Source organism: Ferruginibacter paludis (assembly GCF_030409685.1).
GTDB classification, from domain to species: domain Bacteria; phylum Bacteroidota; class Bacteroidia; order Chitinophagales; family Chitinophagaceae; genus Ferruginibacter; species Ferruginibacter paludis.
The window spans coordinates 230,687-288,357 of the sequence record NZ_JAUFQJ010000003.1 but is presented as its reverse complement, the minus strand read 5'-3'; the positions used below and the strand labels follow the sequence as shown (position 1 = coordinate 288,357).

The 57,671-nt window shown below is 41.0% G+C and carries 50 protein-coding genes (2 of these 50 running past the window's edge); 30 read left to right on the top strand and 20 right to left on the bottom strand.

The features are described from left to right. A protein-coding gene (locus tag QWZ08_RS05610) for an alpha-L-rhamnosidase (RefSeq protein ID WP_290336263.1) crosses the window boundary here: on the top strand, positions 1-2,233 show its 3' portion. The gene continues 440 nt to the left of window position 1, outside the view; only the last 2,233 of its 2,673 coding nucleotides appear in the window; its start codon lies beyond the left edge, outside the window; the stop codon is at positions 2,231-2,233. Between the two features lie 345 nt (positions 2,234-2,578). Beyond that, positions 2,579-3,022 carry a DUF4328 domain-containing protein gene (locus QWZ08_RS28180; protein ID WP_353960474.1) on the top strand — a complete coding sequence of 148 codons (444 nt, stop codon included), beginning with the start codon at positions 2,579-2,581 and terminating at the stop codon, positions 3,020-3,022. A gap of 70 nt (positions 3,023-3,092) precedes the next feature. On the opposite strand, the gene QWZ08_RS05605 is transcribed toward QWZ08_RS28180, so the two are convergent. Further along, entirely contained in the window at positions 3,093-3,809 is a 717-nt protein-coding gene (locus QWZ08_RS05605; RefSeq protein WP_290336262.1) for an EcsC family protein, read from the bottom strand. A gap of 99 nt (positions 3,810-3,908) precedes the next feature. Between QWZ08_RS05605 and QWZ08_RS05600 the strand changes: the two genes are divergently transcribed. From QWZ08_RS05600 to QWZ08_RS05590, 3 genes are all read left to right on the top strand, one after another. Continuing rightward, entirely contained in the window at positions 3,909-4,376 is a 468-nt protein-coding gene (locus QWZ08_RS05600; protein WP_290336261.1) for a CYTH domain-containing protein, read from the top strand. Positions 4,377-4,465: 89 nt separating this feature from the next. Beyond that, positions 4,466-5,068, top strand: coding sequence for a hypothetical protein (locus QWZ08_RS05595; protein ID WP_290336260.1), 603 nt, complete (start codon positions 4,466-4,468; stop codon positions 5,066-5,068). Between the two features lie 116 nt (positions 5,069-5,184). Continuing rightward, positions 5,185-6,033, top strand: coding sequence for an N-acyl homoserine lactonase family protein (locus QWZ08_RS05590; RefSeq protein WP_290336259.1), 849 nt, complete (start codon positions 5,185-5,187; stop codon positions 6,031-6,033). Positions 6,034-6,233: 200 nt separating this feature from the next. Here QWZ08_RS05590 and QWZ08_RS05585 read toward each other — a convergent pair whose 3' ends face one another. Further along, positions 6,234-7,505, bottom strand: a complete 1,272-nt coding sequence (locus QWZ08_RS05585) for an LVIVD repeat-containing protein (protein WP_290336258.1) — start codon at positions 7,503-7,505, stop codon at positions 6,234-6,236. 157 nt (positions 7,506-7,662) lie between these two features. Here QWZ08_RS05585 and QWZ08_RS05580 point away from each other — a divergent pair, with 157 nt between their 5' ends. Continuing rightward, complete coding sequence (locus tag QWZ08_RS05580; RefSeq protein ID WP_290336257.1) at positions 7,663-8,262, top strand: GNAT family N-acetyltransferase; 600 nt, start codon at positions 7,663-7,665, stop codon at positions 8,260-8,262. 162 nt (positions 8,263-8,424) lie between these two features. Here the strand turns inward: QWZ08_RS05580 and QWZ08_RS05575 are convergent, their stop codons facing one another. Further along, on the bottom strand, positions 8,425-9,606 hold the full coding sequence (locus QWZ08_RS05575; RefSeq protein WP_290336256.1) for a glycoside hydrolase family 172 protein: 1,182 nt from the start codon (positions 9,604-9,606) through the stop codon (positions 8,425-8,427). 279 nt (positions 9,607-9,885) lie between these two features. On the opposite strand from QWZ08_RS05575, the gene QWZ08_RS05570 reads away from it, so the two are divergent. From QWZ08_RS05570 to QWZ08_RS05535, 8 genes are all read left to right on the top strand, one after another. Then, complete coding sequence (locus QWZ08_RS05570; protein WP_290336255.1) at positions 9,886-10,509, top strand: bifunctional 4-hydroxy-2-oxoglutarate aldolase/2-dehydro-3-deoxy-phosphogluconate aldolase; 624 nt, start codon at positions 9,886-9,888, stop codon at positions 10,507-10,509. Positions 10,510-10,518: 9 nt separating this feature from the next. Beyond that, complete coding sequence (dgoD, locus tag QWZ08_RS05565; RefSeq protein WP_290336254.1) at positions 10,519-11,667, top strand: galactonate dehydratase; 1,149 nt, start codon at positions 10,519-10,521, stop codon at positions 11,665-11,667. A 285-nt stretch (positions 11,668-11,952) separates the two neighbouring features. Next, positions 11,953-12,897 carry a 2-dehydro-3-deoxygalactonokinase gene (locus QWZ08_RS05560; protein ID WP_290336253.1) on the top strand — a complete coding sequence of 315 codons (945 nt, stop codon included), beginning with the start codon at positions 11,953-11,955 and terminating at the stop codon, positions 12,895-12,897. 26 nt (positions 12,898-12,923) lie between these two features. Then, positions 12,924-13,964: an SMP-30/gluconolactonase/LRE family protein gene (locus QWZ08_RS05555; protein WP_290336252.1), complete on the top strand. Its 1,041-nt coding sequence runs from the start codon at positions 12,924-12,926 to the stop codon at positions 13,962-13,964. 182 nt (positions 13,965-14,146) lie between these two features. After that, positions 14,147-15,508 carry a glycoside hydrolase family 140 protein gene (locus QWZ08_RS05550; RefSeq protein ID WP_290336251.1) on the top strand — a complete coding sequence of 454 codons (1,362 nt, stop codon included), beginning with the start codon at positions 14,147-14,149 and terminating at the stop codon, positions 15,506-15,508. Positions 15,509-15,562: 54 nt separating this feature from the next. Continuing rightward, the gene (locus tag QWZ08_RS05545; RefSeq protein ID WP_290336250.1) at positions 15,563-17,038 is read left to right on the top strand and encodes a D-apionate lactonase family protein; all 1,476 of its coding nucleotides are present in this window, start codon (positions 15,563-15,565) and stop codon (positions 17,036-17,038) included. Between the two features lie 196 nt (positions 17,039-17,234). Beyond that, the gene (locus QWZ08_RS05540; RefSeq protein WP_290336249.1) at positions 17,235-17,867 is read left to right on the top strand and encodes a DJ-1/PfpI family protein; all 633 of its coding nucleotides are present in this window, start codon (positions 17,235-17,237) and stop codon (positions 17,865-17,867) included. 46 nt (positions 17,868-17,913) lie between these two features. Further along, the gene (locus QWZ08_RS05535; protein WP_290336248.1) at positions 17,914-18,321 is read left to right on the top strand and encodes an ACT domain-containing protein; all 408 of its coding nucleotides are present in this window, start codon (positions 17,914-17,916) and stop codon (positions 18,319-18,321) included. 26 nt (positions 18,322-18,347) lie between these two features. Here the strand turns inward: QWZ08_RS05535 and QWZ08_RS05530 are convergent, their stop codons facing one another. From QWZ08_RS05530 to QWZ08_RS05515, 4 genes are all read right to left on the bottom strand, one after another. Next, complete coding sequence (locus QWZ08_RS05530) at positions 18,348-19,295, bottom strand: DUF8428 domain-containing protein (RefSeq protein WP_290336247.1); 948 nt, start codon at positions 19,293-19,295, stop codon at positions 18,348-18,350. Positions 19,296-19,341: 46 nt separating this feature from the next. Beyond that, positions 19,342-20,490, bottom strand: coding sequence for a hypothetical protein (locus tag QWZ08_RS05525; protein ID WP_290336246.1), 1,149 nt, complete (start codon positions 20,488-20,490; stop codon positions 19,342-19,344). 130 nt (positions 20,491-20,620) lie between these two features. Continuing rightward, entirely contained in the window at positions 20,621-21,166 is a 546-nt protein-coding gene (locus QWZ08_RS05520; RefSeq protein ID WP_290336245.1) for an NADPH-dependent FMN reductase, read from the bottom strand. 168 nt (positions 21,167-21,334) lie between these two features. Then, positions 21,335-23,935 carry a TonB-dependent receptor gene (locus QWZ08_RS05515; protein WP_290336244.1) on the bottom strand — a complete coding sequence of 867 codons (2,601 nt, stop codon included), beginning with the start codon at positions 23,933-23,935 and terminating at the stop codon, positions 21,335-21,337. 206 nt (positions 23,936-24,141) lie between these two features. Here QWZ08_RS05515 and QWZ08_RS05510 point away from each other — a divergent pair, with 206 nt between their 5' ends. The 5 genes from QWZ08_RS05510 (at position 24,142) to QWZ08_RS05490 (ending at position 28,814) form a co-directional block, all read left to right on the top strand. Beyond that, positions 24,142-25,458: a gluconate:H+ symporter gene (locus QWZ08_RS05510; RefSeq protein WP_290336243.1), complete on the top strand. Its 1,317-nt coding sequence runs from the start codon at positions 24,142-24,144 to the stop codon at positions 25,456-25,458. A gap of 44 nt (positions 25,459-25,502) precedes the next feature. After that, positions 25,503-25,964, top strand: a complete 462-nt coding sequence (locus tag QWZ08_RS05505) for a RidA family protein (protein ID WP_290336242.1) — start codon at positions 25,503-25,505, stop codon at positions 25,962-25,964. 39 nt (positions 25,965-26,003) lie between these two features. Beyond that, entirely contained in the window at positions 26,004-27,107 is a 1,104-nt protein-coding gene (locus QWZ08_RS05500; RefSeq protein WP_290336241.1) for a D-TA family PLP-dependent enzyme, read from the top strand. Between the two features lie 93 nt (positions 27,108-27,200). Then, the gene (locus QWZ08_RS05495) at positions 27,201-27,707 is read left to right on the top strand and encodes a GNAT family N-acetyltransferase (RefSeq protein WP_290336239.1); all 507 of its coding nucleotides are present in this window, start codon (positions 27,201-27,203) and stop codon (positions 27,705-27,707) included. A gap of 36 nt (positions 27,708-27,743) precedes the next feature. Continuing rightward, complete coding sequence (locus QWZ08_RS05490) at positions 27,744-28,814, top strand: dipeptidase (RefSeq protein ID WP_290336238.1); 1,071 nt, start codon at positions 27,744-27,746, stop codon at positions 28,812-28,814. A gap of 18 nt (positions 28,815-28,832) precedes the next feature. Here QWZ08_RS05490 and QWZ08_RS05485 read toward each other — a convergent pair whose 3' ends face one another. The 6 genes from QWZ08_RS05485 to QWZ08_RS05460 all read right to left on the bottom strand — a co-directional run bounded on the left by QWZ08_RS05485 (position 28,833) and on the right by QWZ08_RS05460 (position 40,373). Next, positions 28,833-30,137 carry an alpha/beta hydrolase family protein gene (locus QWZ08_RS05485; protein WP_290336237.1) on the bottom strand — a complete coding sequence of 435 codons (1,305 nt, stop codon included), beginning with the start codon at positions 30,135-30,137 and terminating at the stop codon, positions 28,833-28,835. A 233-nt stretch (positions 30,138-30,370) separates the two neighbouring features. Beyond that, entirely contained in the window at positions 30,371-31,978 is a 1,608-nt protein-coding gene (locus tag QWZ08_RS05480; RefSeq protein ID WP_290336236.1) for an amidase, read from the bottom strand. 248 nt (positions 31,979-32,226) lie between these two features. Continuing rightward, positions 32,227-33,261 (bottom strand): PorP/SprF family type IX secretion system membrane protein, encoded by a 1,035-nt coding sequence (locus tag QWZ08_RS05475; RefSeq protein ID WP_290336235.1) that lies wholly within the window; start codon positions 33,259-33,261, stop codon positions 32,227-32,229. A gap of 130 nt (positions 33,262-33,391) precedes the next feature. Continuing rightward, positions 33,392-38,191: a PKD domain-containing protein gene (locus QWZ08_RS05470; protein WP_290336234.1), complete on the bottom strand. Its 4,800-nt coding sequence runs from the start codon at positions 38,189-38,191 to the stop codon at positions 33,392-33,394. A gap of 207 nt (positions 38,192-38,398) precedes the next feature. Further along, on the bottom strand, positions 38,399-38,884 hold the full coding sequence (locus QWZ08_RS05465; protein ID WP_290336233.1) for a hypothetical protein: 486 nt from the start codon (positions 38,882-38,884) through the stop codon (positions 38,399-38,401). After that, positions 38,874-40,373 (bottom strand): carboxypeptidase M32, encoded by a 1,500-nt coding sequence (locus QWZ08_RS05460; RefSeq protein WP_290336232.1) that lies wholly within the window; start codon positions 40,371-40,373, stop codon positions 38,874-38,876. Before QWZ08_RS05460 ends, QWZ08_RS05465 begins: the two co-directional genes overlap by 11 nt. A 17-nt stretch (positions 40,374-40,390) precedes the next feature. Here QWZ08_RS05460 and QWZ08_RS05455 point away from each other — a divergent pair, with 17 nt between their 5' ends. The 4 genes from QWZ08_RS05455 (at position 40,391) to QWZ08_RS05440 (ending at position 45,218) form a co-directional block, all read left to right on the top strand. Beyond that, complete coding sequence (locus QWZ08_RS05455; RefSeq protein WP_290336231.1) at positions 40,391-41,488, top strand: Nif3-like dinuclear metal center hexameric protein; 1,098 nt, start codon at positions 40,391-40,393, stop codon at positions 41,486-41,488. Positions 41,489-41,645: 157 nt separating this feature from the next. Next, positions 41,646-42,401, top strand: coding sequence for a zinc ribbon domain-containing protein (locus QWZ08_RS05450; RefSeq protein ID WP_290336230.1), 756 nt, complete (start codon positions 41,646-41,648; stop codon positions 42,399-42,401). Between the two features lie 125 nt (positions 42,402-42,526). Next, positions 42,527-44,185, top strand: coding sequence for a DNA repair protein RecN (recN, locus tag QWZ08_RS05445; protein WP_290336229.1), 1,659 nt, complete (start codon positions 42,527-42,529; stop codon positions 44,183-44,185). A gap of 220 nt (positions 44,186-44,405) precedes the next feature. Next, a complete protein-coding gene (locus tag QWZ08_RS05440; RefSeq protein WP_290336228.1) occupies positions 44,406-45,218 on the top strand; it encodes an enoyl-ACP reductase FabI in 813 nt (270 codons plus the stop codon). A 219-nt stretch (positions 45,219-45,437) separates the two neighbouring features. Here the strand turns inward: QWZ08_RS05440 and QWZ08_RS05435 are convergent, their stop codons facing one another. Continuing rightward, positions 45,438-45,659, bottom strand: a complete 222-nt coding sequence (locus QWZ08_RS05435; protein ID WP_229759905.1) for a DUF2795 domain-containing protein — start codon at positions 45,657-45,659, stop codon at positions 45,438-45,440. Positions 45,660-45,808: 149 nt separating this feature from the next. On the opposite strand from QWZ08_RS05435, the gene QWZ08_RS05430 reads away from it, so the two are divergent. After that, entirely contained in the window at positions 45,809-46,468 is a 660-nt protein-coding gene (locus QWZ08_RS05430; RefSeq protein ID WP_290336227.1) for an ABC transporter ATP-binding protein, read from the top strand. Between the two features lie 141 nt (positions 46,469-46,609). Here the strand turns inward: QWZ08_RS05430 and QWZ08_RS05425 are convergent, their stop codons facing one another. The 3 genes from QWZ08_RS05425 to gatC all read right to left on the bottom strand — a co-directional run bounded on the left by QWZ08_RS05425 (position 46,610) and on the right by gatC (position 48,348). Continuing rightward, a complete protein-coding gene (locus QWZ08_RS05425) occupies positions 46,610-47,173 on the bottom strand; it encodes a cob(I)yrinic acid a,c-diamide adenosyltransferase (RefSeq protein WP_290336225.1) in 564 nt (187 codons plus the stop codon). A gap of 68 nt (positions 47,174-47,241) precedes the next feature. After that, positions 47,242-47,955, bottom strand: coding sequence for an ABC transporter ATP-binding protein (locus QWZ08_RS05420; protein ID WP_290336224.1), 714 nt, complete (start codon positions 47,953-47,955; stop codon positions 47,242-47,244). Positions 47,956-48,057: 102 nt separating this feature from the next. Then, positions 48,058-48,348, bottom strand: a complete 291-nt coding sequence (gatC, locus tag QWZ08_RS05415; protein WP_290336223.1) for an Asp-tRNA(Asn)/Glu-tRNA(Gln) amidotransferase subunit GatC — start codon at positions 48,346-48,348, stop codon at positions 48,058-48,060. A 118-nt stretch (positions 48,349-48,466) separates the two neighbouring features. Between gatC and trpS the strand changes: the two genes are divergently transcribed. Next, positions 48,467-49,468 (top strand): tryptophan--tRNA ligase, encoded by a 1,002-nt coding sequence (trpS, locus tag QWZ08_RS05410; protein ID WP_290336222.1) that lies wholly within the window; start codon positions 48,467-48,469, stop codon positions 49,466-49,468. Between the two features lie 124 nt (positions 49,469-49,592). After that, positions 49,593-50,228: a deoxynucleoside kinase gene (locus tag QWZ08_RS05405; protein WP_290336221.1), complete on the top strand. Its 636-nt coding sequence runs from the start codon at positions 49,593-49,595 to the stop codon at positions 50,226-50,228. A 202-nt stretch (positions 50,229-50,430) separates the two neighbouring features. Here QWZ08_RS05405 and QWZ08_RS05400 read toward each other — a convergent pair whose 3' ends face one another. Beyond that, on the bottom strand, positions 50,431-51,081 hold the full coding sequence (locus QWZ08_RS05400) for a response regulator transcription factor (protein WP_290336220.1): 651 nt from the start codon (positions 51,079-51,081) through the stop codon (positions 50,431-50,433). Between the two features lie 95 nt (positions 51,082-51,176). Beyond that, complete coding sequence (locus QWZ08_RS05395; RefSeq protein ID WP_290336219.1) at positions 51,177-52,007, bottom strand: sensor histidine kinase; 831 nt, start codon at positions 52,005-52,007, stop codon at positions 51,177-51,179. A gap of 1,521 nt (positions 52,008-53,528) precedes the next feature. Between QWZ08_RS05395 and QWZ08_RS05390 the strand changes: the two genes are divergently transcribed. The 4 genes from QWZ08_RS05390 (at position 53,529) to QWZ08_RS05375 (ending at position 57,515) form a co-directional block, all read left to right on the top strand. Next, positions 53,529-54,200 (top strand): response regulator transcription factor, encoded by a 672-nt coding sequence (locus tag QWZ08_RS05390; protein ID WP_290336218.1) that lies wholly within the window; start codon positions 53,529-53,531, stop codon positions 54,198-54,200. 255 nt (positions 54,201-54,455) lie between these two features. Continuing rightward, positions 54,456-55,121: a response regulator transcription factor gene (locus QWZ08_RS05385; protein WP_290336217.1), complete on the top strand. Its 666-nt coding sequence runs from the start codon at positions 54,456-54,458 to the stop codon at positions 55,119-55,121. Positions 55,122-55,309: 188 nt separating this feature from the next. After that, positions 55,310-56,146 carry an aminotransferase class IV gene (locus QWZ08_RS05380; RefSeq protein WP_290336216.1) on the top strand — a complete coding sequence of 279 codons (837 nt, stop codon included), beginning with the start codon at positions 55,310-55,312 and terminating at the stop codon, positions 56,144-56,146. A gap of 61 nt (positions 56,147-56,207) precedes the next feature. Then, on the top strand, positions 56,208-57,515 hold the full coding sequence (locus QWZ08_RS05375) for a cryptochrome/photolyase family protein (protein WP_290336215.1): 1,308 nt from the start codon (positions 56,208-56,210) through the stop codon (positions 57,513-57,515). Positions 57,516-57,527: 12 nt separating this feature from the next. On the opposite strand, the gene QWZ08_RS05370 is transcribed toward QWZ08_RS05375, so the two are convergent. Beyond that, on the bottom strand, positions 57,528-57,671 hold the 3' end of the coding sequence (locus QWZ08_RS05370) for a 1,4-dihydroxy-6-naphtoate synthase (protein ID WP_290336214.1). It continues 684 nt past the right edge of the window; 144 of the gene's 828 nt are visible here — the last part of the coding sequence; the start codon falls outside the window, past its right edge; it ends in the stop codon at positions 57,528-57,530.

Sequence of the window (57,671 nt, the reverse complement as noted above, 5' to 3'; positions counted from 1 at the left end):
CAGTGACAACAACAGTATTCATGCGACCGCAGCGCCTTATTTCAGAAAAGTATTTTCAGCCGGCAAAGCAATTAAAGCAGCAAGGGCCTACGTTGCAGCTGCTGGTCTGTATGAATTGTACCTGAATGGCGAAAAAGTAGGCAACCATCGCCTTGATCCCATGTACACCCGCTTCGACCGGCGTAACCTCTATGTGAGCTACGATATTACCGCCCAATTGCAGTCAGGTAAAAATGCTGTGGGCGTATTGCTGGGCAATGGCTGGTACAATCACCAGTCCATGGCCGTATGGAATTTCGATAGGGCGCCCTGGCGTGCCCGCCCTGCATTTTGCATGGATATCCGCATCACCTATATGGATGGCAGTACCGAAACCATTGCTACCGATGGCAGCTGGAAAACCCACAGCGGTCCCATTGTATTCAACAGCATTTATACCGGCGAGCATTACGATATGCATAAAGAAATCCCCGGCTGGAACACAGTGAATTTCACCGACACTGCGTGGAGCGAAATCTCCCTGCGTGCTACGCCATCGCAAAAAATTACAAGCCAGCTGATGCAGCCAATCCGCAACGTTACAAAAATACCCGCCCGCTCTGTCAACAAATTCAGCGATACCTGTTATGTGTTCGACCTCGGTCAGAACATCGCCGGGGTTACACAAACGCGGCTTACCGGCGAAGATGGAACCATCGTTCGCATCAAACACGGGGAGCGCCTGTACAAAAATGGTCATGTAGATATGTCGAATATTGATGTGTACTATCGCCCGACAGACGATACCGATCCTTATGGTACCGACATTGTAATACTCAATGGCAAAGACCTGTTGCAGTTTATGCCCCTCTTTAATTACAAGGGTTTTCAGTATGTGGAAATCACCAGCAACAGACCCATCACCCTCACAAAAGAAGATGTAACCGGCTGGTTTATGCACAGTGATGTGGAGCCCGTGGGCAGCCTCGAATCTTCCAACCCGCTCATTAATAAATTGTGGTGGGCTACCAACAATTCCTATTTGAGCAACCTGATGGGTTACCCAACCGATTGCCCGCAGCGGGAAAAAAATGGCTGGACGGGGGATGGTCATTTTGCGGTGGAAACCGGCCTCTTTAATTTTGATGGCATTACCATTTATGAAAAGTGGATGGCCGATCACCGCGACGAACAACAACCCAACGGCATACTTCCGGATATTGTACCCACCGGCGGCTGGGGCTATGGCACTTCCAACGGTACCGACTGGACGAGCACCATCGCCATCATTCCCTGGAACCTCTATCTATTTTACGGTGATAAAAAACCGCTGGAAGACAATTATGGCAACATCAAACAATACCTGAAATATGTAGAAAGCATCAGCCCCGGCGGCTTAACCACTTTTGGCCGCGGCGACTGGGTGCCGGTAAAATCTTCTTCGCCGCTGGAATACACTTCTTCCATTTATTATTTTGTTGATGCTACTATCCTCGCCAAGGCGGCCCGTTTTTTCAGCAAGCCGGAAGATGAAAAATATTACTCCGCCCTGGCAGCAAAAATTAAAAAAGCCATCAACGATAAATATTTTAATTCCGCTACCAACGTCTATGGCAGCGGACTGCAAACCGAAATGAGCATGGCCCTGCAATGGGGCATTGTGGCACCGGAGTTAAAAGGTAAGGTAGCCGCCAATCTCGCCGCCCGTGTTGCGGCCGATGGTATGCACCTGGATGTGGGCGTGCTGGGCGCCAAAGCCATCTTGAATGCACTCAGCGATAACGGCCAGGCTGAAGCAGCCTACAAATTAGCAGCCCAGGATACCTATCCTTCCTGGGGCTGGTGGATTGTAAACGGCGCCACCACGTTGTACGAAAACTGGAACATACAATCCGAAAGAGACATTTCTTTAAACCATATGATGTTTGGCGAAATCGGAGGCTGGTTCTTCAAAGGCCTCGGCGGTATCAAGGTAGACGAAGCCCATCCCGGTTTTAAAAATATTTTACTGCAACCGCATTTTGTAAGCGGTCTCAGTCACTTTACCGCCAGCCACAAGGGTCCTTACGGCACCATCATTTCTTCGTGGAAAAGGGTAGGGCAAACAATCGAATTCACCGCCACCATCCCTGCCAATTCCGGCGCAACGGTTAAGCTTGACGTACCAACCGGACAGCGTGTTTACCAGGATGGAAGACAGGTACCCGAAAAGCTCGACATTTCATCCGGCACCTACCGGTTTATAATAAAATAATTATTGCCCGGACCGGGAAGCTTTGTGCGGCTGCATTGGCATTGCACTCTTGTACGGTATCATTTTATGGCGGCTTTTATCGAAGGGTGGAGGGCGTTCAATAAATGCTTACATTCGTTTGCAGCTTGCAACTATTTGAGCTATTACTTAAGTGAATTTGTTAGCTGTGAATTTTAATTTTACTCTGTGAACAAAAGAAATTTATTGTTTAAGTTATTGGAAGGAATAGTTCTTTTATTGATAGGCTATAAGATTTTACAGGTCCTGGTTAGAATTTATGCAATAATCACTTTGACAAGGGTTGTTGATGGCAACGGATTAATTAAGACTCAATTTCCTTATATAATGAGAGAACTTAAGATAGAATATTTAATCAATAATATTATTGTCGTCTCATTTTTAATTCTGTTGTCAACCTGGTTTTACATCAAATATGTAAATGCACACAGAGTTTCGCGTTTGCAATTGACTTATAAACCTATTTGGGCATTATTTGCTTTTTTGATTCCATTTTTTAATTTGGTAGCTCCTTATAAAATCATGAACGAGTTATGGACGGTTCAGAATAGGGATATGTCAATTGACCACAACGGAAAAATTATAATTAAGACCTGGTGTATCTTAAGTGTTATGATTGTAATCGCCTCCAGATATCTTTCAATTCAAGCAAACCAAGTCGAAGGTCTAAAAGCATTTCTTACATTTGAGTATTACTATTTATTTTTCTATTTAGTTTCTTTGCATTACTTTTTAGAGACTAGAAAATTAGTAAAAATGATCGGTGCATAAAAGTACTTTTTAAACGTTTTTGCAAAGCCATCAGTAGTCCGCCGGATGCCAGCCGTTATTAATGCAATCATCATTTAAACAATCGCATACGATAAGCATTCATTGCAGTAACGCCCAATTTTTTGATGAGTTGATAATTGGCGATGATACCAACCGGTGCACCAATTACCGGAACAAGCTGCGCCATCTTTGCCAGGTCAATATAATCGCGGTATTCCTGCTGAAATTTTCGCCAGTCGAAGTCTTCCATATTTGCAGGCAGCGTTTCACCATAGGTTTCCCAGTTAGCTATTTTCAGGTAAACATCATTTCTATGGGCGTGACTGGAAAAAGCCAGTTCAAATATGTGCAGTATATACACCCGTTCTTTATAATTGGCCACATCAAATCCGTACAAGGCTGCAATGTCAAACAACAATTTTATTTTAATGCCAATTAAAAGCGGGAAATCTGCGAGGCCCAATAATATGCCACCTGCCCCTGTTATGCCACCTTCTACCGCAGCCGTATTTCTATAAGACTTTATTCTTTCCTGCACGGCCGTTTCCCGCACTTCCAGCGATTTATCCGTTAAAGGTTCCCCGGTAGTATATTTGGCGCCAAATAAAACACCCCGGATCATCTGTTTAATAACAGTCGTTATGGCAACATGTATTTTTTCAGGTATCCAGCTATTGATTTTTGTTTGGAGTGTACTGGCCAGTTTATTCAATATTGTTGGACGGCGGATCATCTTATTTTGCCAAACCACTAATTCAGCAAACGCCTCTTGTTGATAGCTGTCCATAGAAAAGTTTTATACAGATCAAAGTTACTTAACAATAAATAACGGCCCTGCAAAGAAAGGCATTACCTTGTTGCGGCAGTTTTAAAAGTAATAAAATGTATGGCACAGGAAATAGAAAGAAAGTTTTTAGTGGACAGAGAAAAATGGGCAGCCACCAAAAAGCCGGCAGGACAATTATACAGGCAGGGTTATTTATTGACAGATGTAAATAAAACCATCCGCGTAAGGTTAACGGACGCAGGAGGCTGGCTGACAATAAAAGGCAAAAATGATGGAGCGACAAGAGCCGAATACGAATACAGCATTCCATTAGACGATGCCAGGGAATTGCTGGATGCTTTTTCAACTTCGGAATTGTCTAAAATCCGGTACGAGTTGCTGATTGATAATAAAATCTGGGAAGTAGATGAATTTTTGGGCGACAATGAAGGGTTGATTGTAGCCGAAATAGAACTGTTAAGTGAAGATGAAAAATTTACGCTTCCGGCATGGATAACAAGGGAAGTTACCGGCGAAACGAAATACTATAATTCTAACTTAACGTTATTACCATTTAAAAGCTGGTGACAAAATTATTTTCAGTGAAAAAGTTTATTCTGTAAAAAGCAAGAATAGGAGACCGGAAACTATTCAATAAATGTTTTAACTTTAAAAACATGAAGCAACTTTTTTTAAGCGCCTTTTTTATTTGCTGCACCACGATCATGTATGCACAACAACCTAAACCCACATTGTATGATCTTGTTAAAAGCCTGGTAACGGATGCCAACGGTTATGAGAATGTGGGCGACTGGGCGGTGGACAATCCCAAAAAATTTGCTGTCAAATGGAAAGAAAATAAAATTACCATGAGCGACGATACCAGCATCAATTTTTTCCGCATAGGTATCGCAGATCTCACCATTAACGGTCGCAGTTTTATGCAGGCCGGTCAACCTGTCAAATGGAACGTGATGCTGAAAGGCCCCCGCAGTGGCTATACTTCTTTCAGCATTGTGAGCTCGCCGTTAAGTCCTGAATTACAGCCTAAATTTACCATCGACAGTATTTTTGGTAAAAACGATTTTAAAGCAAAACTGCTTAAAAAGTGCGATGGCAAAACACTCGCCGGCTATTATTATTACGAAGTAAAAATACCAAAAAAAGATCCCGTATTTATGAAACTCAGCTGGGTTTGGGTAAACGGAAATACGGGCATTCGAATAGACTGTTTTGGCAGCTCCAGCAAATATGCAGCAAAGCTGGATTGTGCACAATAGCTATCCATTGCTATACAAAGCAACTGTGTTGTATAGTATCGGGGCTTGGTCAATTATTCAAGGATAGTGCTGCGTATCACTGTTGCGATGCCGGCTGATTGCTTAAAAATGATACAATGAAAAATAGCTTGTTTGCATTGCTTGTAATGCTGGCCACTTCCCTTAGTGCATGGTGCCAGCCTGATAAGTACGATGTGTATGCATTGCGCTTTGCTTCTACAGCGCAACCATCACCTGTTTCGGCCTGGGCATATAAAGGCCCGGACCGCGATAGCGTGGCGATTGATTTTATGGTTTGGCTGATAAAAGAAAAAAACGGCAAAAATATTTTGCTGGATGCAGGATTTTTAAGTGGTATTGAAGATGCGAAAGAGTTTGGTATTGTCAATTATATCCGGCCGGATTCGATGCTGTTAAAAACCGGGATAAAGCCCGGCGATATTACCGATATCATCATCAGCCATCCGCATTGGGATCACATCGACGGGATTGATCTTTTTCCCAATGCGCAAATCTGGATGCAAAAAGAAGACTTCAATTATTTTGTGGCAACCGCCTGGCAAAAGAATGGTAATAACGGTGGCTTTAATAAAAGGGATGTGCTGAAAATTATCGCCGCAAACCTGGCTGGCAGGTTAACATTGATTGAAGGAGACAATAAAGAAATTATACCAGGTATCAGGGTGTACACGGGATCAAAACACACTTTTAATTCTCAATATGTTATGGTGAATACCGGCACTAAAAAAATGGTGTTGGCATCTGACAACATCTGGATATATTATAGCCTGGAGCATTTAACGCCGCCCTCCGTTGGAGGCACACTTGATCCCGCAGGGTATGTAAAAGCCATGCAAAGAATGAAGACGCTGGCCTCTGATAACAAATACATCATCCCGGGTCACGATGCAAAAGTCTTCACGCTGTTTCCTTTGGTATCACCGGGCATAGTGCAGATAAAATAATAACCACAGCACATTAAAATACTGCCTGATGTACAATGGCATCTGTATGCGGAAATAATTGTTCCATGAAGGATTAGGTTAGGAGAATTTGCATGAATAACAATATTTTTAATCTTAAAAAAACAAATACCGGGCTATCTAAGCCCGGTAAAATGTTGTTTAGTGATACGTCTTTAGCTAATGTATAAAACGGGGTACAATTAATTTTTAATAGAAAAGAAACTTAACTGCTTGATGTTACTGACGTCACTATAGTCATACTGGTATAAGCCGTCCGGACACACCACCATCGCTTTCTTATCTCCCGAAATAACATCATACGGATCTTTACTTGTTATCTTTTGCAATAGCTGCAAGTCAGCAGGGTTAGCAGCATTGTACACTTTTACATCGGTACCATCACAAATAAAAAGCAGGTCGCCATCTTTGCTAAGTCCGGTGGGTTTTGTTAGCGGGTAGGTTTTTACCAGTTTTGAATTTTTTAAGTCGTTTACATCAATTACATCCAGTTCGTTGGAGCTGCCTCCGCAACCGTCGCCCGCGTGTAATGTTACATAAGCATAGTGGCCGTCAGTTATAACCGGGTCGCAGGCCCTTCCGTGAGAGAACTCACCAACAGCTACAGGATGCACCGGGTCGCTAACATCAAACATAAACATGCCAATTGCTGAGCCGAGAAACAATTTGTCTTCAAAGGGAAAAATAGTTTGCAGGTCAAAGCCGGCGAAGAAACTCGTATCCAGTTTTGGGGTTGTTTCGTTGGTAATATCTACAATACCCAGGCTATGCATTTCGGTAATCGCATATAAATGATCTTTCATTAACACCATGCCCGCCATAGAGCCTGCGGTTCCTGTAGATGAAGACTTGATTGCATCTGCCGATGATGACAGTGTTGCAAAATAGCAACCATTGCAGGTACCCGGCACCGGCGGAGTAACATAATCATTTATTTCCACAGTGGTATCCTTCTTAATCCAGTCAACTACAATCATTTCATTAAAGTTGGTAGCATGGCCGTAAAACTGGGCACGGCCAGGAAAAAAATTACTGATTGTACTGGTGATTTTGGTGTTATGAATATCAGTGATGTCCACCGCAACCAGGTCGCTGTACATATCCGCATACAGTGTGTGGCCTTTGATGGCGATATCGGTATTGCCGGGAATGGAAAGAAAAGCAACCCGCTGCGGACTGGCAGGATTGCTGTTATCAATCACGTGAATTCCCTTGTTGACTTCGTTGAGGTAAATAAAATTATCCTTTACATAAATTTTACCTGCCTGGTCAATGGCTTCTGAAGCATTGCCATTGATAGAGTTCAGCACAACTGCTCTTTCTTTGTACACGGGGGTATACATGGTATAGGTTCGGGTTCGTTTGAGCGTGTCTTTTATGCAGGATGAAAACAGGATCGTAATCACTGTAAACGCAAACAGGGACTGTAACAGATACCGGGTATTTTTTTTCATATACTTCGTTTTGAAAGCTGACAACTTATTTTTTATGAGGGTTGCATTATAGGGTAGAAATTTATTTTTTTTAAGGCTATTTTTTTGAGAGATGATTATTTGGCTATACGATTATCTTCGCAGCTACAATTATAGCCGGTAAATCAATAAATGCAGGATGAGCAGCTGGATAAATTACCCCACCATTTTACAAGGCCAAACGGTCAATTTAATTCCGCTGGAAGAAATGCATTTCCCGGTATTGGAACAACTGGCAAAAGACGAGCGCATTTGGCAATTTTATCCGTTTGATGGTACGGACTCATCGAGAATTTTATCGGTATTGACTACAGCCCTCGCTGAACGGAATGTTGAAACCAGGTTTCCATTTGTGATTGTTCATAAGGCAGAAAATAAAATAATAGGAAGTACATCGTTACTGGACCTGCAGCCTAAAAATTTGAAGCTTGAAATTGGTTCCACCTGGTTGCATCCTGATTACTGGGCTACACCTGTTAACCTCGAATGCAAACTACTGTTGCTGACACATTGTTTTGAAAAATTAAATACAGCACGTGTGCAGTTAAAAACGGACGAAAATAATGTGCGGTCAAGAAAGGCAATTGAAAAAATAGGCGGCCAGTTGGAAGGTATTTTTAGAAATGATATGCTAAGGGATAACAACACCCGCCGAAACTCCGCCTACTATAGTATTATACAGGAGGAATGGCCGGAGAAGAAAATAAAGTTAGCGGAATTGTATTATTTAAGACAGTAGGGCATGGGCCATTGGAAAAGTGGTTGATGACACAATCATAATGAGGGAATAGAATTAACTCCCCACAATAGTTTAAGCAGCCGCAACCTTTACGTATTACTGCTGTTGAATATTGCTGCCAGGCAATGTCATTATCTGGCTTTGGTTTTGCAGAAAAAAACTTTACCTAATCCGTTCACTTACCTCGGGCAACGCCGCTAAATTGGTAACAGGTTTATCCAGGTAAAAATAAGTAGTGGCTGAGTAATCATCTATCCGGTAAAAATTAACCCACCCTTTTGGAAACGCTGCATCATTTATATCCAGCGGATTATCCAGTAATCTATTGAAGCCTGCTTCTGATTGTACCGTTACTGGTTTTAAGGGAACGTTTTCTTTGATCAGTTTTCTTACCAGTTCCAGATCGCCGCCACCAATCTGCTGAATGGTGCCGCGGAAACTACTGTTGAAAAATACCTGGTCGGGAATATGAAACCTGTAAAACGCATATTGTTTGGTGCTGTCGTTGGCAATGGTTGCTCCCTGGTACATATTGGTAAAAGTACCCAGTCCCCAGCCGGTACCAATATAATCTTCCGAACCGGTGCCATTGTAACCGGGCAGTTTATCGTCGCCATCTTTATAGATTTTTACTTCGCCTTCGCCCCACCAGGTGTCTGCATACCGTTTGTCTGCATTTACACCCATGTTTACACCAAGGTATCTTCCCTTGCCTTTTACGGCAGGTAAAAATTCAAAGTCGCTGCCGAGGGCAGAAGTTTTTTGCCTGGTCCAGTAGGCGTGAAAGTATAACGCCTTTGGATCAGGTTTTACAAGATGTATAAAATCGATGTCGAAAAAAAGCAATTCAATGTTATTGTTACTTTCATTGGTGATCACCACTTTGGCGCCGGTTTTATAAGGCATAGGAATATAGCAGTTGAATGACCGGCCTTCCGGACTTGAAAAAAGCGCCGATTCAAATTTGATCATCTTGGATAAGCCGAAACCAAAGAAGTCACCAAAAGGTACGTCTACAGCGGGTTTGGAGCTGTTGTCCCAGTACATGCGCAAGCGCATGCTGCGCAACATTTCAGGCGACCGGTCTCTCACCGTAAACCACATCCGCTGAATAATACCAGCGCCCTGTACATTCAGCAGTGTTTTAGATGCGCCGGCTTTCAGATCTTCAAAGGCATTTCCTTTACCGGTTTTATTCGTTTTTCCACCGGCATTTTTGATACCGTTGATATTTTCAAAGGTACTGATGGTGCTTTGCCGCACACCTTCCGGCATTTGATATAATTGTTGTGCCAGCAGAGTCTGACATAAAAAAAGCAGAAGCGGCAAACACATTTTTTTCATAACAATCATTTAAGTATTACTAAAAATAGTAAAATTAGTAAACAGGTAATTCAGGAGATAAAATAAAATGCCTGATTGCACCCAAATAAAGCCCGGAAATTTTACATAAAATCAGCAAAGAAAAGAAAGGCATTAATAATATGCAACGCTGTATTGCCTTTTGTTTACAGTTTATATCATAAAGGTACTTTTATAAAAAAAATGAATTCAATGTTCCTTGTTTATATTTGATGCTGTTAACTTTTTTGAACCAGGAACAAATTTATTATCTCAAATTATATGCAACTATTATCCCGGCTGCTCGATCATAAAATAGTCGCCATTCTTCGCGGCATGCCGCCAAAAGAAACTGTGCGTATAGCCGAAGCGTTGTATGCTGGCGGCATTCGTTTGCTTGAAGTGACATTGAACTCAGAAGCTGCTTTACCACTGATAGAAGAATTAAGTGTAACTTTTAAAGACAGGATGCTGATAGGTGCCGGTACGGTGTTAAATGTAAGCGATGCCAACAATGCCATTGCAGCCGGGGCTGCTTTTTTAATCTCGCCTGCACTTGATATCGCTGTAATTAAAACTACCAGGGACGCTGGCAGAATCAGTATTCCCGGCGCTTATACGCCAACGGAAATTTTAACGGCTCATAATAACGGGGCGGATATTGTAAAGGTTTTTCCGGCTCCAGACGCAGCCTATATTAAAAATATTTTAGCACCACTCAATCATATCCGGGTAATGCCAACGGGTGGTATTGACGCAGGTAATATAAAAACCTTTGCAGCCGCCGGTGCTGTTGCATTCGGTATAGGCAGTGCACTGGTAAATAGCAAGGCTACTATCGATGAAGCCTATTTAACTACCCTTACCAACAAAGCCCAACAATTAATTACAGCATTAAACAGTTAAGCTATATTTATGAAGATTCTATCGTACAGATTGTTCCAGGTACCGCCCCGCTGGTTGTTTTTAAAAATTGAAACCGATGAAGGCATAACGGGTTGGGGAGAGCCGATTATTGAAGGCAAGGCCGCCACCGTAAAAGCGGCTGTTGAGGAGCTGATGCAAAACCTGGTGGGCAAAGACCCGATGCATATTGAAGATCACTGGAACACGATGTACCGTGGCGGCTTTTACCGCGGTGGGCCAATTTTAATGAGTGCGATTTCCGGTATCGACCAGGCACTTTGGGATATCAAAGGAAAGTTTTTTAACGCACCCATTTACCAGCTGATGGGAGGTAAAGCAAGGGATAGTATAAAGGTATATTCCTGGATTGGTGGCGACAGGCCCGCCGATGTTGCCAATGAAGCCACCAAGGCAGTAGCCAATGGCTTTACCGCAGTTAAGATGAATGCTACGGAGGAGTTGCAATATATAGACAGCTATGATAAAATTGACCGCGTATTAAGCCGCGTTGCAAGTGTGAGAAACGCAGTAGGAAATGCCATCGGTATTGGTATTGATTTTCATGGGCGGCTGCACAAGCCAATGGCAAAAGTGATGGCGAAAGAACTGGAACAGTTTCACCCGATGTTTATTGAAGAGCCGGTGTTACCTGAAAACAATGAAGCCCTGAGAGATATTGCACAACTGACTTCTATACCCATTGCCACCGGCGAAAGAATGTTCAGCCGCTGGCAGTTTAAAGATTTGCTGAAAGATGGATATGTCGATATTATTCAGCCGGACTTATCACACGCCGGTGGCATTACAGAGTGTAAAAAAATTATTTCGATGGCGGAAGCGTTTGACGTGGCGGCAGCGCCTCATTGCCCGCTGGGGCCCATTGCGCTGGCTGCCTGCCTGCAGGTAGATGCCAGTTGCCACAATGCTTTTATACAGGAACAAAGCCTGGGCATCCATTACAACAAAGGCAACGATTTACTGGATTATATTACCGACCGCTCTGTTTTTGATTATGAAAATGGGTTTGTAAAAATTCCTTCCGGGCCGGGCCTGGGCATCGAAATCAACGAGGCCTATGTGATAAAAATGGAACAGGAGGGACATAACTGGCACAATCCATTGTGGCGTCATCCGGATGGGAGTGTGGCGGAATGGTAGCGTGAAGGGTTAAAGTAATTTGTAAGTCTTAAGTAAAGTAAAAATTCAAAAGTAAAAAGTCAAAAAATAGAGTGTTCATTTTGTAAGGTCTATTTGACTTGCCAGTAGCCAGTTTTGAACCGGCCCTTATATTCATTGGTGCACTCGGCATTACCGGCGCATTGTGCTATATAGTTTTGGTAGGTAAAGTGGAACGCATACAAACAATCACAACAGACATTTAATAAACCGTATCACCCTGGTAAAAACGACAGCTATTTTTTGTAACATCCATTAAAAAAAGTCATGAAACATTTTATCAGTTGCGATTGGGGCACGAGTTCTTTCAGGCTTAGGTTGATTGAAACTGGTACAGAAAAAGTATTGGCCGAAAGTCGCTCTGCACAAGGCATTGCAGCTGCTCATGCTTCGTATAAAGAGTCCGGAGACAGTGACAGAATTTTGTTTTACACCAATAGTTTAATGAAACCCATTAAGGAGCTGGAAGAACAGGCCGGGTTGACTTTAGATGGAGTGACGGTGATTATCTCAGGCATGGCATCGTCATCCTTGGGGATGATAGAATTGCCTTATAAATCCATCCCGTTTTATATAAAAAAAGCCGGGCTTGAAACGCACTTTATTCCGGCTACGGATTTGTTCCGGCATAACCTGATCATTGTGTCTGGTGTTCGCTCGGGCAATGACGTAATGCGGGGTGAAGAAACCATTTTGGTGGGCTGCAGCATTGAAGATACATCGGCTGAACAGCTGTTTATTTTTCCTGGAACACATTCCAAACATATTACGGTGCAGGATGGCCTAATAATAAATATTGGCACTTATATGACCGGTGAATTGTTTGACCTGCTGAGAACGAAGAGTATTTTAGCAGCATCAGTAGAAGCCGGAGATACTACTGTAAACAATCGGTGGTTTGTAAAAGGTGTTCAGGATTCCGTGGATAATAATGTACTCAATACTATTTTTCATATCCGTACCAACCAATTGTTTGGGGCATTGAATAAAGCAGACAACTACCAGTATTTAAGCGGCCTGCTCATTGGCGCCGAGTTAAAAGATTTATTGCAAAAGAGATATGCGGCTGTAACAATCGTATCAGAAGGTGTATTGCTTGATTTATACCTGGCAGCCATGAATGCATTGGGTTTGCAAAATATATGCCGGCAGCAAAATGCAGACAAAGCGCTGGTCAGCGGGCAGGCGTTTATTTTCAATCATTATCTATAAATTTATCATTGCTAAAATAAGCCATCATGAAAAATATTTTCTTTGTTACAGCTGCCCTATGTGCCATCAGCATGTATAGTTGCAACAATCAAACGGATGATAAAACGACAGCAACACCTGACAGTGCAATTGGTAAAATAGAAATTTACGACAGCAGTGCTTTTAAATTAATTAACAGCAACGCCACACTGGAAGTGATTGGAAAAAACTTCACCTGGAGTGAAGGGCCGGTTTGGATTGCAGCCAAACAAATGTTGTTGTTTACAGATGTGCCGGAAAATAAAATATTTCAATGGAAGGCCGGTGATACCACAAAATTGTATTTAACGCCCTCTGGTTATACTGCGGCAATAAAACGGGATGGGGGCGAAGATGGCGCCAATGGTCTTGCGCTGGATAAAGATGGAAGATTGCTTTTATGTCAATCTGGTAACCGGCAGGTGGTAAGATTGAATGCTCCGCTTGATTCACCGAAGCCCGATTTTACGGTACTTTCAGCCAATTACAATGGAAAAAAATATAACAGTCCGAATGATCTGGTGGCCGACAGTAAAAGCAATATCTACTTCACTGATCCGATTTATGGTTTACCAAAACGGGCCGAAGATCCGACAAGAGAATTAAAATTTGAAGGCGTGTATAAAATTGATGCAGCGGGTAAAACCAGTTTACTGATAGACTCTATAACCAACCCCAACGGCATCGCCTTGTCGCTGGATGAAAAAATTTTGTATGTTGCCAGCAGTGAGGATACACACCCGAAATGGTTTGCCTATAACCTCGATGAAAAGGGCGATATTAAAAGTGGTGGCGTATTGCTTGATGGAACTGACTTAAAAATAAAAGCCGCTGTAAAACAAGGTGCTGATGGATTTAAGCTGGATAAGTATGGCAATATTTTCAGTGCCGGCCCTGATGGCATAAATATTATTTCGCCGGCCGGCAAATTGCTGGGCCTGATAAAAGTGTATGTACGAAAAACTTCCAATTGCGCTTTTAATGAAACAAAAGATGTGTTGTACATTACGGCGGATGATATTGTGCTGCGGGTGAAACTGCATGGATAAGATATCGGATGCCAGAATTAAGAATTAAAAAGTCGAAAACAGGATTTATCGTTGCGGAAATAATGTGATTTGACGGAAGTTTAAAATAAGAATGTTTTATTTACTGAAGTCAAATGATTAAATCAGTAACTTTCAAACAGCAGGCAAAGTTTTTAATTTTTTACTTTAAATGACCTCTGAATATGAAACGATTGCTGAGTTTGTTCCTTATAAACTTACTGACATTTTCCGTTACGGCACAACTTAAAGTGAGTGCCGATAAACATTATCTCTTAAAAAAAGATGGTAAGCCGTTTTTCTGGCTGGGTGATACTGCATGGGAATTGTTTCACCGCCTTACCAGGGAAGAAGCCATCGAATATCTTAAAAACCGTGCTGATAAAGGCTTTACGGTAATACAGGCGGTTGCATTGGCAGAGCTGGATGGGCTGAATACACCCAACGCTTATGGGGCTAAACCTTTAATTAATAATGATCCCACAAAACCCAACGAAGCCTATTTCAGGCACGTTGATTTTATAATTAATGAAGCAGCGAAAAATGGGCTTATCATCGCCCTGTTACCAACCTGGGCTGATAAATGGTATAAAGATCAATGGGGTACAGGCCCTGAAATTTTTACTCCTGAAAACGCAAAAATATTTGGCGCCTGGATGGCTAAAAGATATTTGAACAAACCCATTGTATGGGTGTTGGGAGGCGATCGCATACCTCAAAACGAAACACATTATGCCATCATCAGGGCCATGGCAGCAGGTATTAGATCAGTGGATCAAAACAAACATTTATTAACCTATCATCCCAGCGGTGGTTCAAGCTCCTACGATTTTTTTGCTGACGATGCATGGATTGATTTTCATATGTCGCAGACGGGCCATAAAGTGGGCAACCCCGATTATAAAACCAATATCAGAGCCTATACGTTGCAAAATGCGAAACCGCATCTAAATGCTGAACCCAATTATGAAGATCATCCCAATGACTGGAATCCCGGCGAGAAAGGCTGGATGGATGATTTTGATACAAGGGAGGCAGCTTACTGGAACATGCTATCCGGTGGTGCAGGACATACGTATGGCGATCACAATATCTGGCAGATGTATACAGAAAAACGGGAGCCAGTCAACAACGCACGGACCAACTGGCACGTGGCTATGAATTACCGGGGTGCTTACCAGGTAGGCTACATGCGGCGCATGTTTGAAAAACGGAACTGGCAAAAACTGGTGATGGATCAATCGGCTATTGCCGGTAATAATCCGGAAGGGCTGGAATACAAAATGGCGGCCATGTCATCTGCTGAAGATTTTATGATGGTGTATATTCCCTATGGCAGAAAGACAACCGTGAATACTTCCAAATTAGCCGCCCCGAAATTGCGTGGCTGGTGGTTTAATCCAAGAGATGGATATACCATCGCATTGGGTGAGTTTGACAATACCGGCAGCAAAGAATTTACACCAACCTCTGTGGGCCGCGGTAGTGACTGGTTGCTGGTGCTGGACGATGCGTCAAAAAATTATCCTGAACCCAGCGCATATTGACAGTTAGCATACCAAATTAATAGTAAGGTCAACTAATTAAAATACATAAAGAAAATGATTGAGGAAAGTTTTGACATTGCGCTAGACGTTCATTTACTGCCATACAAATTACTAAAGGCCGGAAACCTAACCTGCATATATGAAGCAGGCAACCTGCGGTATATCAAATGTGGCAGCACAGAAATTGTACGCATGATATATGGTGCTGTAAGAAACGAAAGCTGGGACACCATTGTGCCTGAAATTACCAATGAAATAGTAGATGCAGGCGATGATGGTTTTTACATCGGCTATATCGCATTGTATAATTTTAACGGCATACAATACAGTGCCAATTTTGTAATTGAGGGTAAAGCAGACAGCAGCATCAGCATTACCATGCATGGCCTGGCGCTGAGCGATTTTAAAAAGAACCGGATTGGCCTGTGTGTATTGCATCCGTTAAAGGAAACAAAAGGAAAACCGGCAACTATTGTAGAACCTTCGGGTGATGTATATACGGCTGCGTTTCCTGAATTGGTTTCACCCGATCAGCCGTTTAAAGAAATACAGCAAATGCAATGGAAGCCTGCCGAAGCAATGACTGCAAAGCTTTATTTCAGTGGTGATATTTTTGAAACAGAAGATCAGCGGAACTGGAGCGACAGTTCGTTTAAAACTTATTCCACGCCACAGCGCATTCCGTTTCCGGTGGTGGTAAAAAAAGGAGATAAGATGCAGCAAAAAATTGTGTTGACTGTCAGCGGAAATTCAAACCCTGCGGTAGAAAAAAGACCTTCGACAAAAATAGAAGTACCAACGAATACCACATCCAAAATTGGTTATAGCATGCGGTTGGAACAAATAGCCTTGACTGGTAAGCAGGAGAAATTTTTTAATGAAAACAACGTGCACCATTACCGTACAGAGCTGTACCTGGATAGAGCCGGCTGGCCACAGCAATTGGAAAAGGATGTGGCAATTGTGGCGGAGCTGGGCGCAAGGCTGGAACTGGTGTTATTTTTTGCAGATAAATATGACGAAACATTTCAACTTCTTTTACAGGAAATAAAGCCAGTCGTACAGTACATTGACTCAGTGCTGTTGCTCGATAAAAAGCATGCTGTAACTCCGGCGGGATTGATGGAAAAAGGATATGGGCTGATGAAGGCTGCTTTTCCATCTATAAAAATCGGCTATGGAACGGATGCCTATTTTGCCGCACTTAACCGTAACAGGCCGGGTAGTTTGCCGCACGATTTTGTGAGTTTTAGTTTGATGCCACAGGCGCATGCCTCAGACATCCGAACCATTATAGAAAACCTGGAAAGCCTGCCGGATATAATGCAAACAATTCAGTCATTTACCAATAAAGCCATTCACGTTTCACCGGTATCAATCGGTAAAAGAATAAATCCGGATGCCGTCCTGGAAACAGATTACGTCATTACTGAAAGAGATGTAAGGGAAGACAGCGTTTTTGCCAACGATTGGAAAAGGCTCAGTGTGATGGGGCTTCATGCTGCAGCAAGTGTTACGATTATGCAATAATCAACCGACAGACTTGTTTGTGTTTGTAAAAAACTATTAGGGTTTATTATAGCATCGGAGCGTGTACTTACTGGTTTTGTTTTAAAGCTTAGATTTAACAACAGCTGTTTTGAAGACAAGTTTAAATTGCTCATGCCATTTAAACATTGTGTAGTCAATATCATTCTATAACTGAAGTGATAAAATATAAAATTAAATGATGAATTTGACAGTTTTATTATTCGAAGATTTTGAAACATTGGATGTGTTTGGGCCGGTAGAAATTTTTGGCAGACTAAAAGATAAATACCAGGTTTCTTTTTGTTCACTTGCGGGAGGAATAATTAAAAATGAACATGGCATTTCAATTGTAACGGAGCGTATGAACGATTTAAGGAATGAAGTTGATATCTTTCTTATTCCGGGCGGGCACGGTACGAGGGCTGCAGTGAATGATGATGGGCTAATTGAGAAGATAATCGAAATTTGTGGGCAAAGTAAGTATGTTTTAACCGTGTGTACTGGCAGTGCATTGCTTGCAAAGACAGGGCTGTTGGATGGCAGAAAAGCAACTTCCAATAAAAAAGCTTTTGACTGGGTTATAACACAGGGGCAACATGTGGAATGGATTAAAAAAGCCCGCTGGACAAAAGCGGATAAATTTTATACCTCAGCCGGAGTGAGTGCGGGTATGGATATGTCGCTCGGTTTTTTATCCGATATCCATGGGGTTGATTATGCCCGGAAAGTTGCTTTTGAAATTGAATATAACTGGATAGAAGATATGGAGGAAGATAATTTTTATTTACAATACCATAAAAAAAATGCGGACATCCGTGTTGACAGCTAAGCTGAAGTGGGTATGATACAAAAGGCAGCACTCAATTTTTATAAATATGAAGACAGCAGAAAAAAGCCTTGATATTCTTTTAAAAACAATGCAGCCAATACATAATCCCGGCGAATTTGTTTTTTGCACCTGCAAAGAGCTAACAGCAATAAATCCGCTGGATGTTATTTCAATTTTTAAAGAGCAGGAAGGATATACGGTAATACTAAAAAAAGACAAAGCGGATCAGCTGCTGCTCAGCTATTCTTTTATCGCCTCCTGGATTACTTTAAAGGTGCATTCTTCATTGGAAGCGGTGGGGTTTACAGCTGCGTTTTCAAACGTCCTTGCATCGGCTGGTATCAGCTGTAATGTAGTAGCCGCCTGTTATCACGACCACATATTTGTAAAAAGTGCGGATACAAAAAAAGCTATGGATTTACTCAATAGCTTTTCTGAAATACAGACGAAATAAATATCCCGCATTGGATAAAATTGGTATCAGGAAAGGCTCATCACCAGTTTACCTATTACCTGGCCATTATAGTATATGAGTACCGTATAATTTCCTTTTTCGAAATGATCGGCACCTACAGAAAAATGCAACAGCTTTTCCTCGCCGCTGTCGAACCTGGTATTTATTTTATGAGAATAAATTTTTCTTCCCTCGGGGGTATCAAAGGCTCCTACTTCCCAATCTGAGTTTTGTACTACTTTACCGTTAGGCTGCATAATGCAAACATAAATATCGGCATTGTCTTTGGCTGCATTACTTTTTACTGTAAATGATCCATTGATCTTTTCTGTTTCTGAAGCCTTCAACGTTTCCTGTTCTTTATCGTCCTTTGCTGAAAAGGCCATCACACGAATGCCCGTTAATAAAAAAGTTGGCGCAGGTGACTTTTTTTCTGCAGCAGGCAATTTAGCAGGAGGTGCAGAAGGTGATTGAGCTGCATTGTTGTGCTGTTGCTCATAGCCATCCTTATCATACTGCTGAAGTAACGCTTTCAATTGCTTGTTTTCATTTTCAACAGTAATGATGTTGTTCTGCAGCTGGTCAATTTTTCGTTGCAGCTCATTAATTTTTTCCCGTGCATTATTGAGGCTTTCCCTTGATACGGTATTTTTCAACAGTATCCTGATCTCTTCTTTTAAAGAGTTGATCTCGGTTATTTTATCATCTACATTTTCCATCAGCGAGTCTGCGGTATTTTTTGCAGTACCGATTCTTACATCCAGTTTGTTGATGGTTCTGGAATACGCGTCCAGCAATGAATCGCGTAAATTGGCGTTGATGGAAGCAACAGAAGATGTTTGTTTTTGCAGGCTGCTGTTTCCCTTGTTGTTATTATTGAAAAACTGGTAGCCCCAGATGGCCAGCAAAACCAGTGACAGTGAGAGTAAAAGCAATGATACTACCAGCAGTAGAGAAGATTTATTATCTTTCATGAGTTCAAAATTTAGTTAACAAAAAACAAGTCTGGGATATAGGATTTTACTGGGAAATGTTCTGATCAACATAAGCAGAGATCCAGCCTACCTGGCCGTTTTTTATTAAATAAAATTGTTTCTTTTCATAGATTCCTTCAAACTGGCGCATGATTTTAAGAAGCAATGCGGTACCAGACAGTAAGGACCTTTGATCAAAAACCTGGTGAACCCGTTTAACTTCTCTGGCAATGGCAGCCTTATCAAGTGTATTGTCTTTTATATTTTTAACTATGGCGCTATCTGAAAAAGCGTTGTAACTGGCCGATAATTTTTCGCTGAATTTTGCCACATCATCATAGGTAACCGACACTACAGCATTGTCAGTAAGTTCAGGCAAAAGCAATGTTGCAACTGACCATGCAATACCGCCGCTGAAAGCAATGTTATCGCTCATGTTATAAGCGCCGCTTTCATTAATTGTGTAAATAACTTCCGTATTTACCGGCCCGGCAATTACCCTGCCCAGTTGTTTTGAAAAATTGGCAATGCTTTTATCACCATCACATCTTTTTTCTGTAGCGTTGGCGGTACTTTTGGTACCCCAGCTCAATTGAAAAAGTTTAAGGTCTTTAGTATTACCGTTCGGAAAATACCCACCCTTGGTATTGCCACTTCCTATATCAATTAAGAAAGTGGTATATCTCTTTGATTCTGGTATAATACCCAGATGCGATAAGCGTGCTTCCTGCAGCACATCTACCACATCAACCGCCCTTTTGGGCTCTTTCATTTTAAAACGGATTGAGTCGGCCAACCGGTTGATCCAGGATTGTTTATTATCTTTTTCTGCCTGGATTTTTACACCGCTGCTTACTACTGTAAAAATATGTTCTGTAGGAATATTGTAGTTTAGAAATGCAGCGGCGTATAAGTTACATACACTGGTTAAAGTAGCGCTAAACGAAGCGTCATTAAAAGTGATAAAATCGGTGTTAACAGAAGTATCTTTCAAAATGTTGAACGACCCGATTTTTTTTGAGTTCCTTGCTATTTCAAGTAAACTCATCTTAACACCTTTAGAACCAATTTCAATACCTGCATATACTGAGGAATTGTTATACTTAAGTTTTAACTTGTATTGGGCTGATGATAATGCCGGTACTAGACCGGTAAGGACAATTACGGGTAAAATACATCTCAATAACCTGCTCATTTTTTTAAATTTTCTTGTTTAAAAGTAGTACAATGTGGTCATCAGAAAATCTTGAGATAGGTATTGGGATTAAAATGTTGTAAAATTATTGTATGTCAAAAACGGGCCATTTGCCTGCTGCTGAGTTGTGCTAATTCATTCTTTTGTTTGCTTCTATGCACCACATCAATTCGGCTATAAATGCAGTTGCACGCTTTTCGGTTGCTTCTTTTTCTATTGCATGGCCGCTTTCATCAAACGTTTTATCTGCAGTTGGAACGGGGAACATGGCAGGTACGGTCCATGACTTCATTTTCCATAACGTAAATTGTAGTGAAGTTATTACCTGTGTTATACCAAATAACCCATTGGATATGGTAGCATTCACCACAGGTTGGCTGTGCCATTGGGTATAGAAATGATTAGCTGCGTTTTGTAAACCCGCAGGATAACCACCATTATATGCAGGGATTACATTGCTTACACCATTTGCTTTTTTTATCTCCTTTGCAAATTGCCGCATGGGGGTGCCATCAATTTTTTTTAGTGTTAAGCGCCCTTCAAAATTGGAAAATTTACATTCTTTCAGGAAAGGGATGATGACGGATGCCGGTTGTGGTGCTTCAGTATACCGTGCAACCTGAGGGCTTTTTCTGCCATTGCGTACACTCGACGAAAGGATTACAATTGAAGACAAGGGTTTAGTTTTTAGGGTTTAAGAGGCACAACAAAGATAAAAAAATAGTTGACTTATCGGCTATAACTGGAAATTAATTTATAAATAACTGATTTAAAGATTGTTAATAATACAAAAAAATAGCTATACTGTGTTAGTATAGCTATTTTTCTATAGGTTGTAGTAATTTTATTGTACTCCTTCGGTGGCATTCATTTCACCTTTGGAAGTTTTACGTTTAAACAAAGACGCATCGATTTTACCGAACCGGTAGCTGAAATTCAGCCTGAACATCTGCGGGTCACGCAAGCGGTTATACGTTTGTGTAAAGTATTCGCTGCTGCTGTATTGGTTGCTTACCCTGGTTTTAAAAATATCATTGATACTTAAAGTAACAGCGGCTGCATTGTTTTTCAGGAAGCTCTTTTTAAAGGCCAGGTCAACACCCCATGATGGTAAGATATAACCCTGTGAAGAACTCTGGCTCTGCATCATTGGCGGTCCGCCCATACCTGGATTATTATTTACCGGCAGGTTGGTTTTTGACTGGTAGGTCGTGGTAAACTGAATCGCATAATTCTTAGGCAATTTAAAATTACTGTTGAATTTGCCAAACATACTCCACAAAGCTCCCTGTGAAAGGGTGCTCACATTGGTTGTATTTACTTTGGAATTATAGAAGTTTACATTGGTACTGATATCCCACCACTTGGTCAGATAATTTTGAGCGGTCAGTTCTGCACCTGCAGAATAACTGCTGTTGGCATTGATATAAGTATTGATCAACTCTGTACCGCCCGATACCGGGTCAACTTCCTGTGTAAGGTAACGGGTGATCAAATTATCGGTGTGTTTATAATAAACCGATCCAAGAAATGTGTTGTTGCCTTTAAATGTTTTCAGGTAAGATAATTCAAGCGACTGCGTAAACTCGGGCACCAGATTGGGGTTGCCTTTGGTAATGTTCAATTTATCTGTATAATCTGTAAACGGAATCAGTTGAAAAAAGTTAGGCCTGTTGATACGGCGGCTGTAACTCAATTGTACCTGCTGTTTGTTACTTAACTGCTGACTTAAAAATACAGACGGGAATAAACTTACCGGGTAACTGTTCTTGAATTTTTCACCACTGTTTGTGAGTGTGCCGGTATAATCAGAATGTTCTGCACGAACACCAACTTTGTAACTAAAGTTTTTAATACCACTGCTAAGTGTTGCATAGGCGGCATATACGTTATCGGTATTTTTATAATTACTTACAGCCGATGGAATTAATATGTAATCATTACCATCATACAAATAATTGTTATTGATGTTGGTTCTGCTTCGAATAGCCGCTCTAACTCCGGTTTCCAGCTTGGTAAGTTTTGTAAAAGGCTTTACATAGTCAGACTGTATTACAAAGTTTTTATCATTGCCACTGCCAACGGCTTTCTGCAATTCTGTATTGGTAACCACACCGCTGTTATTAAAATAGTTGGTAGTATACAAAGAGTTATTATTGTTTTTTCCACCAAACATATTGGCGTCAACAGTAATTTCTTCTCCTTCTTTTGGAAAAATATGTTTTAACCCGAACACGAGTCCTTGTCCGTTAAATTCACGGTGGCCACTGGTAACACGGTCGCTGTTGGCACTGATTTTTCCGCTGTTGTATAAACTGTCTGTAGTAATATCAATAACTTCATTGGGATTAAATTCGCCATGTACCCTGATTCCGGTTAATGACAAGGTCGTTCTGTTGGTAATAAAATAATCGAAGCCAACTTTACCAAATAAAAAGCCACCCGTAGTTTTGTTGAAATTGCTTTGGTTAACTGTCGTCTGCGGCGTGTCAAGTAAATTTACCCGGTCAGTCGTACCCGTGGTGCGGCCTTTATTTTGGTTTACCATCAGGGCAGCGTTAAAGTTGAATTTATTTTGCCTGAAGCTGAAATCGCCACCTCCATTGATAGCGCCACGTTTATCAACACCGGCTCTTACGTTACCATTATAACCGGTCTTTTTATTTTTCTTTAAAACAATATTCAGGATGCCTGCGCCACCGCCTGAAGCATCGTACTTGGCAGAAGGATTGGTAATTACTTCCACGCTTTCAATGGCATCTGCGGGTATCTGATCCAGCGTGAGCGTAGTAGGACGCCCATCTATCAGCAACTGGGGAGCGCTGTTACGCAGGGTAACGTTGCCATCAATATCCACATTTACAGATGGAACATTGCGCATTACATCCAGTCCCGTACCACCGGCACTCATAATATTTTTTTCAACGTTGAATATTTTTTTATCTGCAGATAGCCTTACAGGTGGCGTAGTAGAAGTGATGGTAACATCCTGCAACTGTTTGCTATCGGTAGTCAATTTGATATTGCCCAGGTCTTTGTCAAAAGAAGGCATTGCGCCTGTAGCTGGTTTTGGTGCACCCGGCTCCATCTTAGGCATAAAGGAAACTTCCTGGTCAACAGCTTTAAAGCCACTGCTGCTTATTTTTAGCAGCATAGCGCCCATTACCGGCAATTCATCAAAACTAAAATCGCCGTTGGCTTTTGTTATCATCCCTTTTAGCAATACCTGTTTCATTTTCTTTGAGGCGCTGTCCATCTTTTTGCGCATCAGCATTACTGACGCACCACTTACTGGTTTGCCATCGGCATCTGTTAATTTACCATATACATGGCCCATATTTCCGCCTCCATTACCGTTCATTTTACCGGGCATGCCTCCGGGCATTTGAGCCATAGCATTGACCGTGTAAATGAGTATTGCAAAGAGTAAACAAATCTTTTTCATAACAATTATATTATTTGAACACAAAACTACTGTTGCAAAAACGCTGAAAGTTACAAATGAGATAAGCGGTTAAAATGTTGCGACGAAACTGACCGGCGATGTGAATGTGTTTTGCCATAAGAAAAATACCGGAAAGACTATAAAATGATTATTATGCTGCCGACAGATACCTTTTTGATTATCTTTATTTTTCAGCAAATAATATTATGTCTTTACTCATCCTGTTACTTGGTATCGCACTGCTTGTTGTTTTAATCACCTGGGCCCGCCTCAATGCATTTCTTGCCTTTATTATTGTGGCTATTTTAATCGGCCTGTTCAATGGCATGAGTATTACGGGTATCAGCGGCTCATTGCAAAAAGGCATTGGCGACTTACTGGGTTCCATCATTGTTATACTTGGCCTTGGAGCTATGCTGGGTAAACTGGTAGCCGATAGTGGTGCTGCGCAAAAAATCGCCACCAGCCTGATGGATATTTTCGGGAAAAAGTATATTATGTGGGCCCTGGTGTTAACCGCATTTGTGGTTGGTATTCCCTTGTTTTATAATGTAGGCTTCGTACTGATGGTGCCTCTCATTATCACACTTGCAAAAAGATACAATATCTCTGCTGTATATATTGGAATTCCGATGCTGGCTGCGCTGTCCGTTACACATGGTTATTTACCGCCTCACCCATCACCAACGGCACTGGTTACACAATACCATGCAGATCTTGGTGTCACTTTGTTGTATGGATTTATTGTAGCTGTTCCGGCCATTGTAATCGCAGGTCCTTTATTCGCCACTACATTAAAAAAAATAAATTGCCAGCCATTGCAAACCTTTGCCGGAAAAGATATTCCCGATGAACAGTTGCCAGGGTTGTTCACCAGTATGTTTACCGCTTTTTTGCCGGTGATTTTGATTGCAACCAGTACCATTGTAAAACTGCTGGTGCACACCGAAACCGGCTTTTCAAAAGTGGTCATAGCATTGGGCGATCCGGTTATTGCGATGACGATTACGTTGTTGTACGCTATTTACAGCCTGGGGTTGCGGCGGGGTAAAAAAATGGAGGAAGTAATGCTGCCGCTTGCAGATGCAATAAAAGATATAGCCATGATTGTATTTATTATTGGTGGTGCAGGCGGATTGAAACAGATACTGACAGACACCGGTATCAGTAACCAGATTGCTGCCGGTTTGCAGGGAATGAATATTCATCCTTTGCTTGCTGCGTGGAGCATCGCCGCTATTATAAGGGTTTGCCTGGGATCAGCCACTGTAGCGGGGTTAACAGCTGCAGGTATAGTAGCGCCACTGATTGCAACAACAGGCGTAAACCCCAGCCTGATGGTATTGGCTACGGGCGCAGGAAGCCTGATGTTTTCTCACGTAAATGACGGCGGCTTCTGGTTGTTTAAAGAATATTTCAACCTTTCGTTTAAAGACACCATTAAAACCTGGAGCCTGATGGAAAGTATAGTTTCCATTGTAGGCATCATAGCCATTTTTATACTCAATTATTTTATTGCTTAATTTTATCAGATACCTTTTTTATTCTCAATTTTAAATATTTTTTTATGACACCGGATGAACAGTTTGCGCAATTGAATCTTTCATTACCCCCGGCGCCGGCACCATTGGGCGTATACAAACCATTTTTAATTGTTGGCAGCCTCTGTTATGTCTCAGGCCACGGCCCGTTGCAGCATGATAAAACGCTCATTAAGGGACGCATTGGCGCAGATATGAACATGGAAGATGGGAAGCTGGCAGCACAACAGGTTGGGCTTACAATACTGGCAACACTGCAGCATAACCTGGGGTCCTTCAATAAAATAAAAAGAGTGATCAAAGTATTGGGCATGGTGAACTGTACAGGCGATTTTGAAAAGCATCCTTTTGTAATAAACGGATGCAGCGAGTTGTTTGCAAAAGTGTGGGGAGAAGACAATGGTGTCGGAGTAAGAAGTGCTGTGGGAATGGGCTCGCTGCCGGATAATATTCCTGTTGAAATTGAAGCCATTTTTGAACTGGCCTGAGGCAAAACAGATTCCATCAATCGCATTAAATCAACAAGTATGAATTGGTTTACAATAAAAAATATCGATACTATCGATTCACCGGCCCTGGTGGTTTACAAGGAGCGGGTGCACAACAACATTCAGCTGTTAAAAGAAATGGTGCATGGCAATGTAAGCCGGCTTCGCCCGCATGTAAAAACAAATAAAATAACAGAAGTGTGTTCGATGATGATGGATGCCGGTATCACCAAATTTAAATGTGCCACCATCGCCGAGGCAGAGATGCTGGCCATGATCGAAGCGCCGGATGTGCTGCTGTCTTACCAGCCTGTTGGCCCCAAAGCGATTCGCCTGGCTGCTTTGGTTGAAAAATATCCTGTGACAAAATTTTCCGCCGTAGTTGATAATATACAGGTAGCTGAAATGCTTTCGCAACTCTTTGCAGAAAAAAAATCATCGCTGAACGTTTATATTGATCTTAATACCGGTATGAACAGAACTGGCATTAGTCCTGAACATGCCACCCAGTTATTTGAAGCGATGCAGTTATTGCCTGGCTTAAAAGTAGTGGGCCTGCATGGATATGATGGACAAATCCGCGATACGGATGTTGAGTTACGCAAACAGCATACTGAAAAAGGATTTAGTAAAGTGCTGATACTCGCTGCAGCGATTGAAGCAGTATCAAAACAGCCCGCTACTATTATTGCCGGTGGTTCTCCAACTTTCCCAATATATGCCGACAGAAACGATGTGGAATGCAGTCCCGGCACATTTGTTTTTTGGGATTGGGGTTACAAACATGGGATGCCAGATGAACCCTTTGATTACGCAGCGTTGGTAATAACAAGGGTAATCAGTGTTGTAGACGAACACACTATCACAACTGATTTGGGACATAAATCAGTCGCTGCAGAAAACCCGTTCCCCCGCGTTCATTTTTTAAATGCTCCCGAAGCGGAACCTGTTTCTCAAAGTGAAGAACACCTGGTGGCCAGGGTGCCTGATGCTTCCAAATATAAAATCGGCGATGTATTGTACGGAGTGCCGGTACACATTTGCCCAACGGTGGCCCTTTACGAGCGGGCAGTTGTTATTGAAAACAATATCGCAGTAACAGAATGGAAAGTAATTGCAAGGGATAGAAAGATCAATATTTAAGATAAAGTTAATCCAATGAAGGATCTGAAATAACCCGCAGTTTTGCTTAGACGTTATAGAATAGCGTCAGCTAACTCCATATTTTTTAACAATATGAGCCAGCCGAAAATAGAAACCTATACAGACATTTATAAAAGCCTTGTTGGTAGTTTGATTGTGAGCATTCAGAAAGATGAATTTGGAATACCTATCACTTTGGCGATGCAACCCGACTTAAATCAAATTCCCGGATATTACCAGGTAAAGAATGGCAATTTTTGGATTGCCAAAGTGGGGGAAGAAGTGGCAGGCACAATTGCATTGCTGGACATTGGAAATGGCCAGGCTGCATTGCGTAAAATGTTTGTTGCTAAACCGTACAGGGGAAAAGTATTTGGTATAGGACAAGGCTTGTTGAACACCTTAATCAACTGGGCGATACAGAAAGATATTAAGGAAATTTTCTTGGGCACCACTGCTAAATTTGTAGGAGCGCAACGGTTTTACGAAAAAAATGGATTTATAGAAATTGCCAAAGAGCAGTTGCCACAACAGTTCCCTCTCACGGCTGTCGATGTAAAGTTTTACAAATATGCTGTTCGGGATAAAATAATATCTTAATCAGCCAATTATAGCTACTGCAAAAAATCAAAACATATGTTTACAATCGATGCGCACTTAGACCTTAGTATGAACGCTATGGAATGGAACCGCGATCTGCGGCTATCCATTCACGATTTAAGAGAAAGAGAAAAAGGCCAGACCGATAAACCGGACCGTGGACAGGGAACAGTCAATTTTGCTGAACTAAGAAAAGCAGAGGCAGGACTGGTAGTAGCTACACAGATTGCAAGGTATGTGGCACCCGGCAATCCTTTGCCGGGCTGGCAGTCTGCAGAACAAGCCTGGGCACAAACACAGGGGCAACTGGCATGGTACAAAGCGATGGAGAAATGTGGCGAAATGGTAATGATCACAGATAAAACGGGATTAGAAAAACACCTTGATCTTTGGATGAATGGTGAACCAAACGACACCAAACCTATCGGTTATATACTTAGCCTGGAAGGAGCCGATTCATTGGTGACGCTGGATAATTTACATGTGGCACATGCCTATGGCTTGCGTGCTTGCGGGCCTGCACATTACGGTCCCGGGCATTATGCCAACGGTACAGATGCTACCGGTCATTTAAATGAGCAGGGGAAAGAGCTGGTAAGAGAAATGGATAAATTAAAAATGATTTTGGACGCTACGCATTTATGCGATGATGCATTTTGGGATGCGCTGGAACTATTTACTGGTCCTGTCTGGGCCAGTCACAATAACTGCCGGGCCCTGGTAAATCACAACAGGCAATTCAGTGATGAAATGATAAAGGCGTTGATTGAACGTGGTGCCGTAATAGGTGGTGCTTTTGATGCCTGGATGATTGTACCGGATTGGATCAGGGGAAAATCGTTGCCACAACAAATGGACTGTACCATCGAAAAAATACTGGATCACATGGATCATATCTGCCAGCTGGCAGGTAATACCAACCATGTAGGCATTGGCACTGATCTTGACGGAGGCTATGGAAAAGAGCAGTCTCCTTATGACCTTGATACCATCGCAGACCTGCAAAAAATTCCCGGCATGTTACAGAAAAGAGGTTATTCGACCACTGACATTGAAAAAATCATGCATGGAAACTGGCTGCGGTTTATAAAAAACGCCTGGAGTTAAAAGCTCCTTCCCCGCAAATTAATGAGGTACAGCATGCTGTAATTCCAACCCCGTGGCTGTGCGTGGTTTAAAACCTGTCCAGCCTTTGTCGTTGGAATGTTCTGGCAGGTCCAGGTATTTGCCATAGTCTTTTTGTTTTAAATAAATGCCCATAAAAGCAGTAACAAAATGCTGGTTGATATTATTGATGCGGTATTCGTTCCAGGATGGCTCTGCATAATGATAATATTCATTAAACGAAACACCGGCTTTTAAACTCGCTGGTGGTGGTGGATTTGGCGCCACATTATGTCTGGCATTTTCATAAGTCAGCAGGTAACGGTTGGTATTGACGGCGCCTTCGTAAATAGCCTTAATGCCATCTTCATACCCCGAGACATCATCCAGGTTACCCGCTACAAAAAGGGTAGGTACTTTCAGGCCTTGTAACCCTTCGGCATCCCACACGCCACGTTGCATGCCCCATGGCGCAAAAGCTACTACTGCTTTTATTCTTGCATCATGCGACGCTTTGAACTCATCGTTATTGGTAGTTCGTACCCTTATAGCCTTGCTGCCACCCGTCATTTGGGTAAAGCTGCTATCCAGCTTGCTGCTGTAACCGGCTCCGGCTGCATTCAACACACCATATCCGCCCATGGAGTAGCCGATGAGTGCAGTATTGTCTGCATCTGCAAGTCCTGCTAAAAAATGTTTATTCCCGGCTTTTGACATGTCAGCCACTTCATTTAATACAAACAGAATATCTTTTGCCCGGTTAAGCAATGTACTTTGAAAAGGGGAGCGGTCTCCATAAGTAGATTCTGTATGATCAATCGCTACCACTACATAACCTTTGGAAGCAAGGTTTTCAGTAAGGTAAGTCAGTAATAACCTGGAGCCGGGATAGCCATGAGATACAATGATTAAAGGAAATTTTCCGGCTGACAAATCCGGCGCCGCATCACGTAAAGCCCTGCCGTTAAAACTAAACGGAATCAGTGGCCGGGAAGTATCTTTCCATAAACCCAGTGTGCTATTATAAGTAATCAGCGCAGTCTGGCCTTGCGGTACAATGGCCGGGTACCATACTTCAATTTTTAAATGCCGGTCGTACAACGGATCCGCGCCTGCTTTGGAGTTCAGTATGTCCACCTGCTTTTTATGAACCAGTTCAAGTGTCCTTACACCTACTTTATAATCGCCCCTGGGTGATAATTCAGGGGCATCCGGGAGTGCATCTCCAATAACAAACGACGGGTCATTCGCCTGCGCAGTGATGCAGTTGGTGATAAAAATAAATGCAATCGCAGTAAGCAGTTGTTTAATGGCAAATAATTTCATGTTGTGTAGTTGGCGTGATGCAATGTATAAAGATTGAAAATAGTAAATGGTTTTCATTCCAGGTAAAATAATTATAAGCCGGACGTTTGTGCTACCATTAAGCTTTGCAGGCAGGTCGCACTTTGGTACTTTTGTACTATTTTGAGCATTTGGTTGCAGGCTTTCACTCAACAAAAACAAGTGTCACTTCAAAGTGAAAGTAGCAGCCAATCAGATAAAATTTAACTGCCGTCTTACTTTAACAGGTTAACCTTAAACATGGGCTTTTTTCTTTTTTTTGTCACCTGTTCATAAGCGTATGCAATGCCGAGCAATGTAGGTTCTGTATAGGCAGCACCAAAAAATGAAATACCCACCGGTAGCTCGTGCACAAAACCCATTGGTACGGTAATATGTGGAAAGCCGGCCATGGCAGCGGGTGTAGACAATGAAAACCCGGTATCGTAGTCGCCGTTGATTAAATCAATGCAGCAGGCGGGGCCATTTGTAACACCACAAAGGGCATCCAGCTGTTGATCTTTCAACAGGTTATTAATCAGTGTTCTGGAGCTCAGTGATTTTGCAAGTGCATCAGCATACTCCTTCGACTGCAGGGTACCTTTAGCCTGGCTGCTGATGAGCGTTTCCTGTTTAAAATAGGGCATTGCCATGTTCTCACTTTTAAGGTTAAAATCAATTACATCCTGCAACGATTTCATCCGGCAATCTGCCCCGGCCAGATAACTGTTTACACCATCTTTAAATTCGTATTGCAGCACGGTGAACTCTGCATCGCCCAATTCATAAATACTTTTAAGCAGGTCAACTTCCACCAATACCGCACCCAGCTTTTCCATTAACGCGACGGATTGCCGTAACAAGGAAACAATTTTTTCATTTCCCTTTAAATGCATTTTTTCAACCCCAATCCTTTTACCTTTTAAACTGCCGGCATCTAAAAATTTTGTATAATCGGCATGGGATTTTCCGTCACTTTGCAAAGTAACAGCGTCGGCACTGTCAACACCAGTTAAGGCACCCAGTAAAATCGCTGCATCCCTTACTGTACGCGCCATCGGGCCAGCCGTATCCTGTGTAGCAGAGATAGGAATAATGCCGGAACGGCTCCATAAACCCACGGTTGGTTTTATCCCAACCAGACCATTTACCGAAGAAGGAGACACTATAGAACCATCCGTTTCGGTACCAATTGCAATGGCGCAAAGGTTGGCTGCGGCGGCGGCACCTGATCCTGCGCTTGAGCCTGAAGGATTGCGGTCAGTGATATAAGGACATTTGGTTTGTCCGCCCCTGCTGCTCCATGCACTGGTACTTTTACTGCTGCGAAAATTGGCCCATTCACTCAAATTGGTTTTGCCTAACAGTACGGCACCGGCCTTTCTCAACTGGGTTACTATAAAGGCATCCCTGGTTGCGATATTTCCCTGCATTGCCATAGCGCCCGCAGTGGTCATCATTTTATCCCCGGTATTGATATTGTCTTTTATTAAAACAGGTATGCCATGTAACGGGCCTCTTATTTTGCCAGATTTTCTTTCTTTATCCATTGCGGCTGCAATGGTTAAAGCATCTTTGTTTATTTCAATTACGGAGTTAATTGCAGGACCCGCCTTATCAATCAACGCAATTCGTTTCAGGTAAAGTTGCGTAATAGCAACAGAGCTGGTTTGCCCGGTTTTCATTTTGTCCTGCAATTCCGAAATCGTAGCCTCATCCAGTTCAAAATTGTCCAATGGTGCTGTGTTGCCTGTTGGTAGCGGGTTTTCCAGTGCGGTTAATCCGGTTGTAGTAAGTGTCAATCCTGCCAGCGAGCCACTGCGTAAGAAAAGTCTTCTGTTCATAAAAGTTGTTTGACTAAAATTAATTGTAAAAATGATAATCTTTATTTTTTGTTTAGGAATACATTTTTGCAAATAAGTAAGGTGGATTATTCTGGCACATCCTATTTTTGGACGGATTATTCTGTAAATTAAAGGGCATAAAAAAACCCCCTGGAAAAGGGGGCTTCTTGTTATCCAAACAATCCATAAAAACAAAAGCTCTTGGTGTTAGGACACGAAACTTGAGTTAGAAAGCAAGGAGTAAGTATTTAAAATCTTGGACAGCGGACTGCTTCTTTGCTGCTGTTGTCCCTGTTAATAAATTTTTGGTATGAAATGCCTAATTCAAATCCACCTCTGCCAGTAGTGGCTGCAGCAAGCTTTGAAATATTGGCATCGTAACTTACCGATATGGCAAGTGGTTTCATTTCTATTTTTCCTACCGGGATAATAGCATCCTTCCATCTTATCACTGCACCACCGTGTATCAGGTATTTTGGCATATCGCTGTCATCCAGTTTATAAGTATACATCAGTCCCGTAATCAATTCAGTATATGGTCCCTGTTTGCTGTAATCTCCTTCAATAGTTATAAAGGACTGTTCTGCTGTACTCAGCCTGATGCCTCCTGAGTAAACGAATTTTGGTTTCATTTCTAAATTGCTGTTATCATAAAACGAAATTTTAGCAGCTTTATTAAAATGGTGATAGGCTATGCCAGCATACATGTTGTTATCCTGGTTGTCGCCCAGCTGTGCATTAAAACTCATGCCTGCAATACCGTCAAAATAACTGTATGAACTGTTGTTAAATGTTTCCCCTGTCGCAAGGTTTCCATTATAACCACTGCCATCAAACTGGCTATTGGTGGTCATTTTACTCCTGTCAAGCCTGCGTTGTACAATACCACCCATAAAGCCCAGGGAGAGGTACATATTTTTCTCGTCACTTAAAGATTTGTGATAATTCAATGCGGGAAGAACGTGGGTTGCGGTCATTGCTACATCACCTGCTTTATCATACAAAATCTGTCCGCCGGCAGTTAAAAAATCCGCACTCTTGCCAACAGCAATTTTATATTCACCATTTAACGAAACAGTCTGGTATGGTACGGTTACACTTTGCCATTGTGTTCTGTAAACTGATTGTAATCTTATGTCGCCTGAAAAAAGCCCTCCCAGTGCCGGATTGCGTAAAAGAGGAGTTTCGAAAAACTGTGAAAAATGAATGTCTTGTCCGGTAACCTGCAGAAAAGGCAGCAGGACCAACATGCAACACAATATAATGTGTACATCATTTTTCATGGGTTTAAGATTTTGGTTTCGAGGTATTTTTAGTACAGGTATAAAACGGCTAACTGCTTGTTTTAGTATGTTGTTGTTTAAGAAACTTTGTCTAATCATCCATATTTTTATTCTTAATTTATCAGCAATTTTATTGGATCAGCGCTATGTTTCCTTTATAATTCAGCACGCTGTTGTTATCACAAATAATATCAATTGTATAAACAAATACTTCGGGATTTAACCTGGCTCCTTTAAAAGTACCGTCCCAGCCAGATGAAGGATCATTGGCATTAAAACTATTTTTTTCAAAAACAATTTGTCCCCAGCGGTTAAAGATGCGCAGGGTTTGAATTTTAAAAAGACCGGACCCCCGGGGATAAAAAACATCATTGGCCCCGTCACCATTCGGGGAAAAAGTATTGGGCATAAAAATATTGCTGCCATCGCAGGTTACAATAATGTTCACTTTGTCTTCTGCCGTACAACCACCGTCATTGCTTACTTTAACTGTGTATTCCGTATTGGTAACCGGTTTAACCGTAATGCCAGGGTAACTGTTGCGGAACACGCCGGTGGTGGGCGACCATAGTACTTTGGTAACGTCAGCAGAAATGGTGGGTATTAAATCAAATGACTTACCTACATTGATAGTCTGATCAAAACCGGCATTTACTGTTGGTATTGGATATACTTTTATAAATACGTGTCCCGTATCTGTAAAACAATTCTTATCATCTTTACCCACTACCATATAATTTGTAGTGGTATCCGGTGTAGCGGTAGGTGTTGCAGAAAGAGGATTGTTAAGTCCTGCCGCGGGCGTCCAGGTATAGTTGCTGGCACCAGTGGCAAATAATTTCCCGGATTCTCCCCGGCACAACGTATCCCTGTTGCCGTAAGTAATTTTGAATGGAAATTTTACAGTTACTTTTAATGTGTCTGAAGCAGTGCAGCCATGGATACTGGTGCCCTGTACGGTATAAAATATTTCAGCTGCAGGCGTTGCCTGCGGATTTGCGCAAGCGGTACAGCTAAGGCCTGTTGAAGGCGACCAGTTGTAAGTGCTGGCGCCCGTTGCCTGTAAGTTAATACCACGTTGCCTGCAAATAAAAGTATCCTGTCCGGCCCGAACATTTGGTATAGGGTAAGATTCGATAGATTTAGTCACCGTATCGGAACAACCGCTGCTGTTGGTAACCTGCAGAGAGATATTGTATATACCAGCTGTACCATAATTTTGTACAGCCGGATTTTGAAGTGTTGAAAAGGAGTTATTACCAAAATTCCATTGCCAGCTAAGGGCCGCCGTGTCGGCTACCGTTACTATACCTTTTGCTGTAAGTGTTAACGGGGTGCAGCCATTGGCGGTTGTAGTAAAATCGACATGGGGAGTTGGTGCTACTTTTACAGGAACGGATGCCGTTACTGAGTCTGTACAACCATGTTCTGTTGTGATTACCAGCTTTGGATAATACTGTCCCGTGTTATTGTATTGATGCACCGGATCCATTTCCGTACTTACGGTACCGTCACCCAAAGTCCAGTTATAATTGCTGATAGCATCATTGCTATAAGAAGAATCTTTAAAAGACACAGTACCCGCATTACACAGTACATGGCTGTTAAAATTAAATGCAGCCGTTACTCCGTTTACAACAATAGTATCGATTCCCCTGATTGGCACCTGGCAACCGTCTGTGTCGGTTAATATCATTTTTGGAATGTACTGTCCGGCATAAGTGTACAGGTGACTTACGGTGGAGTCGGTTGTGCTGAATGTTGCTCCATCATTGAAATCCCACAAAACAGATACGGCATCAATTGTGGTGGCAACAAAATTACTTCTAACTTGTTTGCAGCCCATTAACGGGCTGTAATTAATCGTACCCTTCGGGCCCTTTATAAAAATGGATTTTACCATCATGGTAGTACAGCCGCCGGGCCCTGTGGTTGTCAACGTGACTTTGTAGGTGCCGGCATAACTGTAAAAGTGAGTAGGGGAGGCGGTTGTAGCTGCTGTGCCATCTCCAAAATCCCACACAGATGAAACCATACTTGGAGTTAAATTGGTAAACTGTACGATGAGTGGAGGGCATTTACTCATGGAATCACTCATTAAAAAATTTGCCTGAGGTGTTATAATGCTGATCAGATTTTTTTTACTTACAGAATCGGTGCACCCGTATTGATCTGTAATAGAAAGTGATACCGTAAAACTGCCATTTGTGCCAAATGAGTGAAGTGGGTTTTGAAGACTGGAACTGCCTCCATCTCCGAAATCCCAGTGGTAGCTTAAGTTTGGTCCTGTTGACTGGTTGGTGAATTGTACCGGTTTTGAAGGACAGCTAAGCGTATCCCTGGTAATAAATTTTGCTACTGGTTTAGATATAATTAATGGAGTAACGAGGACAAAGCTGTCTTTGCAGCCAACCGAATCAGCAATGAGTAGCTTCACGGTAAAACTGCCCTCGCCCTGGAAGCTGTGCTGAAAGGGGGCAGCATTTAAAATTTCAGTAGTGCCATCACCATATGTCCAGGTAAAAGTTTTTATTGAGTGCAGTCCGTCAGTTGTAGAAAGGTCGTTAAAAGTAACAGGTGTGTTAAGGCAGCTTCCCGGAACGGAAGCCGTGAACTTTGCAATAGGGCCATTTACTCTAATGCCAAGGTTTTTAACCAGTGTATCACGGCAACCCAGCCGGTTGGTAATAATCAAACGGACAGAGAAATTGCCGCTTGCACGGTAAATATGCGTTACAGCATTTTCAATAGTATCCAGTGTTGTACCATCTCCAAAATCCCAGGTAAATTTATTTATTTCATCCAGGCTTAATCCTGTGGTGAACCGTATACTATTGCCCCGGCAAATAACGCTGTCAGATGTCGTAAAGGCTGCTTTGGCATCAATAATCTGCACTAGTATTTTTGTAGTATGTTCACACCCGGTGGTGTAATTTTTAACAGTTAAACTGGTTTCAAAAAATCCGGCATGGGGATACTGGTGCGTAACATTTTTTTGTGTGGAAGTAGTGCCATCACCAAAATCCCAGTTCCACTCATCTGCACCAATGGAGAAATCCGTAAATACTCTTTGATACGGATTTTTACAATCCATCTTGCTCGAAAATTTTGCAACCGGTGCATTGATATAGATATAATCTTTAAAGATGATGCTGTCAGCACATCCATTGTTCCACACAATCAGCTTGATATCAAATTTACCTGTATCGGAGTAAGTGTGGGAAGGATTTTTTGAATAACCCATCTGGCCATCTCCAAACATCCACAACCATTTGGTGACTTTACCAACGGTGAGATCTTTAAAATCGATGGCTGTTTTTGCACAGGTGATCCTTGGCGAAGCGCTGAAGTTCAATAAAGGCTTTGTGTCGGCAATGATACCACGTTCAACACTTGCCGTATCTGTACAACCACTCGCTGTGGTTTCAATTACTGACACAGCATAAACACCCTCGGTAGTATAAGTATGTGTAGGTGTTGCTTCTGTGGAAGTGGTGCCATCGCCAAAATTCCATAAATAACCTGTTACCGGATCAACTGTATTGGATGTGCTTACAAATGTTTTTGTAAAAGGAACGCAGCCACTGTCCGGCAGGTTGCTAAAACTTGCAACCGGTTTTTGAATTTGGATAAAATCATTTTTAAGTATCGTGTCGGCGCATCCTCCCGCATTGGTAACAATTAACTGCACCGAAAATTTGCCTGTGCCGGTGTAAGTGTGAACTGGATTTTGTTCAGTGCTAAAGGTACTGTCACCAAAATCCCAATAATAGTTAGCAGCATTTGCAGACTGGCTTGTAAAATGCGCAGCAAAAGGGCTGTTGCAGGAAGCGGTATCAACGGAGGAAAATACTGCTACCGGATTATCGTTGACCGTAATCGTTTGCGTTACAGAATCGGTGCAGCTTCCAAAATTGCTAACCAGTTTAACTTCGTATGTTCCGCCAACGGCAAACTTTTTAAAAGGGCTGCCGGCAGATGAAAAAGTGCCGTCGCCAAAACTCCATTTGCTGGATAGTGGTGTTGGGCTTGAAGTATTGACAAATAAAACGGGGCGCTGTGCACATATTGTGTCTGTATTTATAAAAGCTGCTTTTACCTTATTAACTAAAATTTCGTTGTTTTTTATGATGGTATCGGAACATCCTTTGGCATTGACGACAATTAACTGAACAGAAAAATTGCCGTAAGCCGAGTAAGCATGGGACGGGTTTGCAAGTGTGGATATCGTACCATCTCCGAAGTTCCATTTATAATTGAGGGTGCCAGTTCCTGAAGATAAATTTTTGAAGTTGATTACAACAGGAAAACTACAGTTATTGGGTGCGTTATTACTAAAATTAGCTTTTACTATCGGGCTTATTTGTATGTATTTGGATTTTGACAATGTGGTTAAGCAACCATTACTGTTTCTTACCCTTAGCGTCACATTAAAATTGCCGCTTGTTGTGTACGTGTGAACCGGATTTTTCGCTCCCGACGAAAAGCCATCACCGAAATCCCACTGCCAGGTAGTTATGGAATCTGCGGGGGCAGTGCTTTGGTCCGTAAACTGAACTGGTAATGGAATACATCCTGAACTTGCGGAACTTGTAAAGAGCACTTTTGGCTGAGCGTAAACCGTGATAAATTGGGTTTTGGTGACGGAATCTGAACCGCTGCTGTTTTTTACCACCAGCTTAATGGTGTACTGGCCGGGATTAAAATAAGTAACCGAAGGGTTTTGCAGAAATGAAATGGTGCCATTGCCCAGGTTCCATTTCCATTGCGTGGGTTTATTGGTGGTGTTATCTGTAAAACGAACTACCAATGGCGCACAACCGCTGGTGGGAGTTGCCGTGAAATTAGCTGCCAGCTGGGCTGAGGCGCCAAAACCGAGTACCGTCAATAGTAACAGACAGTATGCCTTGGTTGCAATGCTGGCTATCATAAGATTTTTTTGCTTTTGGTTCTAAAATAGGATGTTGAAACGTATGCTGGACAACGCTTTATAAAACTCCAAAAGGCTTGAAAAATTGTAGGTCACATATAATAGTGAGGGAAGTAGAAATCTTACTACAGCAAGTGCCCTGATTTTTGGCTGAAATGTACAACTGGCAGCTGTTTAACTAACAGAAGTATTGTGGAGAGCATCGGGCTATAATCTCCTCATGTGCAGTACCTTCGGATCAGCGCTGCCCCATGGAGCCAACTCAAGTACGGGAACCCCCTTTTTTGTAAATTTCCAGGAACGGTTTAAAAATGCAAATGAGGCAGGTATATTGGATGAATTTAAATTAATAATCAGTTTGCTATAGTCGCTATTACTGGACCAGGTGCCTGTATAAGTAATGCCATCTTTTGTACCGGTCATATCCCCCTCGTAAAACGAAGTGGTTTTGGTAAGAATGAAGTCATAACCGGCATATTGGCTCGTGATATCTACACTGCTGTCGCTTGCAAAGTCTACAACAAAGGTTTTTCCCAGCACATTATCAGCGAAATACTGTTCCAGCGTGCTTTGGTCACCGCTAAGCAATTTTAGTTTTTTACAGCTGCTGTTAAGCAACGTTAGCGAACAACACAATGCAATTAATATCGCCATGTAAAAATTGCCATAACGCTTGATTTTTCTACAAACCATAAATGGCAGTGTATTTTTTTGTTGCATAATCAATAAAATACGTTGAATTTAGAGCTTCACCTGTTGCTTTTTTACACAATTGTTCTGATGTGAATTCACGCCCATATTGGTGAATATTTTTTCTTAACCAGTTTAAAACGGTTGCAGTACTCCCCGCTTCAATTTCTTTATTTACAGATGCATTTTCCTTTTCAATCGCTGCATACAATTGCGCCGCAATAATGCTGCCAAGGCTATATGTAGCAAAATAACCAAAACTGCCATGGCTCCAGTGTATGTCCTGTAAACATCCTTTGGCATCTTCAGGAACGGTAACACCCAGGTAACTTTGGTAATGTTCGTTCCAGTAGGCTGGAATATCTTTGGTACTGATGGTTCCTTCAATCAGCATTTTTTCAATTTCGTAACGGATCATCACGTGAAAATGGTAGGTCAGTTCATCGGCTTCGGTGCGTATGAGTGATGGTTGCACTTTATTAATTCCCTTATAAAATTGTTCTGCTGTCAGTTGATTGCATTGCCCGGGAAAGAACGTTTGCAACTGTTTTAAATTGTGCTGCCAAAAGGGAAGCCCTCGACCAATACAATTTTCCCACAGCCGGCTCTGACTTTCGTGGATGCTCAGACTACAATATTCGCTAAGCGGCAGCCCGTATTCCGCAGCCGGCAAGCCCTGCTCGTATAGAGCATGGCCACCTTCGTGAATACAACTCCAGGTCATGTTGCCAAAATCATTCTCGTCAACCCTTGTCGTTACCCGCACATCATAGTTGTTAAAGCTGGTGGTAAATGGATGTACGCTCAGGTCCTGCCTTCCGGCTTCAAAATCAAAACCAATTTTTTTCAACAATTCAATGCCAAATTTCCACTGGGCGTCTTTATCAAAATGCTGGTGCAAAAACGAATTGTCAACCTGCGGTTTGTTTTTTATTTTATTGAGTAAAACTGATAACTGCGGTTTAAGATGATTGAATATGCCGTCAACAGTTGCAACGGTAAGGCCCTTGTCGTAGTCGTTCATTAATGCATTGTAGGCATGCTGCTCATAGCCAAGCAGATCCGCTTCCTGCTTTTTTAATGCAATCAGGTTATGCAGCGGGCGTTGAAATGTTGCAAAAGAATTATTAGTGCGGGCTTTTACCCATGCATGGTAGGCCGTATTGACAGCTTCACTCATCTTTCTTACAAAATCACTGCTCAGTTTTACATTGCGGGTATAGTCTTCCAGGCTAAGCTGTACATTTCTTTTTTCACTGGCACTCAGATCTTCTTTGCTGTTTAATTCCTGCAACAATGCGCCCATAGCTTCGGTGGTAAACAGCTCATGCGCCATTTCACTCAGTGTTGCCAGTTGTCTTCCCCTGAAGTCGTTGCCTTTCGGCGGCAGGTAGGTTTCCTGGTCCCACTGTAAAACCGCACTGGCGTATTTTACGTCAGCAATTTTTTGCATCTTTGTTTTGTAGGCAGCATATAATTCAGCAGAACTCATCTTTTTAATTTTTATAAATGACCATACAGCAAATCTGTTCTTTTTTAGAAACCATTGCGCCTGCAAGTTTACAGGAAAGTTATGATAATGCGGGTTTATTAACCGGCGATCCAAACCGCGAATGTACCGGCATTATTACAGCACTGGATGCAACAGAAGCGGTAGTGCGGGAGGCGATTGAAAAAAACTGCAACCTGGTAGTAGCGCATCACCCCATTATTTTTGGCGGATTAAAAAAAATTACCGGGAAAAATTATGTTGAAAAAACTATTATTGCAGCCATTAAAAATGATATTGCCATTTATGCTATTCATACCAACCTGGATAATATTTTAACTGGTGTAAATGGCAGAATGGCTGATTTACTCGGCCTGGTAAATCGCCGGGTATTGCAGCCCAAAAAGGGCATGGTGAAAAAACTGGTAACTTTTGTACCAGCTGCACACGCCGAAGCAGTCCGTAGCGCTTTATTTGCTGCCGGTGCCGGCCAAATTGGCAACTACAGCGAATGCAGTTTCGCGGTAAATGGAGAAGGCAGCTTTAAAGGCGGACCGGAAACGGTGCCATTTGTGGGTGAACCAGGTGTACGCCATGCTGAAAATGAACTGCGGCTGGAGACAATTTACCCGGCATGGGTTGAAAATCAAGTAGTAAAAGCTTTGTTGGCGGTGCATCCCTACGAGGAGCCGGCATATGATCTGTATTTGCTGGATAATGCCCGTCAGCAAACCGGCAGCGGATTGATGGGGGAATTGCCTGCGGCTGTACCCGCCGCCGTTTTTTTACAACAACTGAAAAAAGTATTTGAATTAACCGTCGTCAGGCATACGCCATTAATGTCCAAACCGGTGCAAAAAATAGCACTTTGCGGAGGTGCCGGCAGCTTCCTTACCGGGGCTGCAGTTGCCGCCGGTGCTGACTTTTACGTAACGGGAGATGTGAAATACCACGAGTTTTTTGATGCGAATGATCAGTTGGTAATTGCAGATATCGGACATTTTGAGAGCGAACAGTACACCGTTGACCTGTTATTTGATATTTTGAGGGAAAAATTCCCTAACTTTGCCGTCCTTAAAACAAGGGTTAAAACCAACCCTGTTAACTACTTTGTTTAAATTCGGTAATCTATTAAAGGCAAAGTCAGTATAAAAAGGGGCAATTTTGAAGACGTTCAATAGCGATGGAAAAGTACAAGAGTGCGACGCAACGATGTTCAACATTGCTGAAATGCCGGTAACACAACTTTTAAAACTATAAATTTCAAACAATAATATGGCCGCAGTAAAAGATTTCTCCGTTGAAGAAAAATTAACATCGCTTGTTCGTTTACAAAAAGTGGATTGCAAGCTGGATGAAATTCAGATTTTGAAAGGTGAATTGCCAATTGAGGTAAAAGACCTGGAAGACGAAATTGAAGGTTTGCACGCCCGTCAAACCCGTGTGGAAGAAGAAATTAATGGCATGCAGGAATTTATTAACCAAAAGAGAGAAGCCATTAAGGAAGCGGAAGCGCTGGTTAAAAAATATGAGAAACAAAGTGAAAATGTAAAGAATAACCGTGAGTTTGAAGCAATCAATAAGGAAATTGAAATGCAGACTTTAGAAGTGAAGCTTTGCGAAAAACACATTAAAGACGCTACTGAAGAAATTGGTGAAAAAGCTCGTCAGCTGGAAACTGCTAAAAAAGCGGTGAGCATTAAAGAAGGTAATTTAAGTGGCAAGAAAGGGGAACTGGAAAAAATTATCGGGGAAACTGAGAAGGAAGAAAAGCAATACAATAAACAGGCCCTTGAAGCAAGAAGCCATGTAGATGAGCGTTTATTGTTAAGCTATGACCGCATCCGTAAAAATTACCGCAACGGGTTGGCTGTAGTACCTGTAGAAAGAGACAGCTGCGGAGGTTGTTTTCATGCGATTCCGCCACAAAAACAAAGTGAAATTAAATTGCGGAAAAAGGTGATTGTATGTGAAAACTGCGGCCGTATACTGGTTGATGCAGATTTGAACGACAGCATTGAAATAAAGTAATTTGCCATACGACTTCGGATGAAAAGCACTTCAGTTACTGAGGTGCTTTTTTATTTTCAGCAGGTGTTTAAATTTTATGAAACGGGCAAAACAAGCCAAAAAAAAACTAATTTGCTGCCTCAATTATGCTGCAAAAATTAAACATACAGAACTACGCAATCATAGATCAAATTGCCATCGATTTTAGCGCCAACCTCAATATCATTACCGGGGAAACCGGTGCCGGTAAAAGTATTTTAATGGGTGCCTTAAGCCTGATACTGGGTGAAAGAGCGGATAGCACCACCTTAATGAATAAGGACAAAAAATGTGTGGTAGAAGGTTTTTTTAAAGCCGGAGGCAGAAAGGAAATAAAAGGCTTTTTAAAAGAGAATGAACTGGATATAGAGGACGAAGTAGTGATAAGAAGAGAGATAGCTGTAAACGGCAAATCGAGAGCGTTTATAAATGATACCCCCGTAAATCTTGGACAGTTGAAGGAACTCAGTTCCTTGTTGGTTGATCTTCATCAGCAATTTGATACACTGGAATTGGGTGACAGTGATTTTCAACGCCAGGTGCTGGATGCGCTGGCAGGAAATGGTAACCTGCTGCAGGAATATACCACCATTTTTACGCAATACAGTAAAACAAAAAAGGAACTGCAGGAACTGGTGCAGCAACAGGCCGCAGCCAATACGGCACTTGATTACAACCAGTTTCTATTTGATGAACTGGATGAAGCCGGGCTAAAGGAAAATGAACTCGAAGAATTGGATGCTGAACTTAAATTACTTAGCAATGCGGAAAATATAAAGCAACAATTAAGCGCTGTTTATTTTGAATTAAAAGACAGTGATCAACCTATTACGCAACAGGTTAAATCACTTAGCAATAAGCTGCATGGCTTGCAGCAATACCATGCTTCTATTGAAGAGCTTACAAAGCGTTTATTGGGCGCCCAGGCGGAGTTGCAGGATATCGGTGATGAACTGGAAGCCATTGATAATGGCGTGCAATACAGCCCGGAAAGAATACAGGTGGTAAATGATAAAATTTCACTGGGATATAAGTTATTAAAAAAGCACAACGTACATACTACGGCGGAGTTGCTTGTAATTAAAGATGAACTTCAGCAAAAACTGAATGATATACTGAACATTGGCGAGGCCATTGCAGCAAAAGAACAGGTTACAAAGGAATTGCAGCGGCAATGCGAACGGTTGGCTGCAGCCATAACGGCCAATCGTAATAAGGCCATCAAACCATTTACCGAAAAAGTGAACGCCCTACTTGCTCAGGTGGGCATGCCCAACGCGGTGATCAAAGTGCAGTTGCAATCAATAGCATTACATATTGATGGTGGTGACAGCATTGAATTTTTATTTGATGCCAATAAAAGCGGCCGCTTTGAGCCGTTGCGCAAAGTGGCCAGCGGCGGGGAGTTGAGCAGGTTAATGCTTTGCATCAAATCTCTGGTGGCAAAAAAATTACAATTACCTACATTGATATTTGATGAAATTGATACCGGCATCAGCGGTGAAGCTGCCAAACAAGTGGGCATCATTATGAAAGATTTATCATCCGGCCACCAGTTAATTGCCATAACGCATCAACCCCAGATTGCTGCCAGGGCTAGCGCCCATTATTATGTGTATAAAAGCACTAAAGGTGACAAGATCAATACGGCTATCCGATTGTTAAGTAATGACGAACGCATTACTGCTATTGCTCAAATGCTAAGTGGCGAAAAGCCAACTGCGGCAGCATTGGAGAACGCCAGGGAAATGGTGGCAATCGATTGATAATTGACAATTTAAAACGAATAATTTTCCCAGGTTGATGTTAATAATGACTAGCTGGGTATGATTTAATGGATAGCAGGAACACCATTTTACAGGTAACCAACAATACTGGCTTTACCGAAAAAACAGCCATTCTCCAAGGTCCATCCGCCTTTTACCCTTGAAGATTTTTGATTACACCTTACAAACCTTATTTTTACCCTTCAAATTAAAATCAGCTATGTCTTACAATTTACTAAAAGGAAAAAAAGGAATTATTTTTGGAGCCCTGGATGAAAAATCGATTGCATGGAAAACAGCATTGCGTTGTCATGAAGAAGGTGCCGAATTGTTGCTAACCAACGCACCTGTAGCGATGCGCATGGGTGAAATTAATAAGTTAGCTGAAACAGTAAATGCCCCCGTAATTCCCTGCGATGTTACAAGCAATGCTGATGTACAAAACCTGATTGTTAAGGCAAAAGAACATTTTGGTGGTGGTGTTGATTTTATTTTACATTCCATAGGTATGAGTGTTAATATGCGCAAGGGAAATTCTTATACTGAAATTGATTACGGTTTTAATGCCAAAACGCTTGATATTTCTGCTACCAGCCTGCATCGGGTGCTTGCAATTGCTATGAAGGAAGATGCCATTAAGGAGTGGGGTAGCGTGGTAGCACTGACTTATATTGCGGCACAACGGGTATTTCCAAACTATAATGAAATGGCGGACGCCAAATCATTACTGGAAAGTATAGCCCGTAGCTTTGGTTACTATTATGGCGTAGGAAAAAAGGTCAGGATTAATACAGTCTCTCAGTCACCCGTACGCACCACAGCCGGCAGCGGCGTTAAAGGCTTTGATGGTTTTATCACCTATGCAGAAAAAATGAGCCCGCTGGGTAATGCAAGTGCTGAAGACTGCGCCAATTATTGCGTTACGCTGTTCAGCGATTTAACCAAAATGGTTACCATGCAAAATTTATTTCACGATGGAGGTTTTTCAAATACAGGTGTTACGCAAACGGTAATTGAACAGATGGAAAAATAATTTCACGACATGGTAGAAATAATTATACTAACTGGTATTCTGCAAAGAATACCAGTTATAGTTTAAGCGCCAGCCAAATGCTTAAGAAAATAATACTGGTGCAGGTCAACAATAAAGCATCAGTTTATACCAACGACAAAGCCACTGACAAAAGTCAATGGCTTTGATGCACAAATAGTATTATGAAAGGCAATCCCGGACGGACAGCTATGTATTCAATTAATATTCATCCTCATTGAAAAAGAAGTCTTCCTGGCTTGGATAATCAGGCCAGATATCTTCCAGCCCTTCATAAATTTCACCTTCATCCTCCAGTTCCTGCAGGTTCTCAATTACTTCAATAGGAGCACCGCTGCGGATACTAAAATCTATCAGTTCATCCTTTGTTGCCGGCCAGGGAGCGTCTTCTAAATGAGAGGCCAATTCTAGTGTCCAAAACATCGCTTAATGGTTTAATTTTTTGCAAATGTAAAAGTTTGGTGGAATTAAACAAATGTGTTTTTTCACCCTTGGTTTTATTTTTTATTTTAAACGGGTAAATAGTGTTCTTAATTGTCCTTAAATTATTAATTATTAATTACTTTAGCCAGATGCTGACAGCAACAAACATTATTAAAAATTACGGCAGTCTGCCGGTTTTGCGTGGGGTTGATATCAACATAAAAAAGGCGGAAATTGTAAGTATCGTCGGTTCGTCAGGTGCAGGTAAAAGCACGCTGCTGCACATTCTTGGCACTTTGGATACGGCTGATAAAGGCTCTGTTTTGCTGGCCGGCGAAAAGATAGAAAAGCTCAGCGGGAAAAAACTTGCAGCATTTCGTAACAAAAATATTGGCTTCGTTTTTCAGTTTCATCACTTATTGCCTGAGTTTACGGCTGTTGAAAACGTATGTATTCCAGGCTGGATTGCAGGCAAAAAAAAATCGGAGATTAAAGAAAAAGCCATCCAATTGTTAACAACTTTAGGTCTTTCTAACCGGATTGAAAACAAACCACAGCAACTTTCAGGTGGCGAACAGCAAAGGGTAGCTGTGGCCAGAGCTTTAATAAACGACCCCTTAATCGTTATGGCAGATGAGCCAACGGGCAACCTTGACAGTGCCAATGCAAAAGAATTACACCAACTTTTTATTCAACTCAGGAATCAGTTTCAACAGACTTTTTTAATTGTAACACACAATGAGGAACTTGCCCAAATGAGCGACCGTATTTTGCACATGAAAGACGGCAGGATAATGGATAATTTATAATCAATAATGTATAATACTGTCAGTTAGGCGGAGCGTATGTGTTATGCGAGGCGGGCTTATTTCGTTACGGGATTGATTACAAAATTTTTTAGGATTTTTCGCAGCCGGAAAACTAATTAGCCATTTAATAATTATTAATTGTCAGTTTATCCGTGGTTTCCAGGCAATTTCCTGCACGTGTAACTGATAACCTATGTATCTGGACAAAACAAAAAGATAATCACTCAATCGGTTGATGTATTTTATTACCAGCGGCTCTACAAATAGTTCATGTACCTGCATATTCACACACAAACGTTCTGCACGCCTGCAGATGCACCTTGCCACATGGGTTGTGGAAACAGCAACGTGCCCACCCGGCAATATAAAATGTTTCATGGCCGGCAGCATCTCGTTCATGCGATCTATTTCCTTTTCCAGCAATACCACATCATCCTCTTTAAGATCAGGGATTTTCATCAATGGTTCTTTATCGGGATCGCATGCCAGTGAAGAACCAACAGTAAATAGACGGTCCTGAATTTCTTTTAAAATAATTTTAGAATGGGCATCTTGAATAAGATCACTTACAAGGCCAATGTAAGAATTCAATTCATCCACCGTGCCATAGGTTTCAATGCGTAAATGATTTTTGGGCACTTTTGTTCCACCGATTAAACTGGTTGTTCCCAGGTCGCCGGTTTTAGTATAAATCTTTGCTGCCATATAGTTTAGTAGATTGAATTATAGCAAAGCAAACAACGAAACACTCAAAAAGTTTATAGATAAAAGCATTAAGCCGGTTGTGCAATAACAGATGGATTGGAATTTACCCTGTCCGTTTCAATCAAACCGTCTCGTAAACGCACTACCCGGTGTGCAAATCCGGCAATATCTTCTTCGTGCGTTACCAGTACTACCGTGTTGCCATCATTGTGAATTTTGCCCAGGATATCCATGATTTCGTAGGAGGTTTTAGAATCCAGGTTTCCTGTAGGTTCATCTGCCAAAATGATGGCAGGATCATTTATCAGAGCCCTCGCAATCGCTACACGCTGGCACTGTCCGCCACTTAATTCATTTGGTTTATGGTGGCTTCTGTCATCTAGTTTTACTTTATGTAAAACTTCCCTGGCCCTGTCCATTCTTTCCTTTTTTGCAATGCCGCTGTAAATGAGCGGCAGCGCTACGTTTTCTGCTGCGGTTAACCTGGGAAGTAAATTAAATTGCTGAAAAACAAAGCCAATTTCTTTGTTGCGTATTTCGGCCAGGTCGTTGTCAATCATACGGCTAACATCGTGGCCATTTAAAATGTACCGGCCGCTGGTGGGTGTATCCAGGCAACCTAAAATATTCATCAGGGTAGATTTTCCGGAGCCACTCGGTCCCATCAATGCTACATACTCGTTCTTAAAAATATCAATGTTAATGCCTTTTAGTACCTGCAACTCCTGCTTGCCTAAATAATAGCTTTTGCAAATATTTTCCAGATGAATAATGCCCTGCATGGTGATATTGATTTATTGATTTGCTAAATGATTACTGGTAAAAGCCGGTAAGGTTTGTGTATTGATAAATTTAAGCGATGTACCATTAAGACGCATGGCTGTTTATTTTTTGATTACTTTAGGCACTTTAAAAAACTCCTTATCGTGCAGCGGAGCATTTTTTAATCCTTCCTCCCTGCTGATGCTTCCTTTTACTTCGTCTTCCCGCAACACGTTTATATTATCGCTCATATGCAGCAGCGGAGCTACTCCTGTCGTGTCCAGCTCATTCAGCTTTTCTACAAAAGCAATCATTTTTTGCAAGTCTGTTTTAATACTTGCTTTTTCAATATCATTAAACTGAAGCCTTGCCAGGTGCGCAATTTTATCTACCAGGGTATCATTTACTTCCATCAAACAAAAATAAAGGATTAGGCTGACAGACCTACTGAATTTATATGAATGGCAGTCAATTTTTTTCCTTTACAGATATGGCTTAAGACTATTGTGTTTTGTTATCTTTGCCGTCTTTATGAGTAAAAAACAAGAAATTGTAATGAGTGGCATCCGGCCTACCGGATTTTTGCACCTGGGAAATTATTTTGGGGCCATACGTAATTATGTAAAAATGCAGGAAGATTATGACTGCTATTTTATGGTGGCAGACCTGCATTCGCTTACCACCCATCCTGATACCAAACAGCTGAAAGACAATGTGCATAGGGTATTGGCAGAAAATATTGCCTGTGGACTGGACCCGGATAAAGTGGCTTTGTATTGCCAGAGCCACGTATTTGAAACCGCTGAACTGTATTTATACCTGAATATGCTGGCGTATACCGGCGAACTTGAAAAGACAGTTACTTTTAAAGACAAGGTTCGGCAGAACCCCGATAACATTAATGCCGGGTTGCTTACATATCCAGTTTTAATGGCCGCAGATATTTTATTACACAGAGCTAAATACGTGCCCGTGGGTAAAGACCAGGAGCAGCACCTGGAAATAGCAAGGACCTACGTTAACCGCTTTAATCATCGTTACGGAGAAGTTTTTCCTGAACCGTTTGCCTTTAATTATAATCAGCAACTGGTAAAAGTGCCGAGTCTGGATGGTGCCGGTAAAATGAGTAAAAGCGAAAATCAAATGGCTACTTTATTTTTGGCGGATGAAGACGATGTAATCCGCAAAAAAGTGATGAAAACAAAAACTGATGCAGGACCGCAGGAGTTAAATTCACAAAAACCGGAGTACATTGAAAATGTATTTAGTTTGATGAAACTCGTAAGTGGCGATGACGTAATTTCAAAATTTGAAAATGACTATAACAATTGTTCTATTCGTTATGGAGATATGAAGAAGCAACTGGCGGAAGATATGGTGCAATTTATTGCTCCTATCCGGGGTAAAATAAATGAAATTTTAAATGATAAAAAATACCTGGCCGAAGTAATGGAAAAAGGCGCAGCAAAAGCAGGTATTAGCGCAAAAGCTACCATGCAGCTGGTAAGAGAAGCAATGGGATTAAACTATTAAGCTTGTACCAAACCGCAATTTTGCATTTGTATGTTTATATACCAAAGTTTGCTACATTCACTTGTCATTATCGGAGTACTAAATTATTTTATCATCTTTAAATTACCCATTGGGGTGGGGCAACATGGCCAAATCTAAGAAACCAAAACATATTGCAGTAGCCGGAAACATCGGAGCCGGTAAAACTACTTTAACAGAAATGTTGAGTAAACATTACAAATGGATACCTCAGTTTGAAGATGTTGACCACAACCCTTACCTGAATGATTTTTATGAAGATATGCCCCGCTGGAGTTTTAACCTGCAAGTGTTTTTTTTAAACAGCCGTTTAAAACAGTTGCTCGAAATTCAGCATGGTTCAGAAACAGTGATACAGGACCGCACGATTTATGAGGATGCGAATATTTTTGCACCCAACCTGCATGACATGGGACTAATGGGAAAAAGAGATTTTGATAATTATTACCAGTTTTTTGAAACACTCAAGTCAATGGTGCAACCGCCGGACCTGCTTATCTATCTAAAGGCCTCTGTACCTACGTTGGTTGCACAAATTCAAAAAAGAGGCAGGGAATACGAAGAAAATATCCGGCTGGATTATTTGAAAAAACTAAATGATTATTACAACGGATTTATTGACAGTTATAAAGAAGGGCCTTTGCTTATTATTGATGCAGATAAAAATAAGTTTGCAGAAAATGAAGAACATTTGGGGCAGATTATATCCAGTATTGATTCTAAATTATTCGGGCTATTTTAGTTTGATGTAAAGTCTTCCGATTATCATAAGGGCGAATTTAAATCCAAAGGTAAGATTTGGACTGACTTAAACGTGAAGGCAAACAAGGGGAATAAAATCAGCCATTCGGTAAATTATAAAAGAAGAGATGCTCACATAAAGAATGAAGAAAAATGTTGGAAAGACCAAAGAAAATCTAACAATGATATAAGCGATAATCGTTTTAATCTATCAGTTGATTTTTCATAGCATAAAACACCAGGCCGACAGAATTTTTTACACCGAAGCGTTCCATCATCCTGTCTTTGATTGCTTCCACCGTTCGCGAGCTGATATCCATTTTTTGAGCAATTTCTGCAGCAGTAAATTCCATGCAAACCAATGTAAGTACTTCTTTTTCCCGATCAGTTACAAGAATTTCTGTATTAAGAGAAGGATTAAATTTTTGCCTGCTATAATTCTTTTTAATTAATACTTTATTTACAAAAGGGTTTAAATAAAATCCCGTTCGCATCACTTCCAAAATGGCTTTTTTTATTTCTGCAGGATCAGTACTTTTTAGCAAATAACCTGCAGCACCACAATCCATCAGGTGTCCTACGAAACGTTCATCTTCGTACATGGTTAAAATAATAACACGAATGTGGGGATAGTCTTTTGTAATTTGTCTTGTAGTATCAATGCCGTCTTTAAGTGGCATTTTTAAGTCGCATAAAATTACGTCCGGCGCAGCTGCTGCAAGGTTTGCCAGCAGTTCTTCACCATTATCTGCCTCCAACACAAATTGAAATTCCGTGTACGACCTCATAGAAAGAATTACTCCTTTTCTGAAAATCTGGTGGTCATCGGCTATTGCAACTTTAATTGGATTCATAAAAACTGGTTAATCAAATTTATGAAAAAGTTTCGGTTTTTCTTTAACCGGTTTATATCAACGGGCAAATCCGCAAGTCTGGAGACATGCAGTAGTTAGTAAGTTGAGTCTTTTGGAATCTCCAGTGTTACTTTAAAATAAGTATGGCTGGGATCAATTTCAAAAAAAATCCGGCCATTCAATACCTTAATGCGACTAGCTATATTTTTTAACCCCAAGCCTGTTGACACATGATTGAGTCGGTCGAACTCTGTTTGAACAATACCTTGCCCATCATGATGGAGTCTGAAATAACTATGAGTGGCATTGGCATTTTGTGTGAGATGAATAAATCCTGCACTGCTGTGTTTGATGATATTATTTACCAGCTCTTGTATAACCCGGAAAATAAGTAATTCCTGGTCGAGTTTTAAACGGGTGCGGTAGTCATGAAAACGAACGCTGGCGTTCAGGGTTCCGCTGCCATTTATTTTCTGAAATAAATCACTCATAGCGCTTTCCAATCCAAAATTTTTGAGAGTGGGTGGCATCATGCTATGACTGATATTTCTGATCAGCTGTATAGAATCATCAATAATTTGCTTGGCGCTGAAGATGGATTGTAACTGTACGGCCGGCTCCTGGTTAATCAAATTTTCATTCAGGTAAAGCCGTGCAGTGGCCAGCAGGGGGCCAACGTCATCGTGTAAATCTGCGGCAATCCGGTTCCGTTCCTCTTCCTGGAATTTAATAGATGCATTCAGCAAGATTTGTTGCTTGTCATCTTCCAGTCTTTTCAACTGATCGTTAAAGCGGATAACCCTGCGCTGATGAAAAATAACAAAAAATACGATACCTAACGTTAAACTAAGCATTGCAAGCGTACCAAAAAGCATGATGTAGTTAAACCCCGAAGATGAGTTGACTGGAACTTGTAAAAAGATCATTGGTGGTAAGCTTAGGTATTAATTGATTTATTAAAAGGTTTAAAATTGTCAAGGTTTAAGTCGACCGGTATAGTGTGGTGTTCAGTATGTGTGGTTTGGTTTTTATTAACAATGATAGCGATGCTAAGTAACACGTTTTTTATAATGGTAATCGTACTATTAATAAAGGTGTATTGTTTATTAAAATCAGGTGTGCCCATCATTGACTTGGAGTATAAAAAAAGAAAAAAATTGCCGGAAAAATATAGGAGTAGCGCCACAGAAATCCAGAAGCTGGGTAATTGGTACAATGGGGTAGTTAAATTATATTGCATTACATTGTAAAAATAATAGACGATTAACAATGTAAAAAAAAGGCATTCAACAACAAGTGGCATAAAATCCCATTCGCCAAACCTGCTGGTGTAAAAATTATAAATCCAATAAATTATGTATAAGCATATTGATAAAACAATAAATTGTTTACTTTTAATACTTTTAAATATAGAGATGTAGACGAATGAAATAAGGATGAATTCAAAAATTAAAAAAAATCTTACCATAACAACAAAATACGGTAAACTAAAAAATTTAATAATAGCTAACGTAATTCCTAAAAACACTACAAGTACAATAGTGTAAACAAAAAAAACCTTTATTTCTTTGCTAATAATTCTTTTGTAGAATAATAAACAAAGAAAGAAAGGTGCAATCTCCGAGAGATAATTAATCTTTTGTAGAATTTCTATGATAATAGGTAGTTTTCTCAAAAGTAATTAACTTTTTTCAAAAACGTACTTTATTAATCTCTAGAATAAACGTGTTCCGTGGGGTAAATTAACCAGCGTTCCGTACATAAAAAATTAGTTTAAAGGATTTAGAAATGATTCCGTGATGTAAACTTCATATTAAATAGCATCATAAACAATGGGTATAATTTGAAACACCAGGTATAATATCGTTAAAATACAGTGCAGACAAGGTCTTTGGACGAAAAGGCAAGGTAAAAAAAAGTAAAAAAATGGGTAAATTTACGTATGCTGTATAGTAAATTTACTATTAGGTTTTGCAGTAATCATACGATTATTTTACTGCGTAATCATACGATAGTGTAATTACCTGCTGAGTTGGTAAGTAAATTTTTAAATTAGCTATGCAGGGTAATACGAAGGATAACTTTAAAACGAGATCAGTTAATAACACTTTGGAGATATAAATGGAAAGAGCAAACCACGCAAGGATGTTTGCAGATGATACATTACTTTGAAAGTACCAATAGCAATAACACTCATCATAATGCGATCAAATTATGGTGAGGTATGGTAAGGTTTAATAAATGTGGTATGATTTTTTTGAGCACGTTAGTATAATTACTCAGTACTCGTTCGCAATAACAAAATATTAATCACGTTATTTGCATTACCAAAAACTAAATGAATTGAGAATTTTATACCGGCTAATTTAATTTTCTTCAGATGTAGTGACTTTAAAATAAATTCAATTATATAATTTAGTGACAAACCAAACTAATTCTTCTGTTGTATGTCTATCTCTGCGGATTACTTAATCAAAATAGCTATCGCCGACGACCACAAAATTTTCAGGGATGGAATTAAAATGGCTCTTTCCGGTAAACCCAATCTTAAAATGCTTTGGGAAGCAGAAGATGGGAAGGACATGATGCACAAGATTGCCATTAAAAAACCAGAGGTATTATTGATGGACATCCGGATGCCTGAAATTGATGGCATCAACGGCATTGAGCTTATAAGAAAGGAATATGACGGCATAAAAATTATTGTGCTCAGCATGTACGATGATCACCAGATGATTAGTAAAATGATGGAGATGGGAGCCAATGCCTACCTCACAAAAACAACAGATCCGGAAGAAATATACGAGGCCATTTTAACTTGTATGAACGAAGATTTTTATTTTAATGACCTGGTGAACAAGGCTGTGATGGGCAAGTTAATGCAGAAAAAAAATGTACGCCAGCATTATACCAATACGGCCGCTATCCATTTTAATGAGAAGGAAATAAAAATTCTTCAACTACTTGCAGAAGATAAAACGACAGAGGAAATATCCAAAACTATATTTTTAAGCCCCCGCACAATTGAAACAATCCGCCAAAATATGAAAACCAAGGTAAACGCCAAAACCATTGGCGGGCTGATTATGTACGGCATGCGAAACAAACTAATTGAATAATATTTCCTGCATTAGCACGTTTAATTACAGAAATGTTTTTCAATGGAGTCACCTGCGTAAAATTGATCACAAATGCATAGTGTGGCAGGTTTTGCTGAATTTTTTCCCAGGCTGAGTATTTACCATAGTAAAATTCCTATGTTAAATAACACGTAGTTCTCCTAAGAATGGTAAAGGAAATTGAGCGATATTGCATTTTTAAGAACGCTTTTTTGTAATTTAATAAGTACTCTTTTATATTTAAACTGACAAATTTTGGAACCGATCAAAGTGTTAATTGCGGACGACCATGTATTATATCGGGCCGGTGTAAAAACTGCCCTGAGTTCGAAAAGTGACGTTAAGGTTATTGCGGAAGCAGATAATGGTATGCATTTACTAACTATGCTGAAAGCGGTTCAGCCAGACGTAATATTGCTGGATATTCAAATGCCTGTAATGGACGGTATTACTGCTCTTCCGGAGATAAAAAAGAACTGGCCAGATGTAAAAGTAATCATGCTCACCATGCTGGAGGATCACAGTATGATAACGAAGTTGATGGAACTGGGAGCCAACAGCTACCTTAGTAAAACCAGTGACATTGAAGTTATATACGAAGCAATTAAAACCTGTTTTGAACAGGACTATTTTTTTAATGCACTCACCAATAAAGCCTTACTTACAAATCTTAAACAACGCAACCAGGTAACACCTCAAAAATTAGTTCAGCAGGAAGCGCAATTAAATGATAAGGAGATGCTGATCTTAAAATTAATGTGCGAAGAAAAAACAACAAAGGAGATTGCCGATATGGTAGATCTTAGTCCACGAACCGTTGAAGCTATCCGTGATAAACTGAAAGTGAAGACTGGAGCAAAAAGTACTGCAGGTTTAATCATGTATGCGGTAAAACATAATATACTAAACGAGGAAATTTAATCATTAATCAAAATATCTAATTAAATAAGAACCGGCCTGTTTATATAAGACAGAAAAGTTGCACCTTTACGATAATTTTTTTCTCTTACAACCCCGATGAAGAAATGTCCCATCAATTTACTTTGGTGGGATTTTTTATTTAATGAGTTTTAAAATTTTTTACAGCATGTCCGTTCATATTTTTGCACATGAACTATTTTAATTACAATGGAAAAATTTTTGTTGAAGGAGAAGCTGTAATAGGTGCAGATAGCCGTGCCCTGCGTTATGGTGACGGGCTGTTTGAAACCATCAAAGCAAAAAACGGATTGCCGGAACTGGAAGACGAACATTTTGCAAGATTATGGAACGGCATGAGGGTGTTGCAATTTGAAATACCCAAACATTTTACACCAGACAAATTACACAATGAAATTACCACCCTGTTAAAAAAGAATCGTCACGAAAATATAGCCCGTATCAGGCTAAGTGTTTTCAGAGGGGACGGGGGACTGTTTGATGCAAAAAATTATTTGCCCAATTATATTATTCAAAGCTGGCCGTTGCCGGAAAACAGTGGAGAATTCAACAGTAACGGACTGGTGTTGGGTGTGTACAAAGAAGCAAAAAGAAGTTGTGACATATTAAGCAATATCAAACACAACAATTACCTGCCTTATATTTTGGCGGCATTGAAAGCCAAAGGTGAGAAATGGAACGATGCGATAATGTTAAACAACCATGATCGCATTTGCGATACAACCATTGCAAATATATTTTTAATAAAAGAGGGAATTGTTTATACTCCGTCATTAAAAGAGGGTTGTATCGCCGGTATCATGCGCAGGAAAATTATAAAAGACTTAGCTGATAATTGGCAGGTAATTGAAAATGAAATCACGCTGAAAGATTTGCAAAATGCAGATGAGGTTTTTTTAACTAACAGCATATACAATATGCAGTGGGTTCAGCGAATTGATGACACATCTTACTCAAACCAACATAGCCAAAAAATTTTCAAGACAATTTTTGCAACCATTCTGTAACCAGGCTGTTAAATATACGCGTACTATTTTAAGGGATATTTTATTTAGCAGTATAATGTTTATGGAAGCAATTAACATTTTTTGGTTTCGCAGAGATTTAAGATTGGAAGACAACGCAGGACTCTGTCACGCTCTGAAGGCAGGCAAACCCGTGTTACCCATTTTTATATTTGATAAGAATATATTGGATCAGCTGGAAGAAAAAACTGACAGGCGGGTAGAATTTATTCATGCTGCGCTCGAAGAAATGCAGGCAGAACTTGTTGAAATGGGGTCATCATTGAATGTGTTTTACGGCACACCCGCAAATATTTTTAAACAGCTGCTTACTAAGTATACCATAGATACAGTTTTTGCCAATCATGATTATGAGCCCTATGCTTTGGAACGAGAAACCTCCATCGCTAAATTGTTGAAAGAAAATAATGTGAGTTTTAAAACATACAAAGACCAGGTTATTTTTGAAAAAGCGGAAGTGTTGAAAGACGATGGCACTCCTTATACGGTGTTTACACCCTATAGCAGAAAATGGAAGGCTGTATTAACCGATTTTCATTTAAAGCCATACCCTACAAAAAAATACTTCAGCAATTTTTATCCGCATTCAATTGTGCAGATTCCAACTTTGGCTTCCATGGGTTTTCGCCAATTGAAAAAGCCTTTCCCATCAAAAGCGCTGAAGGAAGAACTGGTAAAAAAATATGCAGACCAAAGGAATTTTCCGGCTGTGCCAGGAACGTCTAAATTAGGCGTACACCTGAGGTTTGGAACAATCAGCATACGTGAACTGGCTGCCCGTGCGAGGCCACTCTCAGAGACTTATTTGAATGAATTGATATGGCGGGATTTTTATCACATGATATTGTGGCATTTTCCAAAAGTAGGCAAAGGAAAGGCTTTTAAAGCAGCCTATGACGGCATTCACTGGCGAAAAGATACCGGCGAATTTGAGCAATGGTGTAATGGCCAAACAGGTTACCCGATTGTTGATGCCGGCATGCGGGAGTTAAATGCAACGGGTTTTATGCACAACCGCGTTCGTATGATTACAGCATCTTTTTTGTCAAAGCACCTGCTGTTGGATTGGCGGTTGGGAGAAGCCTATTTTGCAATCAAATTGCTTGACTTTGACCTGGCAGCTAATAACGGGGGGTGGCAATGGGCGGCAGGCAGCGGATGTGATGCAGCACCGTATTTCAGAGTTTTTAATCCGCGTTTGCAAACTGAAAAATTTGATAAAGATTTGAAATATATCAGGCAGTGGGTTCCCGAACTGGACAGTTTTGATTATCCAAAACCGATCGTTGATCATGAGTTTGCAAGAAAGCGATGCCTGGAAATGTATGCACAGGCGCTCAAAAAAGAATGATCCAAGGTTAAGTCAGCTTACAAAAATTTCATCATACCCGATTGTACAGTCGTTTAATTGCTGATATACATCCATTAATTTTTTAACTGTTTTTTTTCCCTCTTCTCCAAGGTTGATTGAGTAATCGTTCACATACAAATCGATGTGTTTACGCAT

What these genes read in the sequence shown, in the direction of transcription:
- QWZ08_RS28180 (WP_353960474.1), top strand. Translation starts at nt 2,579, where the DNA reads ATGAGAGAACTTAAGATAGAATATTTAATCAATAATATTATTGTCGTC.
- QWZ08_RS05605 (WP_290336262.1), bottom strand. Translation starts at nt 3,809, where the DNA reads ATGGACAGCTATCAACAAGAGGCGTTTGCTGAATTAGTGGTTTGGCAA.
- QWZ08_RS05600 (WP_290336261.1), top strand. Translation starts at nt 3,909, where the DNA reads ATGGCACAGGAAATAGAAAGAAAGTTTTTAGTGGACAGAGAAAAATGG.
- QWZ08_RS05595 (WP_290336260.1), top strand. Translation starts at nt 4,466, where the DNA reads ATGAAGCAACTTTTTTTAAGCGCCTTTTTTATTTGCTGCACCACGATC.
- QWZ08_RS05590 (WP_290336259.1), top strand. Translation starts at nt 5,185, where the DNA reads ATGAAAAATAGCTTGTTTGCATTGCTTGTAATGCTGGCCACTTCCCTT.
- QWZ08_RS05585 (WP_290336258.1), bottom strand. Translation starts at nt 7,505, where the DNA reads ATGAAAAAAAATACCCGGTATCTGTTACAGTCCCTGTTTGCGTTTACA.
- QWZ08_RS05580 (WP_290336257.1), top strand. Translation starts at nt 7,663, where the DNA reads ATGAGCAGCTGGATAAATTACCCCACCATTTTACAAGGCCAAACGGTC.
- QWZ08_RS05575 (WP_290336256.1), bottom strand. Translation starts at nt 9,606, where the DNA reads ATGAAAAAAATGTGTTTGCCGCTTCTGCTTTTTTTATGTCAGACTCTG.
- QWZ08_RS05570 (WP_290336255.1), top strand. Translation starts at nt 9,886, where the DNA reads ATGCAACTATTATCCCGGCTGCTCGATCATAAAATAGTCGCCATTCTT.
- dgoD (WP_290336254.1), top strand. Translation starts at nt 10,519, where the DNA reads ATGAAGATTCTATCGTACAGATTGTTCCAGGTACCGCCCCGCTGGTTG.
- QWZ08_RS05560 (WP_290336253.1), top strand. Translation starts at nt 11,953, where the DNA reads ATGAAACATTTTATCAGTTGCGATTGGGGCACGAGTTCTTTCAGGCTT.
- QWZ08_RS05555 (WP_290336252.1), top strand. Translation starts at nt 12,924, where the DNA reads ATGAAAAATATTTTCTTTGTTACAGCTGCCCTATGTGCCATCAGCATG.
- QWZ08_RS05550 (WP_290336251.1), top strand. Translation starts at nt 14,147, where the DNA reads ATGAAACGATTGCTGAGTTTGTTCCTTATAAACTTACTGACATTTTCC.
- QWZ08_RS05545 (WP_290336250.1), top strand. Translation starts at nt 15,563, where the DNA reads ATGATTGAGGAAAGTTTTGACATTGCGCTAGACGTTCATTTACTGCCA.
- QWZ08_RS05540 (WP_290336249.1), top strand. Translation starts at nt 17,235, where the DNA reads ATGATGAATTTGACAGTTTTATTATTCGAAGATTTTGAAACATTGGAT.
- QWZ08_RS05535 (WP_290336248.1), top strand. Translation starts at nt 17,914, where the DNA reads ATGAAGACAGCAGAAAAAAGCCTTGATATTCTTTTAAAAACAATGCAG.
- QWZ08_RS05530 (WP_290336247.1), bottom strand. Translation starts at nt 19,295, where the DNA reads ATGAAAGATAATAAATCTTCTCTACTGCTGGTAGTATCATTGCTTTTA.
- QWZ08_RS05525 (WP_290336246.1), bottom strand. Translation starts at nt 20,490, where the DNA reads ATGAGCAGGTTATTGAGATGTATTTTACCCGTAATTGTCCTTACCGGT.
- QWZ08_RS05515 (WP_290336244.1), bottom strand. Translation starts at nt 23,935, where the DNA reads ATGAAAAAGATTTGTTTACTCTTTGCAATACTCATTTACACGGTCAAT.
- QWZ08_RS05510 (WP_290336243.1), top strand. Translation starts at nt 24,142, where the DNA reads ATGTCTTTACTCATCCTGTTACTTGGTATCGCACTGCTTGTTGTTTTA.
- QWZ08_RS05505 (WP_290336242.1), top strand. Translation starts at nt 25,503, where the DNA reads ATGACACCGGATGAACAGTTTGCGCAATTGAATCTTTCATTACCCCCG.
- QWZ08_RS05500 (WP_290336241.1), top strand. Translation starts at nt 26,004, where the DNA reads ATGAATTGGTTTACAATAAAAAATATCGATACTATCGATTCACCGGCC.
- QWZ08_RS05495 (WP_290336239.1), top strand. Translation starts at nt 27,201, where the DNA reads ATGAGCCAGCCGAAAATAGAAACCTATACAGACATTTATAAAAGCCTT.
- QWZ08_RS05490 (WP_290336238.1), top strand. Translation starts at nt 27,744, where the DNA reads ATGTTTACAATCGATGCGCACTTAGACCTTAGTATGAACGCTATGGAA.
- QWZ08_RS05485 (WP_290336237.1), bottom strand. Translation starts at nt 30,137, where the DNA reads ATGAAATTATTTGCCATTAAACAACTGCTTACTGCGATTGCATTTATT.
- QWZ08_RS05480 (WP_290336236.1), bottom strand. Translation starts at nt 31,978, where the DNA reads ATGAACAGAAGACTTTTCTTACGCAGTGGCTCGCTGGCAGGATTGACA.
- QWZ08_RS05475 (WP_290336235.1), bottom strand. Translation starts at nt 33,261, where the DNA reads ATGAAAAATGATGTACACATTATATTGTGTTGCATGTTGGTCCTGCTG.
- QWZ08_RS05470 (WP_290336234.1), bottom strand. Translation starts at nt 38,191, where the DNA reads ATGATAGCCAGCATTGCAACCAAGGCATACTGTCTGTTACTATTGACG.
- QWZ08_RS05465 (WP_290336233.1), bottom strand. Translation starts at nt 38,884, where the DNA reads ATGGTTTGTAGAAAAATCAAGCGTTATGGCAATTTTTACATGGCGATA.
- QWZ08_RS05460 (WP_290336232.1), bottom strand. Translation starts at nt 40,373, where the DNA reads ATGAGTTCTGCTGAATTATATGCTGCCTACAAAACAAAGATGCAAAAA.
- QWZ08_RS05455 (WP_290336231.1), top strand. Translation starts at nt 40,391, where the DNA reads ATGACCATACAGCAAATCTGTTCTTTTTTAGAAACCATTGCGCCTGCA.
- QWZ08_RS05450 (WP_290336230.1), top strand. Translation starts at nt 41,646, where the DNA reads ATGGCCGCAGTAAAAGATTTCTCCGTTGAAGAAAAATTAACATCGCTT.
- recN (WP_290336229.1), top strand. Translation starts at nt 42,527, where the DNA reads ATGCTGCAAAAATTAAACATACAGAACTACGCAATCATAGATCAAATT.
- QWZ08_RS05440 (WP_290336228.1), top strand. Translation starts at nt 44,406, where the DNA reads ATGTCTTACAATTTACTAAAAGGAAAAAAAGGAATTATTTTTGGAGCC.
- QWZ08_RS05435 (WP_229759905.1), bottom strand. Translation starts at nt 45,659, where the DNA reads ATGTTTTGGACACTAGAATTGGCCTCTCATTTAGAAGACGCTCCCTGG.
- QWZ08_RS05430 (WP_290336227.1), top strand. Translation starts at nt 45,809, where the DNA reads ATGCTGACAGCAACAAACATTATTAAAAATTACGGCAGTCTGCCGGTT.
- QWZ08_RS05425 (WP_290336225.1), bottom strand. Translation starts at nt 47,173, where the DNA reads ATGGCAGCAAAGATTTATACTAAAACCGGCGACCTGGGAACAACCAGT.
- QWZ08_RS05420 (WP_290336224.1), bottom strand. Translation starts at nt 47,955, where the DNA reads ATGCAGGGCATTATTCATCTGGAAAATATTTGCAAAAGCTATTATTTA.
- gatC (WP_290336223.1), bottom strand. Translation starts at nt 48,348, where the DNA reads ATGGAAGTAAATGATACCCTGGTAGATAAAATTGCGCACCTGGCAAGG.
- trpS (WP_290336222.1), top strand. Translation starts at nt 48,467, where the DNA reads ATGAGTAAAAAACAAGAAATTGTAATGAGTGGCATCCGGCCTACCGGA.
- QWZ08_RS05405 (WP_290336221.1), top strand. Translation starts at nt 49,593, where the DNA reads ATGGCCAAATCTAAGAAACCAAAACATATTGCAGTAGCCGGAAACATC.
- QWZ08_RS05400 (WP_290336220.1), bottom strand. Translation starts at nt 51,081, where the DNA reads ATGAATCCAATTAAAGTTGCAATAGCCGATGACCACCAGATTTTCAGA.
- QWZ08_RS05395 (WP_290336219.1), bottom strand. Translation starts at nt 52,007, where the DNA reads ATGATCTTTTTACAAGTTCCAGTCAACTCATCTTCGGGGTTTAACTAC.
- QWZ08_RS05390 (WP_290336218.1), top strand. Translation starts at nt 53,529, where the DNA reads ATGTCTATCTCTGCGGATTACTTAATCAAAATAGCTATCGCCGACGAC.
- QWZ08_RS05380 (WP_290336216.1), top strand. Translation starts at nt 55,310, where the DNA reads ATGAACTATTTTAATTACAATGGAAAAATTTTTGTTGAAGGAGAAGCT.
- QWZ08_RS05375 (WP_290336215.1), top strand. Translation starts at nt 56,208, where the DNA reads ATGGAAGCAATTAACATTTTTTGGTTTCGCAGAGATTTAAGATTGGAA.